Source organism: Pseudomonas sp. 2VD, from assembly GCF_005503585.1.
Lineage (GTDB): Bacteria > Pseudomonadota > Gammaproteobacteria > Pseudomonadales > Pseudomonadaceae > Pseudomonas > Pseudomonas aeruginosa.
This window is the reverse complement of record NZ_SCND01000003.1, coordinates 1-48,053: the sequence shown is the minus strand read 5'-3', so window position 1 is coordinate 48,053 and position 48,053 is coordinate 1. Positions and strand designations below refer to the sequence as shown.

The window sequence follows — 48,053 nt, the reverse complement described above, 5'->3', positions numbered from 1 at the left end:
GAGTGATGGCCAGTCGGCCGGAATGGTGCAAGCCGCTGGCGGCCTGCCAGGCGGGGCTTCGCACGACGCTGCTGGAAGGCAAGCCGGAGCAGCTGTTGCGCCTGTCGATCCTGGCCGATGCCTGGCCGGTGGCCGGTAACCTGCAACTGTTCGAGCCGTTGCGTCGGCAACTGCGCGGTTTCGCCGACGGCGGCGAGCGCTGGCTGGCGGATATCGCGGCAGCGGCCCTGCAATTCGATACGCCGCTGACCTTCCTCGGCCAACTGAAGACCCAGGACGCCCGCCTCGATCTCAAGCGCGGCGGGATCTTCCCCATCGTCCACGGCATCCGCACCCTGGCCCTGCGCGAAGGCCTGGAAACCCGCGGGACCCTGGCACGGATCGAGGCGCTGAAGCGACACAAGGTCCTCGAAGCACGCCTGGCGGACGACCTGAGCGAGTCTTTCGAGCTGTTCCTGCAACTGCGCCTGACCCGCCAGTTGGCCGGCCAACGCGACGGTCGCCAGCAGGGCCTGGACGTCAGCGGCATGAGCCGCCACGATCGCGACATGCTGCGCTACGGCCTGCATGTGGTGAAGAAGTTCAAGCAGAGCGTGGCCCGTCAATTCCACCTGGAGACCCGATGAACACCATGGTCAAGTTGCCCGACAGCCGCTGGCCGGGCTGGCGCCGCCGGCTGTATTGGTGGATGCACGAGGCGGTCGAGGCGGAGGAAGTGATCTCCCTCGATCTCGAGACCACCAGCCTCGACCCGCGTCGTGCCGACGTCCTCAGCATCGGCGCGGTGCTGGTGCGGCGCGGCAAACTGGTCATGGGCGAGCGCCTGGAACTCTACGTCGAGCCGCCGCCGAGCCTGGACGCGGAGTCGATCCGCATCCACAAGCTGCGCCGCGCCGACCTGGAGGGACAGTTGCAGCTGGAGCAGGCCCTGCGCCAGTTGCTGGCGTTCATCGGCGACCGGCCGCTGCTCGGCTACTACCTGTCGTTCGATGTCGCCGTGCTGAACCGGCACCTGCGCCAGCTCTTCGACCGACAGTTGCACAACCCTTCCATCGAGATTTCGTCGCTGTACCACCGGAAGGTCAGCCGGCATTTTCCCGACGCACACATCGACCTGCGCTTCGACACCCTGGCGCGGGCCCTGGATGTGCCGGTCAGCGGTCGCCATACCGCCCTCGGCGACGCCCAGGCGGTGGCGCTGATGTTCATGCGCCTGCTCAAGGGGCCGGCGCCCAAGGTCATCCACTGAGGCTGGAGGGCGCGGATTTATTGAATCTTCGTTGCTCGGCGGGGGTCGAGAACTACAAGGGCGGAATCTGCCGCCCTTTGCCCCATGAGCCGAACAGGAGCGACGCCCATGAGTCTCGGTACGATTCTTCTGATCATCCTGATCCTGCTGCTGATCGGCGGCCTGCCGGTCTTTCCTCATTCGCGCAACTGGGGCTACGGGCCCTCGGGGATCGTCGGCGCATTGCTGGTGGTGCTGTTGGTCCTGTTGCTGCTGGGCATGATCTAGGGCCCGATCGGGAATGCCGTCGTGGTTGTCCGCCGTCCCGACGGGTATCGGCGGATAACGCCTCCGGCGTTATGCGCCCTACGCGGAGGGTTCCCAGCTTTCGCTCCGCCGTTGCGGCGGGGTATCGGCGGATAACGCCGTTGGCGTCATGCGCTCTACGTAGGATGGTTCGAAGCCTTCGCTTGGTGAAGGGCGGTTTCATCGCGGGGTCCGCCGGGCGCTTTTTTTTCCATCGACCGGCTTCACTTGCCTTGCGTCTCGCGCCAGACTGGCGCGCATGCCGATCCAGACGCTCGCCACCCTTGCCGATATCGACGCCGCCGAGTGGGACGCCTTGTTGCCTCCCGCCCAGCCATTCCTGCGTCATGCTTTCCTGTCCGCGCTGGAAGACAGCCGCAGCGTGACGCCCGCCACCGGCTGGCGCCCGGCCCATCGCGTGCTGCGCGATCCGCAAGGGCGCCTGTGCGCGGCGCTGCCGGCCTATGTGAAGGCGCACTCGTACGGCGAGTACGTGTTCGACTGGAGCTGGGCCGACGCCTGCCAGCGGGCCGGTATCCGCTACTACCCGAAGCTGCTGGTGGGGGTGCCCTTCACCCCGGTCGCCGGTGCGCGCCTGCTGGGCGAGGACGAAGGGTTGCAGGGGCTGCTCGCGTCCCTTGGCGAGGAGGCCGAGGCGAGCGGTCTGTCGAGCATCCATGTGAATTTCACCGACGCCCGGGCGGACACCTTGCTTGCCGCGCGTGACGGTTGGCTCGAACGCCTGGGCTGCCAGTACCACTGGCACAACCGCGGCTATCGGGACTTCCAGGACTTCCTCGAGGCCCTCAGTTCGCGCAAGCGCAAGCAACTGCGCAAGGAGCGCGAACAGGTCGGCGGACAGGGCATCGAGTTCGAATGGCGGGAAGGCGGCCAGTTGTCCGAACTGGAGTGGGATTTCGTCTATCTCTGCTATGCCAACACCTACCTGGTGCGCGACCGCGATCCCTACCTGAGCCGCGAGTTCTTCGGCCTGCTGGCCGAGCGCATGCCGGAGGCGATCCGCGTGGTCTTCGCCCACCAGCGTGGCAAGCCGGTGGCGATGGCGTTCAGCCTGGTCGCTGGAGACACCCTGTACGGGCGCTACTGGGGATGCCTGGCCGAGTTCGACCGGCTGCACTTCGAGACCTGCTTCTACCAGGGCCTGGAATTCGCCATCGGCGCCGGCCTGGCGCGCTTCGACGCCGGCGCCCAGGGCGAACACAAGCTGATCCGCGGTTTCGAGCCGGTGCTGACGCGCTCCTGGCACTACCTGGCGCATCCCGGTCTGCGCGATGCCGTGGCGCAGTTCCTCGAACAGGAGCGGGCGGGAGTGCGCGCCTACGCCGAGGAGGCCCACGGCCTGTTGCCCTACCGCCAGGCCTGAAGGGGGCCGGAACGATAGGGCGTGGCGTCCGCTCAGCCGTTGCTGGTGCTGCCGCCCCATTCGAGGAAGCGGATCTTGTGCAGCTCGCCGCTATGGTCCTCGTAGACCACGGTCACCGGCACTACGCCGGTCCTGGTCGAATTGTCGGTACGGTGCAGGACATTCTTCACGTCCAGTTGCATGCCGTAGTGGTATTCCTCGACCGGCAGGCCGCGGCCCGGGTCCTTGTCCACGTCCTGGGCGAAGGCCATGGGGGCGAGGCTGGTGATGACGGCGGACACGACAGAGGCAAGTTTCATTCTGTGATTCTCCGTAGCGATGGGGCGAAACCCCCGGTACCGAGCACTGGCATCCTTGGTCGTCCGTGGCCGACGCCAGGTGGACGGGGACGATGCGGCAGGCGTCGGGATCGAGCCGGGGCACGGGTTCGATAAGAACACCGTTTCGCTGGCGGAAAAAATCGAAGCGCGTGTTAGTCGAGATCGACGGCGGTGATGATTGCCGCGCAAAGGCCCGTTGCAGAGCCTTTGACAAGGTCACCCAAGCCGGGCGGCGCGAGCCGCCGCCCGGTGCCGAGGCTTCAGTCGACGCCGACGAAGCCGCCGGTCTGGTGTTGCCAGAGGCGCGCATAGAGGCCGCCATGGGCGAGCAACTCGGCATGCGTGCCGCTTTCAGCGATGTGGCCCTTGTCCAGCACCACCAGGCGGTCCATGCGCGCAATGGTCGACAGGCGGTGGGCGATGGCGATCACCGTCTTGCCCTGCATCAGGGTCTCCAGGCTTTCCTGGATCGCCGATTCGACTTCCGAGTCCAGCGCCGAGGTCGCTTCGTCGAGGATCAGGATCGGCGCGTCCTTGAGCAGCACCCGGGCGATGGCGATGCGCTGGCGCTGGCCGCCGGAGAGCTTCACTCCGCGTTCGCCGACATGGGCGTCGAAGCCGCGGCGGCCCTCGGCGTCGCTGAGCAGCGGGATGAACTCGTCGGCGCGAGCCTTGCGCACCGCTTCCATGAGTTCCGCGTCGCTGGCGCCGGGCCGGCCGTAGAGCAGGTTGTCGCGGATCGAACGGTGCAACAGCGAGGTGTCCTGGGTGACCATGCCGATCTGCGCGCGCAGGCTTTCCTGGGTCACCCCGGCGATGTCCTGGCCATCGACCAGGATGCGTCCGCTCTCCAGGTCGTACAGGCGCAGCAGCAGGTTGACCAGGGTCGACTTGCCGGCGCCGGAAGGTCCGACCAGGCCGATCTTCTCGCCGGGCCGGACCTTCAGGTCGAGACCCTGGATCACGCCGCTGCCCTTGCCGTAGTGGAAGGCGATGTGCTCGAACTCCACCTCGCCGCGCTCTACCCGCAGCGGCCGGGCGTCCTCGCGGTCGACCACCTTGCGCGGCAGGGCGATGGTCTGCATGCCATCCTGGACCTGGCCGATGTTCTCGAAGATGCCGCCGACCACCCACATGATCCAGCCGGACATGTTGTTGATGCGGATCACCAGCCCGGTGGCCAGGGCGATGGCGCCCACCGAGATCAGCTCCTGGCTCCACAGCCACAGGGCCAGGCCGGTGGTGCCGGTGATCAGCACGCCGTTCATCACCGTGATGGTCACGTCCATGGAGGTCACTACGCGCCCGGCGCGTTGCGACTTGAGGGTCTGGTCGCCGATCGCTTCGCGGGCGTAGTCCTCTTCCTGGCGGGTGTGGGCGAACAGCTTCAGCGTGGTGATGTTGGTGTAGCCGTCGACGATCCGCCCCATCAGCTTCGAGCGCGAATCCGAGGCCTCCACCGAGCGGCGCTTGACCTGGGGAACGAAGTAGGCGAGGGCGCCGACGTAGGCGAACACCCACAGCACCAGAGGGATCATCAGGCGCCAGTCGGCCTCGGCGAACAGCACCAGGGCGCTGACGGTATAGATCAGCACGTGCCAGAGGGCGTCCACCACCTGCACCGCCGAATCGCGCAACGAGTTGCCGGTCTGCATGATGCGCTGGGCGATGCGCCCGGCGAAATCGTTCTGGAAGAAGCCGAGGCTCTGCTTGAGCACGTAGCGGTGGTTCTGCCAGCGGATCAGGTTGGTCATGCTCGGGTTGATGCTCTGGTGCACCAGCATGTCGTGCAGGGCGTTGAACAGCGGGCGCAGGACCAGCGCCACCACCGCCATCCAGATCAGTTCGTTGGCGTGCACGCGGAAGAACTCCGCGCTGGGCGTGCTCTGGGCGAGATCGACGATGCGACCGAGATAGCTGAACAGCGCCACCTCGATCAGCGCGACGATCAGGCCGACCGCCAGCAGGGCCAGGAACACCGGCCAGACCTGGCGCAGGAAGTAGACATAGAAACGCAGCACTTCGCTGGGCGGCATGCGTTCGGAAGCGCTGCGGAACGGGTCGATCAGACGTTCGAAACGACGATAAAGCATGATGGCTCTCTTCTGGAGCGGGCCCGTCCTGGGCCCGCCGGATCAAGCCCCTGCGGCTGGACTCAGAGGCGTTTGGCGGACAGGATCACCACGTCGTCGCTCGGCACGTCGGCGAAGCCGTTGCGGCGGGTGGTGGGAACCTTGGCGATCTGGTCGACCACGCCCATGCCACGCACCACCTTGCCGAACACCGCATAGCCGAAGTCGCGGGCACCATGGTTGAGGAAGTCGTTGTCGGTCAGGTTGATGAAGAACTGGCTGGTGGCCGAATCGACCACGCCGGTGCGGGCCATGGCGAGGGTGCCGCGCTCGTTGAGCAGGCCGTTGTCGGCCTCGTTCTTGATCGGTGCGCGGGTCTTCTTCTCCTGCATGCCGGCGCTGAAGCCGCCGGTCTGCACCATGAAGCCCGGGATCACGCGGTGGAACAGGGTGCCGTCGTAGTAGCCGCTGTCGACGTACTCGAGGAAGTTCTTCACGCTGATCGGCGCCTTGGTCGGATCGAGTTCTACCTCGATCTCGCCGAGGCTGGTGGCGATCAGGACGTGCGGCTTGGCGGCAGGCGTGGCGGCCAGCAGGGAACCGGCGAAGAGCAGGGTGCAGGTGGCGATCAGGAGACGTTTGAGCATGGTTGTTCCTTGGTTTTATCGATATCGGCGAGGAAGCCGAGCAGGGTGGTGTTGAAAATCTCGGGTTGGTCCATCGGCGTGGCGTGGCGGGAGTCCTCCACCACCACCAGGCGGGCGTCGGCGATCCGCTCGCAATAGGCCTGCTTCAGCGATACCGGCGTGTAGTCGCGATCCGCGCTGATCACCAGGGTCGGACAGGCGATCTCGGCCAATCGTTCCTGCACGCCCCAGCCGATGATCGCGTCGAGGCTGGCCAGGTAGGCGCGCTTGTCGTTCTCCGCCCAGCGTGCCTCGATCTTTTCTCGCAGCCCGGCCTGTTCCGCCTTGGGAAACAACAGCCGGCCGAGGGCGCGGCCGATGGTCCGCAGGCTGAGCAGGCGCGAGAGGAGCCTGCGCTTGGCCACTTCCAGGTGTTCGCGGGGCTTGCGCGGGATGACTTCCGGAGTGCTGTTGACGATGGTCAGGCTGCGCAGCAGGTCGGGGCGGTCGCAGGCCAACTGGAAGCCGATCATCCCGCCCATGCTGATGCCGACCAGGTGCACCGGGCCGCAGCCGAGCCGGTCGAGCAGCGCCGCGCAGTCCTCGGCGAAGCCGGCCATGCTGTAGCCGCCGCGCGGCTTGCCGGAGCGGCCGTGGCCACGCAGGTCCGGGACCAGCAGGCGGTAGTGGCCCAGCAGGGCCGGCAACTGGTATTCCCAGTCGCGGGCGCTCGAACCGAGACCGTGCAGCAGCAGGACCGGCGCGCGCTCGGTGGGACCGGGGTGGTCGTCGTAGACGAGGGTGCAGTCGCGGTGCTGGAAGTCAGGCATCTGCGTTCACTCGGCGGCCGGTTCGGGCGCCGCGAAGGGCGCGTTGAGCGGTACGTTGGCGAACGACTTGAGCATTTCCATGAGGATCTGGCTGGCCGGGCCGAGCGGCTTTTCCTTGTTGGTGTAGAGGTAGAAGCGGCTCTGCCGCACGCCGCCCTGGCTCAGCGGCAGCGGCTTGAGTTGGCCGCTCTGCAATTCGCGCTCGATGATGTGTCGCGGCAGCCAGGCGAAGCCCAGACCGTTGCCGACGAAGGTCGCCGCGGTAGCCAGGCTGCCCACCGTCCAGCGCTGTTCGGCGCCGAGCCAGCCGTGGTCGCGCGGCTGTAGCCGGCCGCTGTCGCGGATCACCACCTGCATCTGGGTTTCCAGGTCCTGGTGGGTCAGCTCGCGTTGCAGGCGGTGCAGCGGATGGTCGGGGTGGGCCACGGCGACGAACTCGACCACGCTGAGGTCGGCGCCGAGGTGGCCGGGAATGATCAGGCCGCTGATCGCCAGGTCGGCGGCGCCCTGGATCAGCGCTTCCTCGACGCCGGAGAGCACTTCCTCGCGCAGCAGCACGCGACAGCCGCGGCTCTGCGGCATGAAGGCGGACAGCGAGCGGACGATCCGCGCGGTGGGGTAGGCGGCGTCCACCACCAGACGCACCTCGGGCTCCCAGCCCTGTTCCATGTGGTGGGCCAGTTCCTCCAGTTGCCCGGCCTGCTTGACCAGTTGCCGCGAGCGGCGCAGCAGCACTTCGCCGGCCTCGGTCAGCACCGCCTTGCGTCCGTCGATGCGCAGCAGCGGCACGCCGAGCTGTTCCTGCATGCGCGCCACGGTATAGCTGATCGACGATTGCGAGCGGTGCAGGGCTTCCGCGGCCTGGGCGAAGCCGCCGTGGTCGACCACCGCCTGCAGGGTCCGCCATTGGTCCAGGGTTACGCGTGGCGCTTTCATTTCCGCCTCCTCGAATGCAGGGATGCCTCGCCGGCGTTTCCGCGGCCGGCAGGCGATGACGAGTGCGCCGGAGGGGCGACTTCGCTTATCGTGTCGTCGGCATCCTGTACGGGATGGCTGTCCATTCTCTTGACGTACGGGATGCCGTGGTTTTCAGGGTGTTGCCATTTTTCCATCTGTCGCTACCGGGAGTCCGGCCATGAAAAGGCTTTGCTGTTTCGCACTATCGCTGCTGCCCCTGTCCGCTTTCGCCTATCCGATCGAGGTCGACCCGCAACTCAACGGCACCGAGGTCTCCTACAGCACCCAGGACATCGGTCGCGACATGGGCGCCATCCTCCTCACCAACCTGGGTGGCCAGGCGGCGGAATGCACGGCGGTGTTCCGCAACGGCCCGGAGACCCCGAAAGTGCGCAAGGGCGTGATCCAGCCCGGGCAGAACAGCAACTTCACCGCGCAGTTCGGCCGCGACATCATCAAGTTGCGGATCAAGCTGACCTGCAAGATCGCGAAATAGAGCGTTCTCTCACCGAAAGACTAGGTGTTGCCTGTTTATAAATCAATATGGTCGATATTTAACAGCGATTTTTTCAACTTTTTAATCGATTAATCATTCTCTACCCTCACCTCCATCGTTGTATCGCAGTGGGTGGAGGTCGAGTCATGTCCCGTGTCCTGGTTATCGAGAGCAGTGCCCGCCAACGGGGCTCGGTTTCCCGCCTGCTGACGGCGGAATTCATCTCCCACTGGAAAGCCGCGCATCCCGCTGATCGCTTCCAGGTCCGCGACCTGGCGCGCGAGCCGCTGCCGCACCTCGATGAATTATTGCTGGGAGCCTGGACCACTCCCTGCGATGGCCATAGCGCTGCGGAAAGGCGCGCCCTCGAGCGTTCCAATCGCCTGACCGAGGAGTTGCGGATAGCGGACGTGCTGGTGCTGGCGGCGCCGATGTACAACTTCGCCATTCCCAGCAGCCTGAAGAGCTGGTTCGACCATGTGCTGCGCGCCGGCCTGACCTTCCGTTACGCCGAGCAGGGGCCGGAAGGCCTGCTACAGGGCAAGCGCGCCTTCGTTCTCACCGCCCGCGGCGGAATCTACGCCGGCGGCGGTCTCGACCACCAGGAACCCTATCTGCGCCAGGTGCTGGGCTTCGTCGGCATCCACGACGTCACCTTCATCCACGCGGAGGGCATGAACATGGGCCCGGAGTTCCGTGAGAAAGGCCTGGCGCGAGCCCGCGAGCGGATGCTGCAGGCGCTGGAAACGAACACTTCCCTTTGCGTCCCTCTGCCAACGCTCCGGTGATTGGACGCAGCACCCGGTCGAACCCCTTCCCCCCGCGTGTTCGACCGGGTTTTTTTATTTCGCGATGGTTCCAGGCCCCGGGTTCCGGAGCGCAGACAGTCTGGCAGGGGCTTTCGCGCTGGCGTTGTCGCATCGACACGGGTGAACGGCGCCAGGGGGCAGCGGGGCCTGCTGCAAGGAGGACGGTGGACCCTGCCCGCAGAATGCTGTTGGCGGGCCGTGCATTGCGCCACCCGCCTCGCCGGTCCGGATGTTCAGTCGGTGCGTGCGCCCAGCAGATGTTCGATCCGTTCGATCACGCTTGCCGCTGTGGTGGCGCCTGAACTGAGTTGCTTCAGATCACCAGCCAGGTCAAGCAGAAGGGTGGGGAATGCGCGTACGCCCCACTCTCCGCACTGGGCGAATTGCCGATAGACGGCTTGCCGTGCAGCGGCAGTGGCGAAATGCACGCGGAAGTCTTCGAACGATAGCGAAGCGTCTTCGCAAATGGATCTATAAAAGTCCACGTTCTTGGGGTCCTCGCCTTCGACATAGAACTTGCACTGCACGGCAGAGAAAAATGCCAGGGTCGCGGAGGCGACAGGCCGCTTCTGGTCGAGCATTTGCTCGGCGACCACAACGGCTCGGCAGGCAGGCTCCGTGTCATAGTCGAAATGCTTTGCCGACAGCAGGGAAAAACCGAATGGTTGACCGGTGACCTTGGCGATATGGGTCCATTCCCGGCGTAGAAACTCCCGGAACTCCGGTCCCCATGCGTCGCCCCCGCCCGCGCGCAGGCCGCCCATGGTGAGGGTGAAGCCGATACCCTTCTGTTCGCAGTACCGTGCGAGTTCTTCGAGCGTGGAGGAAATACCCCAGCACCAGGAGCACATGGGGTCGCCGATGTACCTGAGCGTGACTTCGCCGCCAGGGGCCTGCTTCGCCCCCTGGGGGAGGATGGGAGCAGCGTCGGGAATCCGGCAACTGCCGGTGGCCGGATCGCAGTTCATGAGTGTCATGGTTGGAGTCCACAGGTTGAGGCTGTATGGAGGTCTGCCGCGGCTATCGCGACGCCAGCGCAGTGCCGGCCAGCCAATAGGTCGTCACGGGGCCCAGAACAGTTCGGCATAAGCCCTCTCGTCGAGCAGCGCATCCAGTTGCCCCGGGTTGCTGAGTTTGACCCTGAAGAACCAGCCGGCGCCCAACGGGTCGGTGTTGGCAAGCGTCGGGGTGTCGCGCAAGGCCGCGTTGACGGCGATGATTTCGCCGGAGACGGGGGTGTACAGGTTCGTCACCGCTTTGTCCGACTCGATCTCGGCCGCGGCGGCTCCCTGCGCCAACGTCTCGCCGACGTTGGGCAGGATCACCGAAATCAGGTTGCCCAGGCCGTCCAGTGCCCGTGGGGTGACGCCGACGACAACGCTGTCGATAGCGTGGCCATCGAGGGTGTCGGCGAGGCGAACCCAGTAATGGTCTTTGGAAAATTGCATGGACACGGTCGTCTCCCGTTCAACCTGGAAAAACAGAGGTTATGCTGGCGCCCCCAGGCGTTTCTGGTCGGCGCCTGCGACTTTCGACGCCCAAGGCGTCGCAGCCTGGCCCTAGGCCGTCAGGGCGGCGACCTTGTCTTGTGCGTATTCCCGCAGTGTCCGCGGTCTCTTGCCGGTGAGCTTCATGACATCGTCGGTCACCAGGCTCATCCAGCCTTGGCGCACCGGGTGGAAGATCGAGGCCATGTGCGCCGCATTGGCGGCGGGCACACCGTTGTTCTCCAGCATGTCGATGAACGCCTTGTCCGATGTCGCGGCGTATCGCACGGGCTTGCCGGTCACTTCGGACAGAATCGCCGCGGCATCGGCATAACTGAGCGCTTCGGGACCGGTGAGGTTGAATGCTTTGCCGTCGAAAGCGGTTGAGGTGAGCGCGGCGATGGCGCTGGCCGCAATATCGCGCACATCGATGAAACTGGTCCTGCTATCGCCGGCTGGCAAGGCGATCTGACCCTGGTCGAGGCCGGCTTTCCAGAATTGATGGAAATTGTCGGAGAACCAGTTCGGCCGCAAGATCACATGGGGCGTGCCGGATTTCTCCAGCAGGATTTCCATTTGGCGCATGGGGTTGGCGTCATTCGCATCCACGCCAAAGGCGCTCTGGAAGACTATTTTCACCTTGCGGCTTGCGGCGGCTTCGACGAACGGCAGGAGCAGATCGCGTACGTTTAGGTAGCCGGCGGGCAGGAGCATGTAAGTGCGATCCACACCCTCCAGGGCGGCGGCGATGGTTTCCGGTTTGCCGAAATCGAAGGGCGTACTCTCGACTCCATCCATTTTCCGATTTGCGCGGGAAGCGGCCTTGACGGCCTCTCCCTTGGCCAGCAGGCCTTCGACTAACGGCTTGCCGACTGTTCCCGTCGCACCTAGAACAAGAATTTTCTTCGACATATCGATCTTCAGGATGTCCGCCTCGAGCAGCGGGACGCGTTCAGGAAAGTCCAGGGGGGCTGACGTCGGCTGCGAAACCCAGCCACGGGTCTCGTCTGCGCTAGCGCTGGCGTCAGTCCGCGTAGAACCGGTACCTAGCGAGGGCTCAGCACTGGTCGGGGTGTTCCTCCAGTCCTTCGGCCTGTAGCGCGGCCCTGACTGCCGGACGGGCTGCAGTCCTGGCCATGAAATCCATCAAGGCTGGGAATGGGGCCAGCGAAATGCCGAATTGGGGGCACCAGCGCGTAAGGGCGAAGAGATGTGCGTCCGCGACGGAGAACTCGTCACCCAGGATGTATGGGCGGCCGTCCGCGAGGAGGTTGTTCAGGTAGGCCACTTTGGCTATCACTGGGCGCTGCGCGGCCGTGGGGTCGTCCGAAGGGGAGAGGTAGAACAGCGGGGTGAAGGACTTGTGGTAATCCGAAGAGAGGTAATTCAGTATCTCGTGCAAACGGCTGCGTTCCAGCGTTCCGTTGGCTGGCACCAACGTTGGGGCGTAGCGATCCGCGAGGTATTGGCTGATGGCGGCGCCTTCGGTCAGCAAGCCGCCTTCGAACTCGAGGGCGGGCGCCGTGCCCTTCGGGTTGATCTGGAAGTAATCGCCGCCCGAGGCGGTCTTGTGCTGCCACAGGTCGACCTTGGCCAGTTCGTGAGGCACGTTGGCCTCGCGAAGCACGATGTGGATGGCCAGCGAGCAAGAGCCGGGGGAGTAGTACAGTTTCATGATCGATATCCTTCGAGGTAGTTGCAGGTTCAAGCGACGCGCGCAGGGTGCGCCGGTGATTCATCGGCGCCTGGCTCAGGCGTGCAGCTGTTGTCCGATCCTGGCGACGCGAGCGGCGTAGAGCTTCACGGTCTCGAGATCGCCGCTGGGAATGGCCTGGGCATCCGCGTCGGACGGCGACTGCACCAGCGCGCCGACCGAGGCGCCGAGGTTGTTGATATCCGCGCGGCTCGAGGCCGAGGTGTTGGCGGGAGCCAGGCCCAGGCTGACCCAGATGCCGCCGTGCTGGGACGCCAGCGTGTGCATGAGGATCAGGGAAACCTGCTTGTCGCCGTTCAGGCTTGCGCTGTTGGTGAAGCCGCCGAAGACCTTGTCCTGCCACTGCCGAACAAACCACTTCTTGGAAGTGGCGTCCGCGAACTTCTTGAATTGCCAAGGCACCGAGCCCATGTACGTGGGCGCGCCGAAGAGGATGGATTGCGCCTGGTCGAGCAGGTCCCAGGCTGCCTCGGGAATGTTGCCCTCGCTATCGATCTCGATCAGCGAAGCCTGTGCGCCTTCCGCCGCCGCTTGTGCTACGCGCTTGGTATGGCCATATCCGGAGAAATAAACAACGACTGCTTTTGACATGATGGTTCCCTGGTGGGTGGACGGAAGGAACCATAATTGGGATTGAGAATAAGAAAAATATTATCCAAAGTTACTCTTGGTTCAATAATCGCGAACAATCTATGGACAAACTCACCGCCATGGCCACCTTCGTGAAGGTGGTGGACGCCGGCAGCTTCACACGCGCGGCCGATGCCCTGGGCCTGCCGAAAGCTCGCGTTTCGCAGCGCGTCAGCGATCTTGAAAAGCATCTAGGCGTGCGCTTGCTCAATCGTACGACCCGTGCCCTGAGCCTTACGCACGATGGCAGCGCGTACTTCGACAAATGCCAGGTCCTGCTGCAGCAGATAGACGAACTGGAGGCCACGCTCAGGGGCGGGACGGCGACGCCCATCGGCCGGCTCAGAGTGGACTCCCTGATCACCATCGCCCGATGGGTGATCGCTCCAAGGCTGCACGACTTCCAGGCGCGCTACCCGAGGATCCAGCTGCGGCTGAGTAGTTCGGACCGGATCAGCAATCTGCTGGAGGACGGCATCGATTGCACGATCCGGGGAGGTGCGCTCAAGGACTCCAGCATGATCGCCAGGCATCTTTGCGACATCCAGATGGGCTTGTATGCCTCGCCCGAGTACCTGGCCTCCATAGGCGGCGTAGACAGTCCGGACGATCTATCGCAGTTCAGGCGGTTGAGCTGGTTCAGCGGCAGGGAGCGCAACCCGTTCATGTGGGAGCTGGAGTCCGGCCCGGAGCGTTTCGTGGTGCAGTCCGGCGATGGAATGCAGTTCGACGAACCCGACGTGGCTATTTCGGCCTGCGTGGCGGGCAGCGGCATCTGCCCTGGCGCCCCATTCGCGGTGGCTGGATTCGTACGCGCAGGGAAACTTGTTCCGGTACTGCCGCAATGGCACTTTTCTGCGGCGCCGGTGCATGTCATCTACCCGGGCTCCAGGCACCTGTCGGTTCGTGTGCGCTGCTTTGTGAACTGGGTCATGGAACTGTTCGCGGAGAACCCCGAGATACAGCTCACGCCCATCGCGCTGGCGCTCGAGTCCGGCCTCGCGCAACGAACCTGAGGCCCGCCGCCGCCATTCCGGGGCAGCTCGTACCTTCCGCTATCCGGTGTGCGTGACCCGGATGCAAGGCTCGGCGGGTTCAGCCCCGGTTAGCGGACAAGCCGTTGTCCGGGACCGGCCGGTTCCTGGCGCCGAGTCGCGCCGACAGCACGATGGCGAGGACGATCAGGGCGCCGCCGAGGAACATCCGCGGCCCCGGTGTCTCATGGAACAACAGCCAGGCGAAGGCGATCCCGTAGACCGGCTCCAGGGCGAATACCAGCGCCGCGGTGCGGGCCTTGACCACCGCCAGGCTGGCCACGAACAGGCTGTGCGCCAGGCCGGTGCAGAACACGCCCAGCAGGGCCAGCCAGAGCCAGTCGAGAGCGGGTAGCGCCGGTAGTTCGCCGACCGCGAACGGCAGCAGGCACAGGGCGACTACCAGGTTCTGCCAGAGCGCCGCCTGCACCGGGCCGACCTGCCCGCTGTTGCTGCGGTTGGCCAGCGACAGCAGGGCGAACAGCAGGCCGGAAAGGATCGCCCAGAGCAGGCCGAGGGTGGCGCCGCTGGCGAGGTCGAAGTTCGGCGTGACCAGCACCAGGCCAAGGCTGACCAGGACTACCAGCAGTCCTTCCGCGAGATGAATGCGCTCGCGGAAGAGCAGCCCTTCGAGGATTACCGTGAAGGCCGGGAAGCTGGCGAAGCCGAGGGTGGCGATGGCCACGCCGGCGGTCTTCACGGCGATGAAGAAACTCACCCAGTGCCCGGCCAGGAGCAGGCCGCAGAGCGCCAGGCGCAGCCATTGCGCGGATCCCAGGGCGCGCCAGGCCTGGCCCGCGAGGCGGGCGAAGAGGCCGAGGGCGAGCACCGCGAACAGCGCGCGACCGAACACGATCACCCCGGGGGAGGCGCTGGCCAGCTTGCCGAACACCCCGGTCAGGCCGAAGAGGAGGGCGCCGCCGTGCAGGGCGGCGAGGGCGGAACGTCGATTCATGGGGATCCTTCAGGCCAGGCGCGCACCGTTGGGCAGGGGCTTGTCGAAGCCGGCCAGGACCACCTTGTCCTCGCTATCGTAGACCCCGGTGACCAGGACCTCCGAGCGCACCCCGGCGATCTGCTTCGGAGCGAAGTTGCAGACGCAGAGGACCTGACGGCCGACCAGTTCCTCGGCCTGGTAGTGCGCGGTCAGTTGCGCACTGGAGGTGCGCAGGCCGAGCGGGCCGAGGTCGACCTCGAGGATGTAGGCGGGTTTGCGTGCCTTGGGGTTGGGCGCGGCGCCGAGGATGGTGCCGACGCGCAGTTCGACGCGTTCGAAATCCTGCCATTCGATGATGTCCATGCTGACTCCTGGTCTGTCGATGGGCAGAGAGTAAGGAGTCGCGACGGATTTGTCTGTCGTGCGGCTAGCCGGTTTTGTCGCGGGACTCGCGACGCAATTGCCGCGGGGTGACGCCGAACTCGCGGACCAGCGCCGCGGTGAAGGCGCTCTGCGAGGCGTAGCCGACCCGGGCGGCGATCTCGCCCACCGCCAGGCTGCTCTCCAGCAGCAGTTCGTGGGCCTGGTGCAGGCGCCGGCTGCGCGCGTAGTCCATGGGCGTCTGCCCGGTCTCGGCGAGGAACAGGCTGTGGAAGCGCGCCACCGAAAGACCGGCCAGCCGTGCCAGGTCGGCGACCTGCAACGGATGGGCGGCATGGCGGTCGAGGTAGGCGTCCAGGCTGGCCAGCGGCAGGCGGGGCTGCTGGCGCGGCGGCTGGCGCTCGCTGGCCAGGCTGGCGAGGAGCAGGCCGGCGCCCTGGTGGGCGATCACCGGGTCGTTGATCGGGCCGCTGGCCAGCCAGTTCACCAGTTGGCCCTGGGCGGGCGTCAGCGACAGCGCCTGCGGTCGCTCGAACAGCCGCCGACCGGCTTCGGCGTGTTCGCCCAGGCCCAGCAGCAGGCTGCCGTCGCAGGGCAGGTCGAGGACCAGGCATCGGCTGCCGGCGGGACTCGAGCAGGCATGCCGGGCTTGCGCCGGCACCACCGCGAAGGTCTGCCGCAACACGCGGCTGCCGCGCCCCTCGACCTCGAACTCGAGGCAGCCGCTGAGGCCCAGGACCAATTGGGCATGGTCATGGCTGTGGACGATCTGGTCGTGGCTGTAGTGGCGCAGGGAAAGGATCGAACCCATGGCGAAGCTCCCGGAGGCAGGCGCCCAGTCTACCCGCTGGCGCCGGCGACAGACAGTCGCGCCCTGTCACGCAACGGTCGCCGGCCTGTCACAGTCGTTTCACCGGCGCCGTCCAAGATCGGAAAAACACCGTCGGAGACCCGCCGATGAGCACCGCGCAACGCTTCACCTCGAACCGCAAGCAGCGGGTTCGGACCCTGTGGATCTCGGATGTCCACCTGGGGACGCGGGATTGCCAGGCCGAACACCTGGCGGCGTTCCTCAAGCGCTACCACGCCGATCGCATCTACCTGGTGGGCGACATCATCGACGGCTGGAAGCTGCGCGGCGGCATCTACTGGCCGCAGGCGCACACCAACGTGATCCGCCGCCTGCTCACCCTGAGCAAGCGCGGCACCGAGGTGATCTACGTCACCGGCAACCATGACGAATTCCTGCGCCGCTATTCGAGCCTGATCCTCGGCAACATCCGCCTGGTCGACGAGGCGGTGCACAGTACCGCCGACGGCCGCAAGCTGCTGGTGATACACGGCGACCAGTTCGACGTGATCACCCGCTACCACCGCTGGCTGGCGTTCCTCGGCGACTCCGCCTACGAGTTCACCCTGCTCCTCAACCGTTGGCTGAACCACTGGCGGCGGCGCTGGGGCTACGGCTACTGGTCGCTGTCGGCGTACCTCAAGCACAAGGTCAAGACCGCGGTGAACTTCATCAGCGACTTCGAGGAAGCCATCGCCCACGAGTGTCACAAGCGCGGGCTCGACGGGGTGGTCTGCGGGCACATCCACCATGCCGAGATCCGCCGCATCGAGGGCGTCGACTACCTCAACTGCGGCGACTGGGTAGAATCCTGCACGGCGCTGATCGAACATTGGGACGGCAGCATCCAGCTCTACCGCCTGGCCGAGGAGCAGGCGCGGCTGGCGGCGCAGGCCGCGGCGGTCGAGCCGGCGGCATGAGGCTATTGATCGTCAGCGACGCCTGGTTACCGCAAGTCAACGGAGTCGTCACCAGCCTGCTGGCCCTGCAGCGCGAGCTGGAACTGCTGGGCCACCAGGTACGGGTGCTGTCGCCCGCCGACTTCCGCTGCCTGCCCTGTCCCAGCTATCCGGAAATCCCCCTGGCCTGGAATCTCTGGCGCCTCGGCGGGCTGATCGAGGCCTTCGCCCCGGATGCCGTGCACCTGGCCACCGAGGGGCCGCTCGGCTGGGCCGCGCGGCGCTGGCTGGGCAAGCGCGGCCTGGACTTCACCTCGGCGATCCATACGCGTTTTCCCGAATACCTGCGTGACCGCTGTCCGTGGCTGCCGCTGTCCTGGGGCTATGCCTTCCTGCGCGCCTTCCATCGGCCGAGCCGGGCGGTGCTGGTGAGCACCCCGCGCCTGCGCGACGAGTTCTGCGCCTGGCGCTTCCAGCACCTGCGGCTGTGGCGCAAGGGCGTCGATACCGAACTGTTCCATCCCGCCGAGACACCCGCGGCGGAAGAGCGGCCGCCGGTGTTCCTGTATGTCGGGCGGCTGGCGACGGAAAAGAACCTGGAGGCGTTCCTCGATCTCGAACTGCCGGGCGAAAAATGGCTGGTGGGCGACGGCCCGCAGCGGGCGGCGCTGGAGCAGCGCTATCCACAGGCGCGTTTTCTCGGCTACCGCCATGGCCGCGCACTGGCCGACGCCTACCGGGCGGCCTCGGTGCTGGTGTTTCCCTCGCTGACCGATACCTATGGCCTGGTGATGCTCGAAGCACTGGCCTGCGGCGTGCCGGTGGCGGCCTTCGCCGTGCCGGGGCCGCTGGATGTATTGCAGCAGGGCGTGACCGGGGTCATGCACGAGGATCTTGGCGAAGCCTGCCGCCAGGCGCTGGCGCTGGATCGCCAGGCCTGCGGGCGCTGGGCGCGGGAGCAGTCCTGGCGGGTTTCGGCGGAGGAGTTCCTGGCGCTGCAGGCGAGCGGTCCGCGGACTGCGCCGGAATGGCGCGACGAACTGCCGGCGGCGCTCGACGAACTCAGAGGATGACCTTGTCGCGTAGGCGCTCGGCGGCCTGTTGCAGGGCCTGGATGACCCGTTCCTTGTCGTAGTTCTGGATGTTGTTGGTGTCCAGGTACATGGAGAAGCCGGGCAATTCGTGCTCGACGTAGCTGGGCGCGGCGCCGAGGTCGCGGCGCGAGTCCACCACCTGGTAGATCTGCACCGGGCGGCTGAAGCCCTTGACCGCGATCTGGCCCTTGTCGCGGCACATGATCACGTCCTTGATCAGCGAGTAGGTCTCGTGGGAAATGAGGATTTCGCCGGCTTCCGAGGCGCTTTCCAGGCGGCTGGCGAGGTTCACCTCGCGGCCGATGATGGTGTAGTCCATGCGCGTGTCGGCGCCGAAGTTACCCACCGTGCAATAGCCGGTGTTGATGCCCATGCGGATTTCCAGCGGCTTGGTGATGCCCTGGGCCCGCCACTGCTGGCGCAGCACCTTCATGTGCTTGCGCATGGCGATGCCCATCGATACCGCAGCCACCGCGTCCTTCTTCGCGCCCTGAGTGCTGGGGTCGCCGAAGAACACCATGACGCAGTCGCCGACGAACTTGTCGATGGTACCGCCGTACTTGAGGGCGATCTTCGACATTTCGTTGAGGTAGTTGTTGAGCAGGTCGGTCAGGGCCTCGGCTTCCAGTTCCTCGGATAGCTCGGTGAAGCCGCGGATGTCGGAGAAGAACACGGTGAGCTTCTTGCGCTGGGTTTCCAGGCGCACGCTCTTCTTGCCGCTGAAGATCATTTCCCAGACCTGCGGCGACAGGTACTTGGCCAGGTTGCGCGCGAGCCGCGCGGCCTTTTCCTGCTCGCGGGCGATCTCCTGGCGCACCTGGGCCAGGCGCAGGCCCTGCTGGTGGCCGAAGAAGGCGGTGATGCAGATGTACAGTCCGCAGAACAGGATGCTGACCGCGGCCACCTCGACCGGGGTATTGCCCAGCAGCGGCGGGGCGACGAGCACGGCGACCAGCAGGGCGCTGCTGGCCGATACCAGCAAGGCCATGCCGAGCAGGCGCAGGCCGCCGATGACCAGCGCGGTGAAGCTCAGCACCAGCAGGAACATCAGGCTGGGCACCACGGAGAAGCCGAGCAGCGCCATGCCCAGGCCACAGTGCACGGCGTCGACCGCGAGCAGGGCGCGGGTCACCTTGCGCGGGTCGTGCTGGCGGAAGCGCTGGCCGAGGTGGTACGCCAGGTGCGGGTAGAGCAGCGCATAGGGCACCATCCAGAGGATGCCGTAGCTGAAATACTGGGTGTAGGTTCCCGCCGCGATGCTGGCGCCACAGGCGATATAGGCCAGCACGCGCGAATAGTATTCACGCATGGACGCGACGGACCGGCTCGTCGGCGAGCGGTCGGGGAGGGTAGGCTTCATGCGCTGGAGAGGATCCCTGTGTATTTTCGTCCCGGCTCGGCCTCGTGAGCTTTCCGCCTGGGGAATGGCGGGTGGCCAGGTTGCTGGCGGAATCTTAACCAAGCGTTTGCGCGGCGGCCAGTGACAGCTGAGCGATAGTTCAGGAAAGCGCGCCGATCCGGGACCGACGGTCGTCCCGGGGGAGCGACCGGCCCGGGGGCCAGTCGCGCGGATGGGTCAGAAGCGGATGCGGCCGGTGAAGGCGTCCTTGAGCATCACCCAGTCGCCCATGAACGACCACAGCGGGTACTTGAAGGTGGCCGGGCGGTTCTTCTCGAAGACGAAGTGGCCGACCCAGGCGAAGCCGTAGCCCACCAGCGGCAGCGCCAGCAGCCATAGCCACTGCTGGCTGGCCACGGCGAGGAAGAGCACCGCCAGCACCAGCAGGCTGCCGACGTAGTGTAGGCGGCGGCACACCGCATTGCTGTGTTCCTGCAGGTAGTAGGGGTAGAACTCGGCGAAACTGTGGAAACGCTCGTCGTCAGGGCTGCTCATGGAATGCCTCCTCTCGTTGTGTCCGCGCAGTGTAGTGCGAGCCGCTCGATGTCGCGGATGACATACAGGGCCAGTTTAGTATCCTTGGGCCGCCAGGCCGGTCGACGGTCGGCGTGCCTCCCGCCAGAACAAGAAGAGACCGATGCCGGAACGTACAACCTTGTCCAGCTGGGTCCAGGGCATCGTCCTCGCCCTGGAGCTGGAAGGCCTCGACGGACGCCAGCTGTTCGCCGAGCTGGGCCTCGACTACCAGGCCCTGCAGGACCCCGACGCGCGCTTCCCGCAGGATGCGATGAGCCGTCTGTGGCTGCGTGCGGTGGCGCTCAGCGGCAACCCGGCGATCGCCCTGAACATCGCCCGGGTCCGGCGCCCGGCTTTCCACGTCGTCGGCTATGCGCTGATGTCGAGCCGCAACCTGGCGGAAGGCTTCGCGCGCCTGGAACGCTACCAGCGGATCATCGCGGAAGCCTCCGACCTGACTTTCCGCCGCACGCCGCAGGGCTATCGACTCGGCGTCACGGTGCATGGCGATCGCCTGCCGGCGCCGCCGCAGAGTGCCGAATGCTCGCTGGCCTACCTGGTGGACATGGTCCGCTGGATCACCGGCCGGCCGCTGGACCCGCTGGCGGTGGAACTGCCCGGCGCGCCCCGCGAGCCGCTGGCACCCTATGCCGAGCTGTTCCGCGCGCCACTGCGCTTTCACGCCGAGGAGTTCGCGCTGGTGTTTTCCCGCGTCGACCTCGAGACGCCACTACCCTCGGCCAACGAGGCGCTGGCCCAGTTGCACGATCGCTTCGCCGGCGAATACCTGGCGCGTTTCAGCACCAGCCGCATCACCCATCTGGCCCGGCAGGCCCTGTGCCGGCTGTTGCCGCAGGGAGAACCCAAGCGCGAACGGGTGGCCCAGGCGCTGCACCTGTCGCAGCGCACCTTGCAACGACGCCTCCAGGAAGAGGGCACCAGCTACCAGCAACTGCTCGACGACACACGTCGGGATATGGCCGATCAGTATCTCCAGCAGCCCGGCCTGACCTTGCTGGAAGTCGCCTACCTGCTGGGTTTCGCCGATCCGAGCAATTTCTTCCGGGCATTCCGCCGCTGGTTCGGCTGCACGCCCAACGAATACCGGGCGCGCCGCCAGGAGCGCCCGGGCTAGTCGCTAGGCCAGGCGGGACGCTTCAGGGCTGCACGGCGGGTTGCGCCGAGGCCTGGCGTAGGGTCCAGTCGAGAACCTGGGCCGACAGCGTATCGCCGGCCTTGCCGAAGGCGCTGACCACCGCCGCGACCTTCTTGCCATCCACCGGCTGGCTGACCTCGAAACGCCGGCTGGCGACCACGCGCTTGTCGTCGGTACGCACCAGGCGCGCGTCGTAGCGGATCAGCGCGCTGGCCTGGCCGTTCGGGTACTCGGTCTGGAAGGCGCGAAGGTCGCCGCCCAGTTCGAAATCGGCCTGCAGGTTGCTGTCGTCGCTGCTCAGGCCGCGGACCCGGCCGTCGGCCTGGAACGCCTGCATCAGACGGTCACGCAGCAGCGACGGTGCCGGATCGCTCCAGCGCGCGCCCTGGTACACGCTGATTTCGTCGCCGTGCGGGCGCACCGCGATGCGCGGGCTCTCCAGCACCAGGCTGGTACGCGGCCGGGCGATCCGCAGCGACCAGTCGACCGGCCGCGCGGCGGCGCTGGCCGGAGGGTTGTGCACCGGTAGCAGGTAGACCTGGAGGACCTGCGCCTCCGGCAGGATCGAGCAGGCGCCGAGGGTGGCGAGCGCGGCCAGGCCGGCGGCCAGGGACAGGCGACGCAGCGGGCGAAGGGCGAGCCTCATGGGGTGAACTCCTTGGTTTTTTCCCGGCCCAGCAGGTAGTTCGCCGGGTTCTCTTCCAGGCGCCGGCTGATTCCGCGCAGTGCCGCCAGGGTATCGCGCAGTTCGCTGACCGCCGGGCCCAGCTCGGCGAGTCCCTGGATGCCGCCGTCCAGCGAGTGGCGATTCTCGCTGATCAACTGGTCGAGGGTGGCGCTGGTGCGCTCCAGCGAAGCCATGGTCTTGTTGGCGTTTTCCAGCATCCCCTTGCCTTGCTCGTTGAGCAGGCCGTTGGCGCTGCGCATCAACTCGCTGGCCTGGGCCAGCGCGGCGTTGGCCTGCCTGCTCGCCTGGGCCAACTGCTGCATCACCGCGCTGACGTTCTCGCGCTCGGCGGAGAGCGCGCCGGTGGCCTGGTCGAGATGGTCGAGGGTGCGGCTGATGCGCGCTGTGTTTTCCTCGGAGAGCAGGTTGCTGAAGCGCGCGATGAGCTGGTTGATGTTGCCCATCAGGTCTTCGCCGTTGCTCAGCAACTGGGTCAGCGGCGAGGGCGTGGCGACGATCACCGGGATCTTCCCGTCCTTGCCCTCCAGCATCGGGCTGGCGGGCGTGCCGCTGCTGAGCTGGATGATCGAGGTGCCGGTGATCCCGGTGAGCGCCAGCTTGGCGGTGGTGTCCTGCTTGATCGGCGCGCTGGCCACCACGCGGATGCGTGCCCAGACCTTGCGCGGGTCCTTCGGATCGAGGCGGAGGAAGGCCACGTCGCCGACCTTGATCCCGCTGTACTGCACCGAGCTGCCCTGGGAAAGGCCGCTGACCGCTTCGTTGAAGACGATGTCGTAGTAGTTGAACTTGCCCTCCGAGCCGGACTTGGCCAGCCACAGGCCGAAGAGCAGGGCGGCGCCGATCACGATCACGCTGAACAGGCCGATCAACACATGGTGGGGTCGGGTTTCCCTCTCAGTGATTCTCCGGGTCGGCGGCGGCTTGGTGGGCGGCGCGCCCGCGCGGCCCGTGGAAGTATTCGCGAACCCAGGCGTCGTCGGTGGCGGCGACCCGTTCCAGGGTGTCGACCACCAGGACCTTCTTCTGCGACAGCACGGCGACCCGGTCGCAGATGGTGTACAGGGTGTCCAGGTCATGGGTGACCATGAACACCGTCAGGCCGAGGGCGTCGCGCAGGGTACGGATCAGGTTGTCGAAGGCCGCCGCGCCGATCGGGTCGAGGCCGGCGGTGGGCTCGTCGAGGAACAGGATGTCCGGGTCCAGCGCCAGGGCGCGGGCCAGGGCGGCGCGCTTGATCATGCCGCCGGAAAGCGAGGCCGGATACTTGTCGCCGGCGTTGGCCGGTAGCCCGGCCAGGGCCAGCTTGACCTGGGCCAGGTGCTCGGCGTCGGCGCGCGGCAGGCCGGCGTTCTCGATCAGCGGCAGGGCGACGTTCTCCACCACGGTAAGCGAGGAAAACAGCGCGCCCTGCTGGAACAGCACGCCGAAGCGCCGTTCGACCAGGGAGCGGCGCTCCTCCGGCAGTTGCAGCAGGTCTTCGCCGAACACCCGCACGCTGCCGGAGGTCGGCCGGCGCAGGCCGACGATACTGCGCAGCAGCACCGACTTGCCGGTGCCGGAGCCGCCGACCACGCCGAGGATCTCGCCGCGACGGACGTCGAGGTCGAGGTGCTCGTGGACCGCCTGGGCGCCGAAACGGTTGCACAGGTCGCGGACCTGGATGATCGCCTGCGGGTTGTCCTGGCTCACCAGCCCATCTCCATGAAGAACAGCGCGGCGAGGGCGTCGAGCAGGATCACCACGAAGATCGAGTGGACCACGCTGGTGGTGGTGTGCTCGCCCACCGACTGGGCGCTGCCGCTGACCTTGAAGCCTTCCAGGCAGCCGATCACGGCGATCAGGAAGGCAAACAGCGGGGCCTTGCTGATACCGACCAGGAAATGCTGTACGCCGATTCCGTCCTCCATGATCGACAGGAACATCGCCGGCGGGATGTCCAGGGTCCAGGCGCAGACGGTCATGCCGCCGACGATGCCGCAGAGCATGCCGACGAAGGTCAGCATCGGCAGCGATACCAGCAGCGCCAGCACCCGCGGCAGCACCAGCAGCTCGATGGGGTTGAGGCCGAGGGCGCGGATCGCGTCGATCTCCTCGTTGGCCTTCATCGAACCGATCTGCGCGGTGAAGGCGCTGGCGGTACGGCCGGCCATGAGGATCGCGGTGAGCAGCACGGCGAACTCGCGGAGGAAGGAGAACACCACCAGGTTGACCGTGTAGATGGTCGCGCCGAAGTTGGCCAGCACCGTGGCGCCGAGGAAGGCGATCACCGCGCCGACCAGGAAGGTCAGCAGGGCGATGATCGGCACCGCGTCCAGGCCGCTCTTCTCGATGTTCGCCACCAGCGGCGTGACCCGCCAACTGGCCGGGCGGACCAGGCTGCGGAGCAGGGTCTCCAGGGTCAGGCCGATGAAGCCGAGGAGTGCCTTGAGGTGCAGCCAGAAGGTCTCCATGGCACAGCCGATGCGAGCCAGCAGTTCGATGGCGGTGGTCGGCGGCTTGGGTTTTTCCGGTTCGCAGAAGTCGTGCAGGGCGTGGCCGACGGTCTTCAGCAGGGCCTGGCGCTCGCGCGGCAGGCCGGGCTCCAGCTCGGCGAGGTCGGCCAGGCGCTCGGCGCCGAGCAATTCGGCGAGCAGGGCGGCGCCGGCGGTATCCAGGGCGCCCAACTGGCTCAGGTCGAAGCTGGCGTTGCCCGCCACTTCGCTGCGCAGGCGCGTCACCTCGCGCTCCAGAGCCGTGTAGTGGGCGAGCGTCCAATCACCTATGGCTCTGACGCGGGCGGGCTGGGTGGAGCTATCCAGGCTCACGTGGCCGGGTTGCGGCTGTGTCGTCATGGTGCAGAAGCTTACACCGGCTTTTCAGTCCCTGAGTAGAGCCATTGCAGACAGGCCCGTGAGCGCTCAGTGGCGCCAGAACGCCGGGGTCAGCAGGACCAGCACGGTGATGATCTCCAGGCGGCCGAGCAGCATGCCGGCGGCCAGCAGCCACTTGGCGGCGTCCGGCAGGCTGGCGAAGTTGCCCGAGGGGCCGATGATGGGGCCCATCCCCGGGCCTACGCCGGCCACGGTGCTGGCGGCGCCGGTGAGGGCGGTCATCCAGTCCAGGCCGATCAGCGACAGGCAGAGGGCGAGCAGGCAGACGACGATGGCGAAGAAGAACGAGAAGGTCAGGATCGAGCGGACGATTTCCTCGTCCAGGCGATGGCCGTTGTAGTTCTGCTTGAGCACCGCGCGCGGGTGGATCAACTGGTAGAGGTTGGCCTTGAGCAGGGTGTAGGCGACCTGGAAGCGGAAGATCTTGATGCCGCCGGCGGTAGAGCCGGAGCAACCGCCGATGAAGCCGAGGTAGAAGAACAGCATGATCGAGAAGTGCCCCCACATGCTGTAGTCGCCGAGGGCGAAGCCGGTGGTGGTGACCACCGAGGTGACATTCACCGCGACGATGCGGAAGGCATCCATCCAGGGCAGCTTGGAGGTTACCGCGTACCAGGTGCCCATCAGCAGCCAGGTCACCAGCAGCAGGCCGAGCAGGCCGCGGACCTGCTGGTCCTTGATCAGCGCCTTGCGGTGTCCGCGCAGGGTGGCGACGTAGAGCGCGAACGGCAGGCTGCCGAGGATCATCACCACTACCGCGGTCCAGTGCACCGCCGGCTGCTTCCACTTGGCCAGGGATTGGTCGGAGGTGGAGAAACCGCCGGTGGAAATCGCCGACATGGCGTGGTTGACCGCGTCGAACGGGCTCATGCCGGCGCCCCAGAAGGCCAGGCTGCCGAGCAGGGTGATGCCGACATAGGTGGCGACGATGTACTTGGCGACCATGTGCGAGCGTGGCAGGACCTTTTCCGAGCGGTCCGAGGATTCGGTCTGGAACAGGCGCATGCCGCCGATCCGCAGCATCGGCAGGATCGCCACGGCCATGGCGATGAAGCCGATGCCGCCCAGCCAGTGCAGCAGCGAGCGCCAGATGAGGATGCCCGGGGACATGTCGTCCAGCCCGCTGAGCACGGTGGAGCCGGTGGCGGTGATCCCCGACATGCTTTCGAAGAAGGCATCGGTGTAGCTGATGTGCTGCTGCAGGACGAACGGCAGGGCGGCGAAGATGCATACCAGCACCCAGCTCGATACGGTGAGCATGTACATGTCCCGCGGGCGCAGGTGGACATGCTCGGGACGCCCCGGCAGGACCAGGCCGAGGCCGGTGACGAAGGTGGCGACGCTGGACCAGATGAACGCCTGGATGCCTTCGGTACGGTCGAAGGCGAGCATGGTCAGGATCGGGACCAGCATGCTGGCGGCCAGAGTGATCAGGAAGATGCCGATGATGAAACCGAGGATGCGTAGGGTCGGCAAGGCCATGGATCGTGGGGCTCTGGGCGGTGGCGGACCGGTCATTCTACCAGCCGTCCGCGGAGAGTAAATCTGCCGCTGCGCCCCTCTTCACAGCAGCCGCGAAATCGCTAGAATCTCGCTTCGCCCGCCGGCGCTCGCCGGTTTCTCTGGTGTTCTGCCAACCATGTCCACTGACAATCCGTGTCTTACCTGCGGCGCCTGCTGTGCGCATTTTCGTGTGTCTTTCTATTGGGGCGAGTGCCGTTCCGCAGGCGGCGTCGTACCCGACGAACTGACCGTCCGCATCAGCCCGCAGATGGTCGCCATGAGCGGTACCGAGAACAAGCCGGCGCGCTGCGTCGGGCTGCTCGGCGAGGTCGGTTGCGGCGTTCGCTGCACCGTCTACGAGCAGCGCTCGAGTACCTGCCGCGAGTTCGAGGCGGCCTGGGCCAACGGCCAGCCCAACCCGGCCTGCGATGCCGCGCGCGCCGCCTACGGCCTGCCACCGCTGACCCCGCCGCTGCAGCCGCACCTGGCGCCGGGACGGGTCGCCTGAGAGCGGGCGTGAGCCTGGCGATTGCGTCTACAATGGCGATTTCGTTTCTGACAGGAGTTCGCCCATGGAGGCTCTCGACGCCTTGCTCACTCGCGTTTCCCACGCCCGCCTGAGCGATCCCGCGCCCTCGCCGGAGCAGCTCGACCGGCTGTTCCGGGTCGCCTTGCGTGCCCCGGACCACGGGCAACTGCGGCCCTGGCGCTTCATCGTGGTAGAAGGCGAAGGCCGCCGGGCCCTGGGCGACCTCTACGCCCGCGCCCTGGCGAGCCGCCAGCCGGACGCCGCCGAGGAAGCGCTGGCCAAGGCCCGCAACATGCCGCTGCGGGCACCGCTGCTGGTCGTGGCGGTCGCCTGCCTGCAGGATCACCCGAAGGTGCCGCATGGCGAGCAACTGCTGGCCGCCGGCTGCGCTGCCCACGGCCTGGTGCTGGGCGCCTATGCCCAGGGACTGGGGGCGATGTGGCGGACCGGCGAGATGGCCACCGATCCGGTGGTGCACGCCGGCTTGGGGCTCGGCGAGCAGGAGCGGATCATCGGTTTCGTCTACCTGGGTACGCCGATGGGCGAGTTGCGCACGCCGGCGGAACTCGACCCGACGGCCTTCGTCAGCGCCTGGCCGGGCTGAGCGGCAACAGCAGGCGTACGCACCAATACGCGCCCTGGGCGTGCCAGAGCAGTCGTCCGCCCTGCCATCCGGCCAGTCGTCGGGCGGCTTCCACGGCCGCCGGCAGCCAGCGCCGGCCTTCTTCCGCCTGGCCGAGGATGTCTAGGCGCAGCCGGCCGTGGCGCGCGTCCAGCGCCGGATTCAGCGTGATGCGCTGCCACGGGCGGGCCTGCGCGGCGCCGCCGAGCAGGCCGTAGAGCGCCTCGTGCAAGGCCGGGCGCCAGCTCTCCAGCGGCCAGGTGCCGCGCTCCGGCAGGCTCAGGTCGAGGCGCGCCCAGCGTTGCCGCAGTTGCTGGACGACCTGTCCCAGCTCGACCGCCAGGACCAGCGATTGCGGCTCGTCGCCGGGAAGTTCCGGCGGTGCGATGGCCTGGGCGAGCGGGCGTTCATCGAGGAACAACGAAGCGGGAAGAGTCATGCCGGATGCTCCAGGGGGAAGTGCCGCGCATCAGGGCGCGGCGTCATTCGGTCGCCTTGCGCCGTAGCGGCAGGCTGAGGGTGGCGATGAAGCCGCCGTCGGGATGGTTGCCCAGGCGCAGGTGCCCGCCGTGGCGCTCGATGGCGCGGCGGGCGATGGCCAGGCCCAGGCCGTGTCCCGGGCTGCTCTGGTTGGGTGCGCGGAAGAACGGTTCGCCCAACTGCTCCTGCAGTTCGACGGCGATGCCCGGCCCATGGTCGCGGACGCTCAGGCGCAGGTAGTCGCCGGCGCTGCTGGCGCGCACCTCCAGCGGTTGGCCGGCGGGGTTGAAGCGCACGGCGTTGCGCAGCAGGTTGTCCACCGCGCGCTCGAACATGTCCGGCCAGCCGTCGATGCTCAGGTCAGGCGCCACTTCCAGGCGGATATCCTGCTCCGGAGCCAGCAGCAGGGCGTCTTCGCGCAGCCGCTGGAGCAGCGGCAGCAGGGCGATCCGTTGGCTCGCGCCGGGTTCGGCGTCGAGCCGGGCGAGGGCGAGGATCTCGCCGATCAGCGCTTCCAGGCGGTCGCATTCCTGTTCCAGGCGCGGCCACATCTGCGCCCGCGCTTGCGGTTCGGCGCGTTCGGCCAGGGCCAGGGCGATGCGCAGGCGCGCCAACGGCGAGCGCAGTTCGTGGGACACGTCGCGGAGCAACTGTCGCTGGCTGCCGATCAGGCTTTGCAGGCGTTCGCCCATGCGGTTGAAATCGCGCGCCAGGGTGCCCAGTTCATCGCCGCGCCGCGCCAGGCGGGCCAGGCTGTCCTTCTGGTAGGCGGTCTGGCCGAGGTCGTGCACGGCGCGCCGCAGACGGTTCAGCGGACGGGTGATGGACAGCGTCAGCAGCAGGCTGAACAGGGTCAGCACCACCAGTGCGATGCCCAGCGCGCTGAGCGGCCAGAGCAGGCTGCCGCGGTGCCAGGCCTCCAGCTCCGGGTGCGGGATGCGGTAGATGAACAGATAGGTATGGTTGCTCTGCGGGCTGACGTATTCCTGGCTCAGTTGGCGCCAGGGGAAGCGCGGCAGGTTGCGGTCGCTGGTGCGCGGCGGGCGGTGGCGGGGGCGCGGCAGGTAGGTGCCGTCGACCAGGCGCTGGCCGCTTTCGTCGAGCACCTGGATGGAAATCCCGTAGTCGCGGCGGCGTTGCTCCAGCAAGCCCTGGGCCGCGTAGCTGCCCTGTTCTTCGTAGAGGGCGGTCCACTGCTCGGCGAGATCCTTCAGGCCGGGATGGCGGGCGATGATCCAGGTGTCCTGGTTCAGCGCGCGACCCAGCAGGATGGAAAGCCCGGCTACCAGCAGCAGGGCCAGCCAGAAGGCGGCGAGGATTCGCCAGAAGAGTGAACGCATGGTTTTCCTGTTGAATCGCATGTCGGGCCGGCCGCGTGGGTAAACCTCTAGGATATGCGATTCCGGCTGGTCGGAAGACCGCTACCGGAGGACCCGGTAGCGGTGGCTCGGACGTCAGTTGGACTTCTTGTCGGCCTTCCATTGCTGGAATTCGGCCCACTCTGCCTTGCGCTGCTCGCGCTTCTTCTGCAGTTCGTCGAACTTCTTCTGCTGCTCGGGGGTGAGCAGGGCGCGGATGTCCTTCTGGGTCTTCTCGTGGCTGGCCTTGAGTTCGTCCTTCAGGGCCTTCTGCTCGGCCGCCGGCAGCTTGGCCAGGTAGCGCTGGGTGATCTCGTGGCGGGCCTTCATCTGTTCGCCCATCAGTTTGCCCATCTGCTGGCGCTGTTCGCGGGTCAGGTTCAGTTCCTTCATCGGGCCGCCATGCCGGGGACCGTGCTGGCCCATCATGTGGCCGCCTTCCATCGGCGGGGGCGGCAGGTCGTTGGCGGCGGGCGCGGCCATGGCGAAGGTCGGCAGGGCGGCGGCGATGAACAGGGCGGTTAGCGTCTTGCGCATGGTGTTTCTCCTTTCTGGGTCCGGCCATTTACCGGATGAGCCCAGTCTAGGGAGGTCAAGGTCAAGCGCGGTCAGCCCTGGGTAAAGCTTGGGTAAAGACCTTGTGTCGGCGGGCTGACGAAACCCGCTCAGTGGCTGTAGTAGTAGCCGCGGCCGCGCAGGGCGAGGATGCGCGGGCTGCCGTCGGGGTGGCTGCCGAGCTTCTTGCGCAGGTTGCTGACGTGCATGTCCAGGCTGCGGTCGTAGAGGGTCAGCTTGCGGCCCAGCGCCAGTTGCGCCAGGGCCTGCTTGTCCAGCGGCTCGCCGGGCTGGCGCAGGAGCGCTTCGAGGATGCGGCTTTCGGAAAGGGTCAGGCTGATCTCCTGGCCGTCGATCTGCGCCACGCCGCGCGTCAGGTTCAGCGACAGGTCGCCCAGTTGCATCTGCGCGCTGGGCTGCGCCGGGTGGGTTCGCCGCAGCACGGCGCGCAGCCGTGCGGTGAGTTCGCGCGGGTCGCAGGGCTTGGCCAGGTAGTCGTCGGCGCCCAGTTCCAGACCGAGGATGCGGTCCAGCGGCTCGCCGCGGGCGGACAGCATCAGCACCGGCAGGTCGGGATGGTCGCCGCGCAGTTGCTTGAGCAGTTCCAGGCCGCTGCCGTCCGGCAGCATCACGTCGAGCACCACGGCATCCGGCGTCTGCTCGGCGAGGGCGCGACGGGCCTGGGCGCCGTCGTGGCTGGCACGCACGGAGAAACCTTCCTGGACCAGCCAGGTACCGAGCAGCTCGCAGAGCTCCCGGTCATCGTCGATCAACAGCAGTTCGCTCATCGGGTGTCGCTCAATTGATCCATTCGCGTCGCTGTCGCCGGCGGCCGCGGCTCAGGGCGCCGAGGACGAACGCGAGCAGGGCGGTGGCGGCGCCGGCGACATACCAGGTCTGCTCTTCTGTGAGCAGCGGCGGTTGCCGCTGCGCCTGGGCCGCCTGCAACTGCTCGCGCAACTGGCGGTTCTCCTGGCGCATACGACTGACCAGTTCGTCGCGCTGGCGTTCCGTTTCCACCAGGCGGCGCTCCAGTTCGGCGGTAGCCTGCGCAATGGAAGGCTGCGCGGCTGGAATCGGTGCTGGCGCGGGTTCCTCGGCCTGGGCCAGGGAAGCTCCCAGGCTCAGGCTCAGCAGCAGGCAATGGGCAGTGGATGGACGCATCATGACTCCTTGTACCGATGAAGCGACGGATTGCACTGTCTTCCGGTTCGCCCTTCCGGCTTGGCGAAAGCGCCGGGCCGGCCTGGTTGCGCTGCGGCGGGCACCGGAAAGCGGCGTCCGGTGCGAAAACGTTTGCCGGGAGGGCGACCGGGCCGGCCGCCGGTACCCGGCGACTGCCTCAGGGCAGGACTTTCTTGAACGGCTTGACCACCACCTCGGCATACACCCCGGCGGCCCGGTAGGGGTCGGCCTCGGCCCAGCTCTGCGCCGCGGCCAGGGAATCGAATTCGGCGACGATCAGGCTGCCGGTGAAGCCGGCGGCGCCCGGGTCGTTGCTGTCGATCGCCGGGTGCGGGCCGGCGAGTACCAGGCGGCCTTCTTCCTTCAGCTGTTCGAGACGGGCCAGGTGGGCCGGGCGGCTGGCCAGGCGGCGTTCCTGGGAAGCGGGGATGTCACGGGCGATGATCGCGTAGAGCATGTCAGTCCTTGGGCTTTTCGCCGGTATCGGCGTCGTGCAGGTGGCGAGCCAGGAACAGGCCCTGGCCGATCAGGAACAGCAAGGTCATGCCGAGGCTGCCGAACACCTTGAAGTCCACCCAGAAGTTCGGATAGGTGAAGACCACGTACAGGTTGGCGAAGCCGCACACCAGGAAGAACACCACCCAGGCGATGTTCAGGCGCACCCAGAGGCCCTGCGGCAACTGGATGGCATGGCCCATGATGCGCTGGATCATCGGCTTGTCGCCGATGAAGTGACTGCCGGCGAAGGCCAGGGCGAACAGCCAGTTGACCAGCGGCGCCTTCCATTTGAGGAAGGTGTCCTCGTGGAAGGCCAGGGTCAGGCCGCCGAGGACCAGGCAGGCGCCGAGGGTGAACCACTGGCTCTTTTCCAGGTGGCGGTGCTTGAGCCAGAGGGCGCCGTAGACGATCACCGAGGCGAGGATCAGGGTCGCGGTCGCGCCGTAGATGCCACTCAGATTGAACCCGGCGAACTCGACGTTCTGAGGGTCTATCTTGTAGACGATGAAGAACAGGATCAGTGGGATGAAATCGATGAATTGCTTCATGGTGGCAGTCAGGACACGGTTGAAGCGGCATAATAGCAACCTCTGGATGTTCTGAAACAGTCATCCTGTCTTTCCGAATGCGTCAGGCCTGTGCCGCAGGCGCATTCGCCAGGTGGAGCAGGCTCCCCGGCCCATGAACGGTACGTCTCGATACCGCGAGGCAGCGAATCGGCGTTGCTTCATCACCATTCTTCACTGGAATCAGGATTCAGCCATGCGTGTCGATCTGCATTGCCACAGTACCGCCTCCGATGGCGTTCTCGCGCCCGCCGCCCTGGTGCAGCGGGCCCACGAGAAAGGCGTCGGGCTGCTGGCGCTGACCGACCACGACACCCTGGAAGGCTTGCCGGAAGCCCACCAGGCGGCCGCTCGACTCAGTATCGAACTGGTCAACGGCGTCGAGCTGTCCTGCACCTGGGGTGGCGCCACCATCCATGTGCTGGGCTACGGTTTCGACCTCGACGCCGCTCCCCTGCGCCAGGCCACTGAAGCCCTGCACCGCGGCCGCTGGGCGCGCGCCGAGGAAATCGACCGACGGCTGGCGGCCAAGGGTATGCCCGGGGCGCTGGAGGGCGCGCGGGCGATCCAGCGGGCCCTGGGCGACAGCGGCAACGCGCCGGCGCGGCCGCATTTCGCCGAGTTCCTGGTCCAGGGCGGCTGGGTCAAGGATCGCGCCGACGCGTTCCGCAAATGGCTGGGGGCCGGCAAGCTGGGAGACGTCAAGCAGCACTGGCCGACCCTGGAGGAAGTGGTCGGCTGCCTGCGCGAGGCGCGCGCCTGGATCAGCCTGGCGCACCCGTACCATTATGATTTCACCCGGACCAAGCGCCGGCGCCTGGTCGCCGACTTTCTCCAGGCCGGTGGACACGCCATCGAGGTGGTCAATGGGGTGCAGCCGGCCGAACAGGTCGGTACCCTGTCGATCCTGGCCCGCGAGTTCGGCCTGATGGTCACCGCCGGCAGCGATTTCCACGCGCCGGGCGACTGGTCCGAACTGGGCATGTACCGTGCGGTTCCAGAGGACCTTCCGGCCATGTGGCCGCGTTTCGCCAGGCATTTTCGCGATACCGAACGTCATTCCGAAGCCAAGGGGGCCGAATGAGCCAGTTCTTCCAGATCCATCCGGAAAATCCCCAGCCACGGCTGGTCAAGCAGGCGGTGGAAATCGTCCGCCAGGGTGGGGTGATCGTCTATCCCACCGACTCGTCCTATGCCCTGGGCTGCCGCATCGGCGAAAAGACCGCGGTGGATCGCATCCGCCGCATCCGCCAACTGGACGACAAGCACAACTTCACCCTGGTCTGCCGCGACCTTTCCGAGCTGGGGGTCTATGCCAAGGTCGACACCGGCCTGTTCCGCCTGCTCAAGGCGCACACCCCCGGTCCCTACACCTTCATCCTCAGCGCCACCCGCGAGGTGCCGCGCATGCTCCTGCACCCCAAGCGCCGCACCATCGGCCTGCGCGTGCCGAACTGTCCGATCGCCCGGGCGCTGCTGGAGGAGCTAGGCGAACCGCTGATGAGCGTGAGCCTGATCATGCCCGGCAGCGGCGAGCCACTGAACGATCCCTATGAAATGCGCCAGGTACTGGAACACCAGGTCGACCTGATCGTGGACGGGGGCTATGGCGGCGGCGAGGCCTCCACCGTGATCAGCCTGACCGACACCGATCCCGAAGTGATCCGCGTGGGTTGCGGCGATCCGGCGCCGTTCATGCAGCCGGCCTGAGCGCCGCCCGAATCCGCCCACCACGAGCCTACCGATGCAGGACGATAACCCGGCCAACGCCGACACCCCTCCAGCCGAACCCGCCGCCGAGCGGGTGCCGCTGCAACTGGCGCTGGTCTACGGCGAGGCGGTCACCGAGCTGCCGCAGGACCTCTATATCCCGCCGGACGCGCTGGAGGTCTTCCTCGAGGCCTTCGAGGGCCCGCTCGACCTGCTGCTGTACCTGATCCGCAAGCAGAACATCGACATCCTGGATATCCCGGTGGCGGAAATCACCCGCCAGTACATGGGCTATGTCGAGCTGATGAAGGCGGTGCGCCTGGAGCTGGCCGCCGAGTACCTGGTGATGGCGGCGATGCTGGCGGAGATCAAGTCGCGCATGTTGCTGCCGCGCTCGGCGGAAGCCGAGGAGGAAGAGGACGATCCACGGGCCGAGCTGATCCGCCGCCTGCAAGAGTACGAACGGTTCAAGAAGGCCGCCGAAGACCTCGACGAACTGCCCCGGGTCGGCCGCGACGTGCTGGTGCCGGCGGTGGCTGCTCCCGAGGCGCGGGCGCGCAAGCTGCTGCCGGAGCTGGCGCTGCAGGAGCTGATGCTGGTGATGGGCGAGATGCTGCGCCGCGCCGACCTGTTCGAGAGCCACCAGGTGACCCGCGAGGTACTGTCCACCCGCGAACGCATGAGCGAAGTGCTGGAGCGCCTGAAAGGCGGCGCCTTCGTGCCCTTCATCCAGTTGTTCACCCTGGAGGAGGGCAAGCTCGGCGTGGTGGTCACCTTCATGGCGATCCTCGAACTGGTCAAGGAGCAGATGGTGGAACTGGTGCAGAACGAGGCTTTCGGCGCCATCCATGTGCGCCTGCGGATAGCCCGCGAAGCGGAGGAAGGCGAAACCCTGGAGGAAGCCCTGGAAGACGATTTCGAGTGAGCGCGCCGCGCCGCTGGCCGTTCGTCCCCCTGCGGACGGTCGCCTTTTCCGAGCTTCCGGCTTCGCTCCCTCCCGTGGCCTGTTAAGCTGCATGCCCGATTCCGCTATCTTTCCCTCTTCCTGGCTCCGGTATCCGTTGCGACGATGAACCTGTCCGATCCCCACGAACTCGCCACCCTGCTCGAAGGCATCCTCCTCGCGGCCGGCAAGCCGCTGTCGCTGGAACGCCTGGCCGAGCTGTTCGACGAGGCAGAGCGGCCGGAGCCGGGGCAGTTCCGCGACGCCCTGGCGATCCTGGCACTGTCCTGCGCAGGGCGCTCCTTCGAGCTGAAGGAAGTCGCGTCCGGGTATCGCCTGCAGATTCGCGAGCGTTTCTCGCCGTGGGTCGGCCGCCTCTGGGAGGAGCGTCCGCAGCGCTATTCGCGCGCGCTCCTGGAAACCCTGGTGCTGATCGCCTACCGCCAGCCGATCACCCGTGGCGAGATCGAGGAGATCCGCGGCGTGGCGGTGAACACCCAGATCGTCAAGACGCTGATGGAGCGGGAGTGGATCCGCATCGTTGGCTACCGCGAGGTGCCGGGGCGCCCGGCGATGCTGGCGACTACCAAGGCGTTCCTCGATTATTTCAACCTGAAGAGCCTCGACGAGCTGCCGCCGCTGTCGGCGCTGCGCGAGATGGAGCCCGAGCCGGAACCGCCGGTCGAAGTGGCGCCCGCGGCGCAGCCGCCGCGCGACGATCTCGACGAGGATGCGATTCCCGCCTCGATCCAGGCCCTGGCCGATCGCGCCATCGCCGAGGCCGGGGAAAGCCTCGAGGAGATCGAGGGCGAGGCCGGCGAGCCGGAGAAACCGCGCGAGGAAACCAGCTTCCGCAGCCTGCTGCTGGAACTGGACGAGATGGAGCAGGGCCTGAAGACCGACTTCGACGACCTGCTCGACCCTCCGGAGCCCTCGGAGCAGAGCGACGAGTCCGCCGAGCCAGCGGCTGGGCCGATTCCCGTGGTCGCGGAGCAAGCCGTCGAGCCTGCCGTCGCGGAGGCTGTCGCGGGCGCCGATCCCGATGACGAGGAGCGCGCCCTGGCGGAGGCCATGCGCGAGGAGCGCGAGGCACTGGACGCCGACGACGACTGGCCGCGCCGCTGACCGTCGTTCCACCCTGTAGAATTCATCCGGCCGCGCCGGCGAGGCCGGCCCGCTCCGTTTCATCGACCCTGGAACTCCCCATGAAAGAGACCCTGAACGAACTGATCACCCTCATCAGCACCGGCTGCATGGGCGCCGAGGAGATCCGGCGGATCGCCGACGAGGCGGCCCAGGCCTACGCCGATCCGGCAGGGTTCCTCGCCGCCAACCCGGACATCAACTACGACGACAGCTTCCCGATCCCGCTCGGCGAGTGGGTGGTGGTCGGTAGCCTGCCGGATATCGTGCTGTTCCAGGCCGATACCTATGCCGAGCTGTTCGCCCGGATCGTCGCCTCCTTCGGCAAGGACGTGGCGTTCAACATCAAGCCGAAGCAGTTGCTCAAGACCGAGCCGCTGGTCGCCCTCAACCGTATCCAGGTGCAACTGAGCAGCATGTATCCGGAAAAGGGCGGCTACGTGCTGGTGGATTTCAGCGAGCCGCTGGACGACGAGTTGCAGGCGGTGCTGGTCTATACCCAGGACCTGCCGCGGGTCATGGCGCTCTGCGTCGAGGCCGGCATCTATGCCGCGCCTGCCTACGAAAGCCTGCGCGACGCCGAGGCCGAGTGACCGCGGGCCGCTCGATCGGCCCGATAGTCATTCCCTCCTGGACGCCGGCCCACCGCCTGTCGTGAAGTGACGGGCGAGGACCGGTTGCGGTCCGCGCCGAAAAAGGGGGAACGCTTGAAAAGTCCTTGCATCAATATCTGTGAGTTCGATGCCGACGTGTGCCGCGGCTGCGGGCGTACGCGCCAGGAAATCCGTGCCTGGAAGCGCGCGGACAAGGCCGAGCAGCGACTGATCCTCGCCGAGGCCGACCTGCGCCTGCTGGCGTTGCAGGCGCGCGGTCGGCGCAAGTTCCGCTGAGGCGCGTCAGTCGCGGGCGGCGGCCAGCGCCAGGGCGCTGTCCAGCATGCGGTTGGAGAAGCCCCACTCGTTGTCGTACCAGGCCATCGCCTTGACCAGCCGGCCGCTGACCTTGGTGTGGTTGGCGTCGAAGATCGACGAGCGCGGGTCGTGATTGAAATCCACCGACACCAGCGGCTGGGTGTTGTAGCCGAGCACCGGAGAGCCCTCGCTGGCCTCGCGCAGCAGGCGGTTGACCTCGTCTACGCTGGTATCCCGGGCCACCTGCACGGTGAGATCGACCAGCGACACGTTGATCACCGGCACCCGCACCGCCAGGCCGGTAAGCTTGCCGGCGAGTTCCGGCAGGACCAGGCCGACCGCCTCGGCGGCGCCGGTCTTGGTGGGGATCATCGACTGGGTCGCCGAACGTGCGCGGTACAGGTCCGGGTGGTACACGTCGGAGAGGTTCTGGTCGTTGGTGTAGGCATGGATGGTGGTCATCAGGCCGTGCTCGATGCCCAGCTCGCGATGCAGCACCTGGGCCACCGGTGCCAGGCAGTTGGTGGTGCAGGAGGCGTTCGAGACGATCCGATGGGAGGCGCGCAGCACCTCGTGGTTGACGCCGTAGACCACGGTGGCGTCGACGTCCTTGCCGGGCGCCGAGATCAGCACCTTGCCGGCGCCGGCCTGCAGGTGGGCGGCGGCTTTGTCGCGGCTGGTGAAGAGCCCCGTGCACTCGAGCACGATGTCCACGCCGAGGCTCTTCCAGGGCAGTTCCGCCGGGTTGCGGATGGCGCTGACGGCGATGCGGTCGCCCATCACCCGCAGGCTTTCGGCATCGTGCTCGACCTCGCCGGGAAAGCGTCCATGGACGCTGTCGTACTGGAACAGGTGGGCGTTGACCGCGGCGTCGCCGAGGTCATTGATCGCCACTACCTGCAACTGTTCGCGGTAGTGGCCGGTATACAGGGCGCGAAGAACGTTTCGGCCGATGCGACCGAAGCCGTTGATGGCCAGGCGGATAGTCATAATGAGGTCGTCTCTTTTCTATTGTTGTGGTAAAAACCATTACATTTCGTCAAGAAAGAAAAGTAAACATCCTTCAACCGATGATTATGTTGTAAAAACAACAATTGATAGTCTGTAGGAGAATCTGCCATGCACCCTCGTGTGCTCGAAGTCACCCGCCGCATCCAGGCCCGTAGCGCGGCCACTCGCCAACGCTACCTCGAGATGGTCAGGGCGGCGGCCAGCAAGGGGCCGCACCGCGGCACCCTGCCGTGCGGCAACCTCGCCCACGGGGTCGCGGCCTGTGGCGAAAGCGACAAGCAGACCCTGCGGCTGATGAACCAGGCCAACGTGGCCATCGTTTCCGCCTACAACGACATGCTCTCGGCGCACCAGCCGTTCGAGCGCTTTCCGGGGCTTATAAAACAGGCGCTGCACGAGATCGGTTCGGTCGGCCAGTTCGCCGGCGGCGTGCCGGCCATGTGCGACGGGGTGACCCAGGGCGAGCCGGGCATGGAACTGTCGCTGGCCAGCCGCGACGTGATCGCCATGTCCACCGCCATCGCGCTGTCTCACAACATGTTCGATGCGGCGCTGTGCCTGGGCGTCTGCGACAAGATCGTGCCGGGCCTGCTGATCGGCTCGCTGCGCTTCGGCCACCTGCCCACCGTGTTCGTCCCGGCCGGGCCGATGCCGACCGGCATCTCCAACAAGGAAAAGGCCGCGGTGCGCCAACTGTTCGCCGAGGGCAAGGCCACTCGCGAAGAGCTGCTGGCCTCGGAAATGGCCTCCTATCATGCACCCGGCACCTGCACCTTCTATGGCACCGCCAATACCAACCAGTTGCTGGTGGAGGTGATGGGCCTGCACTTGCCCGGTGCCTCCTTCGTCAACCCGAACACCCCGCTGCGCGACGAACTCACCCGCGAAGCGGCACGCCAGGCCAGCCGGCTGACCCCCGAGAACGGCAACTACGTACCGATGGCGGAGATCGTCGACGAGAAGGCCATCGTCAACTCGGTGGTGGCGCTGCTCGCCACCGGCGGCTCGACCAACCACACCCTGCACCTGCTGGCGATCGCCCAGGCGGCGGGCATCCAGTTGACCTGGCAGGACATGTCCGAGCTGTCCCATGTGGTGCCGACCCTGGCGCGCATCTATCCGAACGGCCAGGCCGACATCAACCACTTCCAGGCGGCCGGCGGCATGTCCTTCCTGATCCGCCAACTGCTCGACGGCGGGCTGCTTCACGAGGACGTACAGACCGTCGCCGGCCCCGGCCTGCGCCGCTACACCCGCGAGCCGTTCCTCGAGGATGGCCGGCTGGTCTGGCGCGAAGGGCCGGAACGGAGTCTCGACGAAGCCATCCTGCGTCCGCTGGACAAGCCGTTCTCCGCCGAAGGCGGCTTGCGCCTGATGGAGGGCAACCTCGGTCGCGGCGTGATGAAGGTCTCGGCGGTGGCGCCGGAACACCAGGTGGTCGAGGCGCCGGTACGGATCTTCCACGACCAGGCCAGCCTGGCCGCGGCCTTCAAGGCCGGCGAGCTGGAGCGCGACCTGGTCGCCGTGGTGCGTTTCCAGGGCCCGCGGGCGAACGGCATGCCGGAGCTGCACAAGCTCACGCCGTTCCTCGGGGTCCTGCAGGATCGTGGCTTCAAGGTGGCGCTGGTCACCGACGGGCGCATGTCCGGGGCGTCGGGCAAGGTGCCCGCGGCCATCCATGTGAGTCCGGAAGCCATCGCCGGCGGTCCCCTGGCGCGCCTGCGCGACGGCGACCGGGTACGGGTGGATGGGGTGAACGGCGAGTTGCGGGTGCTGGTCGACGACGCCGAATGGCAGGCGCGCAGCCTGGAGCCGGCGCCGCAGGACGGCAATCTCGGTTGCGGCCGCGAGCTGTTCGCCTTCATGCGCAACGCCATGAGCAGCGCGGAAGAGGGTGCCTGCAGCTTTACCGAGAGCCTCAACGGCTGGCGCTGATTCTGATAGGTCGATGTCCGCCGGCGCTTGGCTGGCGGCTGTCTCTCCGGCAACATCTGCCGACCGTCCCGCCCTGGCGCGGGGCATTGCGGTTCAACGACGATGAATAACGACAACAAGAGAAGCGCCGGCGGCCTCGGCCTGGTCGGCGATATCGGCGGCACCAATGCGCGTTTCGCGCTCTGGCGCGGGCAGCGCCTGGAATCCATCGAGGTGCTCGCCTGCGCCGACTACCCACGGCCTGAACTGGCCGTGCGCGACTACCTGGCGCGGATCGGCGAATCGGTGGCGAACATCGACTCGGTCTGCCTGGCCTGCGCCGGTCCGGTTGGGGCGGCGGATTTCCGTTTCACCAACAACCACTGGGTGATCAATCGCGCCGCGTTCCGCGAGGAGCTGGGGCTGGATCACCTGCTGCTGGTCAACGACTTCAGCACCATGGCCTGGGCCGCCTCGCGGCTGGGCGCGGACGAGCTGGTGCAGGTCCGGGCCGGCAGCGCCCAGGCGGATCGCGCCCGGCTGATCATCGGTCCCGGCACCGGCCTTGGCGTCGGCAGCCTGCTGCCGCTGGGCGGGGGACGTTGGGAAGTGCTGCCCTGCGAGGGCGGGCATGTCGACCTGCCGGTCACTTCGCCGCGCGACTTCGCGCTCTGGCAGGGCCTGCAGGCGCGCTACGGACACGTCTCCGCCGAGCGCGCACTGTCCGGCAACGGCCTGCTCGCCCTCTATGAAATCAGCTGTGCCCTGGACGGGGTCGCCGTCCGCGCGAGCAGTGCGGCGGAAGTCGGTGCCCTGGCCATGGCCGGCGACGCCCAGGCGGACGCCGTGCTGGAGCACTTCTTCCTGTGGCTGGCGCGGGTCGCCGGCAACGCGGTGCTCACCGTCGGCGCGCTCGGTGGCGTCTACATTACCGGCGGCATCGTCCCGCGTTTCCTCGAGCGCTTCATCGCCAGCGGTTTCGCCGAGGCCTTCGCCAGCCGTGGCAAGACCAGTGGCGCTTACCTGCAGGACGTACCGGTGTGGGTCATGACCGCCGAACATCCGGGCCTGCTCGGCGCCGGCGTCGCCCTGCAGCAGGCCCTGGACGCCGAGGGCTGAGTCGGCGTCGAGCAACCGCATAAGGAGGAGCCTCGTGAGCGCGAACGGACGATCGATCCTGCTGGTGGACGATGACCAGGAGATCCGCGAATTGCTGGAGACCTACCTGAGCCGCGCCGGCTTCCAGGTCCGCAGCGTCTCGCGGGGCGCCGACTTCCGCCAGGCGCTGTGCGAGGAGGAGGCGAGCCTGGCGATCCTCGACGTGATGCTGCCGGACGAGGACGGCTTCAGCCTCTGTCGCTGGATTCGCTCCCACCAGCGCCTGGCCTGCATGCCGATCATCATGCTCACCGCCAGTTCCGACGAGGCCGACCGGGTGATCGGCCTGGAACTGGGCGCCGACGACTACCTGGGCAAGCCGTTCAGCCCGCGCGAGCTGCTGGCGCGGATCAAGGCCCTGCTGCGCCGCGCGCAGTTCACCCAGGTGCGCGGTGGCGACGTACTGGCCTTCGAGGACTGGCGACTGGACACGGTCAGCCACCGGCTGTTCCACGAGGACGGCGAGGAGTTCTTCCTCAGCGGCGCGGATTTCGCCCTGCTCAAGCTGTTCCTCGACCATCCGCAGCAGATCCTCGACCGCGACACCATCGCCAACGCCACCCGCGGCCGCGAGGTGCTGCCGCTGGAGCGCATCGTCGACATGGCGGTCAGCCGCCTGCGCCAGCGCCTGCGCGACACCGGCAAGGCGCCGCGGCTGATCCAGACCGTGCGCGGCAGTGGCTACCTGCTGGCGGCGCAGGTGCGGCCGCACCTGCAGCCATGAGCGAACGGCGGCGCTGGTCGCCGGTGCCGCGCTCGCTGCTCGGGCGCATGCTGCTCCTGACCCTGCTCGCGGTGCTGGTCGCGCAAGGGCTTTCCAGCCTGTTCTGGCTGTCGCACCTGCGCTCCAGCCAGCGCGAGGGCCTGCTCACCAGCTCGCGCAGCCTGGCCTACTCGATGGCGGCCAGCGTCAGCTACTTCCGTTCCCTGCCGCTCGGCTACCGTCCGCTGGTGCTCGACCAGTTGCGCAGCATGGGCGGTACGCGCTTCTTCGTCTCGCTGAACGACCGGCCGCTGGAGATGCGTGCCCTGCCGGACACGCCGAACAAGCAGGCGGTGCTGGAGATCGTCCAGGACGTGTTGCATCAACGCCTGGGCAAGGAGGTCGAGCTGCAGGTCGAATTCGTCAGTCCCGACGAGCTGCGCCTGTTCAACGGCGCGCTGAAGCTCGACGAGCTGCCGCGTTCCTGGGCGCACTACGCGCTGACCCTGGAGCCGGTGAACCCGCCGGTGCTGGTGACCCAGATCCGCATCGGCGACAGCGAGTGGCTGTACATCGCCAGCCTGATGCCGGCGCCGTACGTCAGCCTGGAACCCGAGGGACTGCAACCGCAGCAGGTGCTCTCGATCGTTTTCACCAGCCTGTTGCTGCTGCTTTTCACCGGCTTGCTGATGCATTGGCAGAGCCGTCCGCTCAAGCGCCTGGCGCGCGCCGCCCGCGACCTGGCCCTGGGCAGTCCGTCGGCAGCGCTGGAGGAACGCGGCGCCAGCGAACTGGTGGAGGTGGCGCGCGCCTTCAACACCATGCACGAGCGCATCGACCGTTACCTGAACGAGCGCGGGCAGTTGTTCAGCGCCATTTCCCACGACCTGCGCACGCCGATCACCCGCCTGCGCCTGCGGGTAGAACTCCTCGAGGACGAGCGCTTGCAGGAGAAGTTCGGGCGCGACCTGGACGAGCTGGAACTGCTGGTGAAGGGCGCGCTGCAGTGCGTGAAGGACACCGATATCCACGAGAACGTCGAGCCGGTCGACCTTAACCTGTTGCTCCAGCACATCGCCGAGCCCTACCTGGCCGATGGCCGGGTGGAGGTCGTCGGTCGCGCCGCGGAGCCTTATCCGGGCAAGCCCCTGGCGCTCAAGCGCTGTATCGGCAACCTGCTGGACAATGCGCTGAAATACGGCGAACGCGCCCGCCTGAGCCTGGAGGACGGGCCGGAAGCGGTGGTGCTGCACGTCGACGACGACGGCCCCGGCGTGCCCGAGCAGCGCCTGGAACAGATCTTCGAGCCGCGCTTCCGCCTGTCTCCGCGAGGGCAGGGCTACGGGCTGGGCCTGGGCATCGCGCGCAACATCGCGCACACCCATGGCGGCGAAGTCAGTTTGCAGAACCGTCGCGAGGGCGGCCTGCGGGTCAGCCTGCGCTTGCCGCGCCTGGGGCTGGAGTGATGGGCTGGCCTGCCGGGCCCTTGAACGAGGCAGGTAGGCACGAGGTTCTCCCGCGTTCTGTGGCAGCGGCAGACAGAGGCGGAGCGGGCGCTATGGCAGTGTTTGCGCGGGCATCGATTGCTCGGGCTGAAGTTTCGTCGGCAGAAGGTTCTCGGGCCGTACATCGTCGATTTCGTCTGTCATGAGCGGATGCTGGTGATCGAACTGAATGGCGGGCAGCATGTGGGTTCGCCGGCCGATGCCTGGCTGGAGAGCCGGGGTCCAGGGTACTGCGGTTCTGGAACGACAGCGTGCTGGCGCGCAGGGAGGTGGTGCTGGAGGTCATTCTCGTGTTGTAGGAGGTTTCTGTCGCGAAACCGCCTTGCCGAGTTCAAGTCCAGATTTTCCTGCTCTGCCTCAATCCCAATGTAACCACTCCGTGACAAACCCGGATCGCTTCGTTACCCGCGACGCAGAACGCTTGAATAGACTCGAAGCATTGCAAGCGCAGACTTGCTCCGAATAACAAGAAGAAGGTTTTCCTCATGAATGCGATCCGTCGCCTCTCTGCCGTCATCTGTCTTTCCTCCCTCTGTCTCTCCCCGCTGCTGGCCCAGGCCGGCGAAGTCGAAGTGCTGCACTGGTGGACCTCCGCCGGCGAGAAGCGCGCCGCCGAAACCCTGAAGAAGCTGGTCGAAGCCAAGGGCCACACCTGGAAGGACTTCGCCGTGGCCGGCGGTGGCGGCGAGGCGGCGATGACCGTGCTGAAGACCCGCGCGGTGTCCGGCAATCCGCCGGCCGCGGCGCAGATCAAGGGGCCGGATATCCAGGAGTGGGGCGAACTGGGCCTGCTCGCCGACCTCAACGCGGTGGCCGCCGAAGGCAAGTGGGACAGCCTGCTGCCGAAGCAGGTGGCGCAGATCATGAAGTACGACGGCGACTACGTAGCAGTGCCGATCAACGTACACCGGGTCAACTGGCTCTACATCAACCCGGAAGTGTTCAAGAAGGCCGGCGCCACCCCGCCGACCACCCTCGACGAACTGTTCGTCGCCGCCGACAAGCTCAAGGCCGCCGGTTTCACGCCGCTGGCCCATGGCAGCCAACCGTGGCAGGACGGCACCGTGTTCGAGAACCTGGTGCTGAGCAAGATGGGTCCGGAAGGCTATCGCAAGGCCTTCGTCGAACAGGACAAGGCGACCCTCACCGGAGCGCAGATGGTCGAGGTGTTCGCCGCGCTGAAGAAGCTCCGCGGCTACGTCGATGCCGACGCCGCCGGTCGCGAATGGAGCGCCGCCACGGCGATGGTGATCAACGGCAAGGCCGGGATGCAGATCATGGGCGACTGGGCGAAGAGCGAATTCACCGCCGCCGGCAAGGTGCCGGGCAAGGACTACCAGTGCCTGCCGTTCCCCGGCACGCAGAAGGCCTTCGACTACAACATCGACTCGCTGGTGATGTTCAAGCTGAGCAACGCGGAGAACCGCAAGGCCCAGGAAGACCTGGCGCGCAGCGTGCTCGATCCGTCCTTCCAGAAGGACTTCAACCTCAACAAGGGCTCCATCCCGGTTCGCCTGGACGCCGACATGGCGCCGTTCGACAGTTGCGCCCAGCAGTCGATGAAGGACTTCAAGCAGGCTTCCCAGGACGGCAACCTGGTGCCGAGCATGGCCCACAGCATGGCCGCTTCCAGCTACGTGCAGGGGGCGATCTTCGACGTGGTGACCAACTTCTTCAACGACCCCGCCGCGGACCCGCAGAAGGCCGCCCAGCAACTGGCGGCCGCCATCGAGGCGGCGGCGCAGTAAGTCCCTGGCGCGGAGCCCGGCCTGGGCTCCGCTCGATCCTCCCGACTGGTTCCGTGCCGCCGTGCGGCACGGGTGGGTTCCTTCGCACGCGAGAAAACGCATGGCGACCAATTCCCCTGTCTATCCCACGGCTCCGGTAGCGCCTCGTCGCGTCTCGCCGCTCGATCGCCTGCAAGGCTGGCTGCCGAAGCTGGTGCTGGCGCCAAGCGTGGTCGTGGTGCTGTTCTGCATGTATGGCTACATCGGCTGGACGCTGCTGCTGTCCTTCACCAACTCGCGCTTCATGCCCAGCTACAAGTGGGCCGGGCTGAGCCAGTACCAGCGCCTGTGGGACAACGACCGCTGGTGGGTGGCGAGCAAGAACCTGCTGCTCTTCGGCGGCTCGTTCATCGCCATCTGCCTGGTGCTCGGGGTGTTCCTCGCGGTGCTGCTGGACCAGCGCATCCGCCGCGAAGGCTTCATCCGCACCCTCTACCTGTATCCCATGGCGTTGTCGATGATCGTCACCGGCACCGCCTGGAAGTGGCTGCTCAATCCAGGCCTGGGCCTGGACAAGCTGCTCCGCGACTGGGGCTGGGAAGGTTTCCGCTTCGACTGGCTGGTGGACCCGGAGCGGGTCGTCTACTGCCTGGTGATCGCCGCCGTGTGGCAGGCCTCCGGCTTCGTCATGGCGCTGTTCCTCGCCGGCCTGCGCGGGGTCGACCCGGCCATCGTGCGCGCCGCCCAGGTCGACGGTGCGAGCCTGCCGACCATCTACCTGCGCATCGTCCTGCCGAGCCTGCGCCCGGTGTTCTTCAGCGCGCTGATGATCCTCGCCCATATCGCGATCAAGAGCTTCGACCTGGTAGCGGCGATGACCGCCGGCGGGCCGGGTTATTCCTCCGACCTGCCGGCGATGTTCATGTATGCGCATACCTTCACCCGTGGCCAGATGGGGCTCGGCGCGGCGAGCGCGATGCTGATGCTCGGCGCGGTGCTGGCGATCGTGGTGCCTTACCTGTATTCCGAACTGCGAGGCAAGCGCCATGCGTGACGCGTCCCTGAACCCGACCTTCAGCGTCAGCCGCCTGGCCGTGCACCTGACCCTCTGGGGCGCCTGCGCGCTTTACCTGGTGCCGCTGCTGGTGATGCTGCTGACCAGCTTCAAGACGCCGGACGACATCCGCACCGGCAACCTGCTGTCGCTGCCCGACACCTTCACCGTCATCGGCTGGCTCAAGGCCTGGGACAGCGTCGGCGCGTTCTTCTGGAACTCGGTGCTGATCACCGTGCCCGGCGTGCTGATCTCCACCTTCATCGGCGCGTTGAACGGCTACGTGCTGTCGATGTGGCGCTTCCGCGGTTCCCAGCTGTTCTTCGGCGCGCTGTTGTTCGGCTGCTTCCTGCCGTTCCAGGTGATCCTCCTGCCGATGTCCTTCACCCTCGGCAAGCTCGGCCTGGCCAATACCACCAGTGGCCTGGTGCTGGTCCACGTGATCTACGGCCTGGCCTTCACCACGCTGTTCTTCCGCAACTATTTCGTGGCGATCCCGGATGCCCTGGTCAAGGCCGCGCGCCTGGACGGCGCCGGTTTCTTCACCATCTTCCTGCGCATCCTGCTGCCGATGTCCACGCCCATCGTGATGGTCTGCCTGATCTGGCAGTTCACCCAGATCTGGAACGACTTCCTGTTCGGCGTGGTGTTCGCCAGCGGCGATTCGCAACCGATCACCGTGGCCCTGAACAACCTGGTGAACATCACCACCGGGGTCAAGGAATACAACGTCGACATGGCCGCGGCGATGATCGCCGCGCTGCCCACGCTGGTGGTCTACGTACTGGCCGGCAAGTACTTCGTGCGCGGCCTCACCGCCGGCGCCGTGAAAGGCTGAGACGGGTCGCTGACCCCGGAGACGAACGAAACATGGCAACCCTCGAACTGCGCAACCTGCACAAGAGCTACGGCAGCGGCCTGGCCGATACCCTCAGGGACATCCGGCTGAAGATCGACTCCGGCGAATTCCTGATCCTCGTCGGCCCCTCGGGCTGCGGCAAGTCGACCCTGATGAACTGCATCGCCGGGCTGGAGAGCATCACCGGCGGTGCGATCCTGGTGGACGGCCAGGACATCAGCGGCATGAGCCCCAAGGACCGCGACATCGCCATGGTCTTCCAGTCCTACGCCCTGTACCCGACCATGAGCGTGCGCGAGAACATCGCCTTCGGTCTGAAGATCCGCAAGATGCCCCAGGCCGCCATCGACGAGGAGGTGGCGCGGGTGGCCAGGCTGTTGCAGATCGAGCACCTGCTCGAACGCAAGCCCTCGCAGCTCTCCGGCGGCCAGCAGCAGCGGGTGGCCATGGGCCGGGCGCTGGCGCGGCGGCCCAAGGTCTACCTGTTCGACGAGCCGCTGTCCAACCTCGATGCCAAGCTGCGGGTGGAAATGCGCACCGAGCTGAAGCTGATGCACCAGCGGCTGAAGACCACGACCGTGTATGTCACCCACGACCAGATCGAGGCCATGACCCTCGGCGACAAGGTGGCGGTGATGAAGGACGGCGTCATCCAGCAGTTCGGCACGCCGCAGCAGATCTACAACGACCCGGCCAACCTGTTCGTCGCCAGCTTCATCGGTTCGCCGCCGATGAATTTCATTCCGTTGCGCCTGCAGCGCCGGGACGGACGCTGGACCGGCCTGCTCGATAGCGGCCAGGACCGTATCGAACTGCCGCTGAGCCTGGAGCCCGGCCTGGAGGAGGGGCGCGAGCTGATCCTCGGCGTACGACCGGAGCAGATCGCCCTGGGCGATGGCAGCGCTGCCCATGACCTGCGTACCGAGGTCGAGGTGCTCGAACCGACCGGGCCGGACACCCTGGTCTTCGTCACCGTCAACCAGGTCAAGGTCTGTTGCCGCCTGGCGCCGGACGTCGCGCCGGCCGCGGGCAGTGGCATGAGCCTGCGCTTCGATCCCGCGCGGGTCCTGCTGTTCGACGCGCAGAGCGGCGAGCGCGTGGCCGTGCGCACGGCGGGCGCGGCAGCGGAGAAGGTCACCGCGTTGAACGGCAATCGCCAGAAGAACTCCTGAATCCTTTCGTACTGCCTAGACCACAACCACGAGGACGCTGGAAATGTACAAGAACAAGAAAACCAGACCGGCCGCCAGGACCGTTGGCTGCCTGTTTGCCCTTGGAGCGCTGGGCTTGGGGAGCGCGGCGCACGCCGCCGAGGCGTTCTCCCCGAACTCGAAATGGATGCTCGGCGACTGGGGCGGCAAGCGCACCGAGCTGCTGGAGAAGGGCTACGACTTCAAGCTGGAGTATGTCGGCGAGGCGGCGGCCAACCTCGACGG

At 66.8% G+C, this 48,053-nt stretch carries 55 protein-coding genes and 1 pseudogene; 28 read left to right on the top strand and 28 right to left on the bottom strand.

What is annotated here, in order from left to right:
* The 4 genes from FFS27_RS00810 to FFS27_RS00795 all read left to right on the top strand — a co-directional run.
* Positions 1 to 626, top strand: a 626-nt coding sequence (locus FFS27_RS00810; protein ID WP_272483161.1) for a putative nucleotidyltransferase substrate binding domain-containing protein, incomplete at its 5' end; no start/stop codon positions are given.
* Positions 623 to 1,249, top strand: coding sequence for a 3'-5' exonuclease (locus tag FFS27_RS00805; RefSeq protein ID WP_003109180.1), 627 nt, complete (start codon positions 623 to 625; stop codon positions 1,247 to 1,249). The genes FFS27_RS00810 and FFS27_RS00805, both read left to right, overlap by 4 nt.
* 108 nt (positions 1,250 to 1,357) lie before the next feature.
* The gene (locus FFS27_RS00800; RefSeq protein WP_003091542.1) at positions 1,358 to 1,516 is read left to right on the top strand and encodes a DUF3309 family protein; all 159 of its coding nucleotides are present in this window, start codon (positions 1,358 to 1,360) and stop codon (positions 1,514 to 1,516) included.
* A 277-nt stretch (positions 1,517 to 1,793) separates the two neighbouring features.
* Positions 1,794 to 2,918, top strand: coding sequence for a GNAT family N-acetyltransferase (locus FFS27_RS00795; RefSeq protein WP_003109183.1), 1,125 nt, complete (start codon positions 1,794 to 1,796; stop codon positions 2,916 to 2,918).
* A gap of 32 nt (positions 2,919 to 2,950) precedes the next feature.
* Here the strand turns inward: FFS27_RS00795 and FFS27_RS00790 are convergent, their stop codons facing one another.
* The 5 genes from FFS27_RS00790 to FFS27_RS00770 form a co-directional block, all read right to left on the bottom strand.
* A complete protein-coding gene (locus FFS27_RS00790) occupies positions 2,951 to 3,217 on the bottom strand; it encodes a DUF2790 domain-containing protein (RefSeq protein ID WP_003091540.1) in 267 nt (88 codons plus the stop codon).
* 281 nt (positions 3,218 to 3,498) lie between these two features.
* On the bottom strand, positions 3,499 to 5,331 hold the full coding sequence (locus tag FFS27_RS00785; RefSeq protein WP_021265065.1) for an ABC transporter ATP-binding protein: 1,833 nt from the start codon (positions 5,329 to 5,331) through the stop codon (positions 3,499 to 3,501).
* Between the two features lie 62 nt (positions 5,332 to 5,393).
* Entirely contained in the window at positions 5,394 to 5,957 is a 564-nt protein-coding gene (ppiA, locus tag FFS27_RS00780) for a peptidylprolyl isomerase PpiA (RefSeq protein WP_003109185.1), read from the bottom strand.
* On the bottom strand, positions 5,939 to 6,766 hold the full coding sequence (locus tag FFS27_RS00775) for an alpha/beta fold hydrolase (RefSeq protein ID WP_023100909.1): 828 nt from the start codon (positions 6,764 to 6,766) through the stop codon (positions 5,939 to 5,941). The genes ppiA and FFS27_RS00775 overlap by 19 nt, the downstream gene beginning before the upstream one ends.
* Positions 6,767 to 6,772: 6 nt before the next feature.
* Positions 6,773 to 7,702: a LysR family transcriptional regulator gene (locus tag FFS27_RS00770; RefSeq protein ID WP_003091534.1), complete on the bottom strand. Its 930-nt coding sequence runs from the start codon at positions 7,700 to 7,702 to the stop codon at positions 6,773 to 6,775.
* 199 nt (positions 7,703 to 7,901) lie between these two features.
* Here FFS27_RS00770 and FFS27_RS00765 point away from each other — a divergent pair, with 199 nt between their 5' ends.
* On the top strand, positions 7,902 to 8,219 hold the full coding sequence (locus FFS27_RS00765) for a hypothetical protein (RefSeq protein ID WP_003091533.1): 318 nt from the start codon (positions 7,902 to 7,904) through the stop codon (positions 8,217 to 8,219).
* Between the two features lie 146 nt (positions 8,220 to 8,365).
* Positions 8,366 to 9,007 carry an FMN-dependent NADH-azoreductase AzoR3 gene (azoR3, locus tag FFS27_RS00760; RefSeq protein WP_003091530.1) on the top strand — a complete coding sequence of 214 codons (642 nt, stop codon included), beginning with the start codon at positions 8,366 to 8,368 and terminating at the stop codon, positions 9,005 to 9,007.
* 254 nt (positions 9,008 to 9,261) lie between these two features.
* Here azoR3 and FFS27_RS00755 read toward each other — a convergent pair whose 3' ends face one another.
* The 5 genes from FFS27_RS00755 to FFS27_RS00735 all read right to left on the bottom strand — a co-directional run bounded on the left by FFS27_RS00755 (position 9,262) and on the right by FFS27_RS00735 (position 12,820).
* Positions 9,262 to 10,005, bottom strand: a complete 744-nt coding sequence (locus tag FFS27_RS00755; RefSeq protein ID WP_021265064.1) for a DsbA family protein — start codon at positions 10,003 to 10,005, stop codon at positions 9,262 to 9,264.
* 84 nt (positions 10,006 to 10,089) lie between these two features.
* On the bottom strand, positions 10,090 to 10,476 hold the full coding sequence (locus tag FFS27_RS00750; RefSeq protein ID WP_021265063.1) for a glycine cleavage system protein H: 387 nt from the start codon (positions 10,474 to 10,476) through the stop codon (positions 10,090 to 10,092).
* Positions 10,477 to 10,587: 111 nt separating this feature from the next.
* The gene (locus FFS27_RS00745) at positions 10,588 to 11,427 is read right to left on the bottom strand and encodes an SDR family oxidoreductase (RefSeq protein ID WP_023100910.1); all 840 of its coding nucleotides are present in this window, start codon (positions 11,425 to 11,427) and stop codon (positions 10,588 to 10,590) included.
* A 145-nt stretch (positions 11,428 to 11,572) separates the two neighbouring features.
* Positions 11,573 to 12,190, bottom strand: coding sequence for a glutathione binding-like protein (locus FFS27_RS00740; protein ID WP_021265061.1), 618 nt, complete (start codon positions 12,188 to 12,190; stop codon positions 11,573 to 11,575).
* Positions 12,191 to 12,265: 75 nt separating this feature from the next.
* Positions 12,266 to 12,820, bottom strand: a complete 555-nt coding sequence (locus FFS27_RS00735; protein WP_003091518.1) for an NAD(P)H-dependent oxidoreductase — start codon at positions 12,818 to 12,820, stop codon at positions 12,266 to 12,268.
* Positions 12,821 to 12,921: 101 nt separating this feature from the next.
* Here FFS27_RS00735 and FFS27_RS00730 point away from each other — a divergent pair, with 101 nt between their 5' ends.
* Positions 12,922 to 13,875, top strand: coding sequence for a LysR family transcriptional regulator (locus FFS27_RS00730; protein WP_009313729.1), 954 nt, complete (start codon positions 12,922 to 12,924; stop codon positions 13,873 to 13,875).
* 79 nt (positions 13,876 to 13,954) lie between these two features.
* On the opposite strand, the gene FFS27_RS00725 is transcribed toward FFS27_RS00730, so the two are convergent.
* The 3 genes from FFS27_RS00725 to FFS27_RS00715 all read right to left on the bottom strand — a co-directional run bounded on the left by FFS27_RS00725 (position 13,955) and on the right by FFS27_RS00715 (position 16,022).
* Entirely contained in the window at positions 13,955 to 14,848 is an 894-nt protein-coding gene (locus FFS27_RS00725; protein ID WP_003130462.1) for a DMT family transporter, read from the bottom strand.
* A gap of 9 nt (positions 14,849 to 14,857) precedes the next feature.
* Positions 14,858 to 15,193, bottom strand: a complete 336-nt coding sequence (locus FFS27_RS00720) for a tRNA-binding protein (protein ID WP_003091512.1) — start codon at positions 15,191 to 15,193, stop codon at positions 14,858 to 14,860.
* 64 nt (positions 15,194 to 15,257) lie between these two features.
* On the bottom strand, positions 15,258 to 16,022 hold the full coding sequence (locus FFS27_RS00715) for a helix-turn-helix domain-containing protein (protein WP_003091511.1): 765 nt from the start codon (positions 16,020 to 16,022) through the stop codon (positions 15,258 to 15,260).
* Between the two features lie 146 nt (positions 16,023 to 16,168).
* Here FFS27_RS00715 and FFS27_RS00710 point away from each other — a divergent pair, with 146 nt between their 5' ends.
* Together FFS27_RS00710 and FFS27_RS00705 are read left to right on the top strand one after the other, a co-directional pair.
* On the top strand, positions 16,169 to 16,981 hold the full coding sequence (locus tag FFS27_RS00710) for a UDP-2,3-diacylglucosamine diphosphatase (protein ID WP_003091510.1): 813 nt from the start codon (positions 16,169 to 16,171) through the stop codon (positions 16,979 to 16,981).
* On the top strand, positions 16,978 to 18,033 hold the full coding sequence (locus FFS27_RS00705) for a glycosyltransferase family 4 protein (protein WP_023093910.1): 1,056 nt from the start codon (positions 16,978 to 16,980) through the stop codon (positions 18,031 to 18,033). The genes FFS27_RS00710 and FFS27_RS00705 overlap by 4 nt, the downstream gene beginning before the upstream one ends.
* Here the strand turns inward: FFS27_RS00705 and FFS27_RS00700 are convergent.
* Together FFS27_RS00700 and FFS27_RS00695 are read right to left on the bottom strand one after the other, a co-directional pair.
* Positions 18,023 to 19,414 (bottom strand): protein CyaB, encoded by a 1,392-nt coding sequence (locus FFS27_RS00700; RefSeq protein WP_003124349.1) that lies wholly within the window; start codon positions 19,412 to 19,414, stop codon positions 18,023 to 18,025. The genes FFS27_RS00705 and FFS27_RS00700 overlap by 11 nt on opposite strands.
* 216 nt (positions 19,415 to 19,630) lie before the next feature.
* Complete coding sequence (locus FFS27_RS00695; RefSeq protein ID WP_003091504.1) at positions 19,631 to 19,948, bottom strand: Mpo1-like protein; 318 nt, start codon at positions 19,946 to 19,948, stop codon at positions 19,631 to 19,633.
* 142 nt (positions 19,949 to 20,090) lie between these two features.
* Between FFS27_RS00695 and FFS27_RS00690 the strand changes: the two genes are divergently transcribed.
* Complete coding sequence (locus FFS27_RS00690; RefSeq protein WP_031635171.1) at positions 20,091 to 21,104, top strand: AraC family transcriptional regulator; 1,014 nt, start codon at positions 20,091 to 20,093, stop codon at positions 21,102 to 21,104.
* Positions 21,105 to 21,126: 22 nt separating this feature from the next.
* Here FFS27_RS00690 and FFS27_RS00685 read toward each other — a convergent pair whose 3' ends face one another.
* The 5 genes from FFS27_RS00685 to FFS27_RS00665 form a co-directional block, all read right to left on the bottom strand.
* Entirely contained in the window at positions 21,127 to 21,771 is a 645-nt protein-coding gene (locus FFS27_RS00685) for an ABC-type transport auxiliary lipoprotein family protein (protein WP_003109195.1), read from the bottom strand.
* On the bottom strand, positions 21,768 to 22,715 hold the full coding sequence (locus tag FFS27_RS00680; RefSeq protein WP_137951909.1) for an MlaD family protein: 948 nt from the start codon (positions 22,713 to 22,715) through the stop codon (positions 21,768 to 21,770). The genes FFS27_RS00685 and FFS27_RS00680 overlap by 4 nt, the downstream gene beginning before the upstream one ends.
* Positions 22,708 to 23,502 (bottom strand): ABC transporter ATP-binding protein, encoded by a 795-nt coding sequence (locus tag FFS27_RS00675; protein WP_137951908.1) that lies wholly within the window; start codon positions 23,500 to 23,502, stop codon positions 22,708 to 22,710. Before FFS27_RS00675 ends, FFS27_RS00680 begins: the two co-directional genes overlap by 8 nt.
* On the bottom strand, positions 23,499 to 24,644 hold the full coding sequence (locus tag FFS27_RS00670; RefSeq protein ID WP_004363206.1) for an MlaE family ABC transporter permease: 1,146 nt from the start codon (positions 24,642 to 24,644) through the stop codon (positions 23,499 to 23,501). Before FFS27_RS00670 ends, FFS27_RS00675 begins: the two co-directional genes overlap by 4 nt.
* Before the next feature lie 66 nt (positions 24,645 to 24,710).
* Complete coding sequence (locus tag FFS27_RS00665; protein ID WP_003091497.1) at positions 24,711 to 26,165, bottom strand: TrkH family potassium uptake protein; 1,455 nt, start codon at positions 26,163 to 26,165, stop codon at positions 24,711 to 24,713.
* A gap of 157 nt (positions 26,166 to 26,322) precedes the next feature.
* Between FFS27_RS00665 and FFS27_RS00660 the strand changes: the two genes are divergently transcribed.
* Positions 26,323 to 26,694 (top strand): YkgJ family cysteine cluster protein, encoded by a 372-nt coding sequence (locus tag FFS27_RS00660; RefSeq protein ID WP_003114826.1) that lies wholly within the window; start codon positions 26,323 to 26,325, stop codon positions 26,692 to 26,694.
* 64 nt (positions 26,695 to 26,758) lie between these two features.
* On the top strand, positions 26,759 to 27,319 hold the full coding sequence (locus FFS27_RS00655; RefSeq protein WP_003109199.1) for a nitroreductase family protein: 561 nt from the start codon (positions 26,759 to 26,761) through the stop codon (positions 27,317 to 27,319).
* Here FFS27_RS00655 and FFS27_RS00650 read toward each other — a convergent pair.
* The 7 genes from FFS27_RS00650 to FFS27_RS00620 form a co-directional block, all read right to left on the bottom strand.
* Positions 27,300 to 27,776, bottom strand: coding sequence for a hypothetical protein (locus tag FFS27_RS00650; protein WP_003138434.1), 477 nt, complete (start codon positions 27,774 to 27,776; stop codon positions 27,300 to 27,302). The genes FFS27_RS00655 and FFS27_RS00650 overlap by 20 nt on opposite strands.
* Positions 27,777 to 27,819: 43 nt before the next feature.
* Complete coding sequence (locus FFS27_RS00645) at positions 27,820 to 29,157, bottom strand: sensor histidine kinase (RefSeq protein ID WP_003091493.1); 1,338 nt, start codon at positions 29,155 to 29,157, stop codon at positions 27,820 to 27,822.
* 114 nt (positions 29,158 to 29,271) lie between these two features.
* A complete protein-coding gene (locus tag FFS27_RS00640) occupies positions 29,272 to 29,712 on the bottom strand; it encodes a Spy/CpxP family protein refolding chaperone (protein WP_003091492.1) in 441 nt (146 codons plus the stop codon).
* Positions 29,713 to 29,840: 128 nt separating this feature from the next.
* The gene (locus FFS27_RS00635; RefSeq protein WP_003091491.1) at positions 29,841 to 30,518 is read right to left on the bottom strand and encodes a response regulator transcription factor; all 678 of its coding nucleotides are present in this window, start codon (positions 30,516 to 30,518) and stop codon (positions 29,841 to 29,843) included.
* 10 nt (positions 30,519 to 30,528) lie between these two features.
* Positions 30,529 to 30,897, bottom strand: a complete 369-nt coding sequence (locus tag FFS27_RS00630) for a hypothetical protein (RefSeq protein ID WP_003111064.1) — start codon at positions 30,895 to 30,897, stop codon at positions 30,529 to 30,531.
* 175 nt (positions 30,898 to 31,072) lie between these two features.
* Positions 31,073 to 31,372, bottom strand: a complete 300-nt coding sequence (locus FFS27_RS00625) for a YciI family protein (RefSeq protein WP_003091489.1) — start codon at positions 31,370 to 31,372, stop codon at positions 31,073 to 31,075.
* Between the two features lies 1 nt (position 31,373).
* Complete coding sequence (locus FFS27_RS00620) at positions 31,374 to 31,961, bottom strand: septation protein A (protein ID WP_003091488.1); 588 nt, start codon at positions 31,959 to 31,961, stop codon at positions 31,374 to 31,376.
* A gap of 214 nt (positions 31,962 to 32,175) precedes the next feature.
* Between FFS27_RS00620 and FFS27_RS00615 the strand changes: the two genes are divergently transcribed.
* From FFS27_RS00615 to FFS27_RS00590, 6 genes are all read left to right on the top strand, one after another.
* Entirely contained in the window at positions 32,176 to 33,063 is an 888-nt protein-coding gene (locus tag FFS27_RS00615; protein ID WP_003138435.1) for a PHP domain-containing protein, read from the top strand.
* Positions 33,060 to 33,689 (top strand): L-threonylcarbamoyladenylate synthase, encoded by a 630-nt coding sequence (locus tag FFS27_RS00610; RefSeq protein WP_003091486.1) that lies wholly within the window; start codon positions 33,060 to 33,062, stop codon positions 33,687 to 33,689. Before FFS27_RS00615 ends, FFS27_RS00610 begins: the two co-directional genes overlap by 4 nt.
* A 172-nt stretch (positions 33,690 to 33,861) precedes the next feature.
* Positions 33,862 to 34,614 (top strand): segregation and condensation protein A, encoded by a 753-nt coding sequence (locus tag FFS27_RS00605; protein WP_003130486.1) that lies wholly within the window; start codon positions 33,862 to 33,864, stop codon positions 34,612 to 34,614.
* A gap of 144 nt (positions 34,615 to 34,758) precedes the next feature.
* The gene (gene scpB / locus FFS27_RS00600; protein ID WP_021265057.1) at positions 34,759 to 35,757 is read left to right on the top strand and encodes an SMC-Scp complex subunit ScpB; all 999 of its coding nucleotides are present in this window, start codon (positions 34,759 to 34,761) and stop codon (positions 35,755 to 35,757) included.
* Positions 35,758 to 35,837: 80 nt separating this feature from the next.
* Complete coding sequence (locus FFS27_RS00595; RefSeq protein WP_003114836.1) at positions 35,838 to 36,368, top strand: hypothetical protein; 531 nt, start codon at positions 35,838 to 35,840, stop codon at positions 36,366 to 36,368.
* Between the two features lie 114 nt (positions 36,369 to 36,482).
* On the top strand, positions 36,483 to 36,665 hold the full coding sequence (locus tag FFS27_RS00590) for a DUF1289 domain-containing protein (RefSeq protein ID WP_003091481.1): 183 nt from the start codon (positions 36,483 to 36,485) through the stop codon (positions 36,663 to 36,665).
* Between the two features lie 6 nt (positions 36,666 to 36,671).
* On the opposite strand, the gene gap is transcribed toward FFS27_RS00590, so the two are convergent.
* Positions 36,672 to 37,676 (bottom strand): type I glyceraldehyde-3-phosphate dehydrogenase, encoded by a 1,005-nt coding sequence (gap, locus tag FFS27_RS00585; protein ID WP_003091480.1) that lies wholly within the window; start codon positions 37,674 to 37,676, stop codon positions 36,672 to 36,674.
* Positions 37,677 to 37,805: 129 nt separating this feature from the next.
* Between gap and edd the strand changes: the two genes are divergently transcribed.
* The 10 genes and pseudogenes from edd to FFS27_RS00535 form a co-directional block, all read left to right on the top strand.
* On the top strand, positions 37,806 to 39,632 hold the full coding sequence (edd, locus tag FFS27_RS00580) for a phosphogluconate dehydratase (RefSeq protein WP_003091478.1): 1,827 nt from the start codon (positions 37,806 to 37,808) through the stop codon (positions 39,630 to 39,632).
* Positions 39,633 to 39,734: 102 nt separating this feature from the next.
* Complete coding sequence (locus tag FFS27_RS00575; RefSeq protein ID WP_003114838.1) at positions 39,735 to 40,730, top strand: glucokinase; 996 nt, start codon at positions 39,735 to 39,737, stop codon at positions 40,728 to 40,730.
* Positions 40,731 to 40,764: 34 nt separating this feature from the next.
* Entirely contained in the window at positions 40,765 to 41,493 is a 729-nt protein-coding gene (gltR, locus tag FFS27_RS00570; protein ID WP_003091475.1) for a two-component system response regulator GltR, read from the top strand.
* A gap of 23 nt (positions 41,494 to 41,516) precedes the next feature.
* A complete protein-coding gene (gtrS, locus tag FFS27_RS00565; RefSeq protein ID WP_003130488.1) occupies positions 41,517 to 42,938 on the top strand; it encodes a two-component system sensor histidine kinase GtrS in 1,422 nt (473 codons plus the stop codon).
* 57 nt (positions 42,939 to 42,995) lie between these two features.
* A complete protein-coding gene (locus tag FFS27_RS00560) occupies positions 42,996 to 43,349 on the top strand; it encodes an endonuclease domain-containing protein (protein WP_306341326.1) in 354 nt (117 codons plus the stop codon).
* Positions 43,350 to 43,462: 113 nt separating this feature from the next.
* On the top strand, positions 43,463 to 44,725 hold the full coding sequence (locus tag FFS27_RS00555; RefSeq protein WP_003091472.1) for an ABC transporter substrate-binding protein: 1,263 nt from the start codon (positions 43,463 to 43,465) through the stop codon (positions 44,723 to 44,725).
* 100 nt (positions 44,726 to 44,825) lie between these two features.
* Positions 44,826 to 45,758 carry a carbohydrate ABC transporter permease gene (locus FFS27_RS00550; RefSeq protein ID WP_003091471.1) on the top strand — a complete coding sequence of 311 codons (933 nt, stop codon included), beginning with the start codon at positions 44,826 to 44,828 and terminating at the stop codon, positions 45,756 to 45,758.
* Positions 45,751 to 46,596, top strand: coding sequence for a carbohydrate ABC transporter permease (locus FFS27_RS00545; protein ID WP_003111072.1), 846 nt, complete (start codon positions 45,751 to 45,753; stop codon positions 46,594 to 46,596). The genes FFS27_RS00550 and FFS27_RS00545 overlap by 8 nt, the downstream gene beginning before the upstream one ends.
* A 32-nt stretch (positions 46,597 to 46,628) precedes the next feature.
* Complete coding sequence (locus FFS27_RS00540; protein WP_003452792.1) at positions 46,629 to 47,789, top strand: ABC transporter ATP-binding protein; 1,161 nt, start codon at positions 46,629 to 46,631, stop codon at positions 47,787 to 47,789.
* A gap of 43 nt (positions 47,790 to 47,832) precedes the next feature.
* Positions 47,833 to 48,053, top strand: a pseudogene (locus tag FFS27_RS00535) (porin); the annotation flags it as partial.

What these genes read in the sequence shown, in the direction of transcription:
- FFS27_RS00735 (WP_003091518.1), bottom strand. Translation starts at nt 12,820, where the DNA reads ATGTCAAAAGCAGTCGTTGTTTATTTCTCCGGATATGGCCATACCAAG.
- FFS27_RS00745 (WP_023100910.1), bottom strand. Translation starts at nt 11,427, where the DNA reads ATGTCGAAGAAAATTCTTGTTCTAGGTGCGACGGGAACAGTCGGCAAG.
- FFS27_RS00660 (WP_003114826.1), top strand. Translation starts at nt 26,323, where the DNA reads ATGTCCACTGACAATCCGTGTCTTACCTGCGGCGCCTGCTGTGCGCAT.
- FFS27_RS00795 (WP_003109183.1), top strand. Translation starts at nt 1,794, where the DNA reads ATGCCGATCCAGACGCTCGCCACCCTTGCCGATATCGACGCCGCCGAG.
- FFS27_RS00545 (WP_003111072.1), top strand. Translation starts at nt 45,751, where the DNA reads ATGCGTGACGCGTCCCTGAACCCGACCTTCAGCGTCAGCCGCCTGGCC.
- FFS27_RS00595 (WP_003114836.1), top strand. Translation starts at nt 35,838, where the DNA reads ATGAAAGAGACCCTGAACGAACTGATCACCCTCATCAGCACCGGCTGC.
- FFS27_RS00665 (WP_003091497.1), bottom strand. Translation starts at nt 26,165, where the DNA reads ATGGCCTTGCCGACCCTACGCATCCTCGGTTTCATCATCGGCATCTTC.
- FFS27_RS00770 (WP_003091534.1), bottom strand. Translation starts at nt 7,702, where the DNA reads ATGAAAGCGCCACGCGTAACCCTGGACCAATGGCGGACCCTGCAGGCG.
- FFS27_RS00610 (WP_003091486.1), top strand. Translation starts at nt 33,060, where the DNA reads ATGAGCCAGTTCTTCCAGATCCATCCGGAAAATCCCCAGCCACGGCTG.
- FFS27_RS00620 (WP_003091488.1), bottom strand. Translation starts at nt 31,961, where the DNA reads ATGAAGCAATTCATCGATTTCATCCCACTGATCCTGTTCTTCATCGTC.
- FFS27_RS00725 (WP_003130462.1), bottom strand. Translation starts at nt 14,848, where the DNA reads ATGAATCGACGTTCCGCCCTCGCCGCCCTGCACGGCGGCGCCCTCCTC.
- FFS27_RS00615 (WP_003138435.1), top strand. Translation starts at nt 32,176, where the DNA reads ATGCGTGTCGATCTGCATTGCCACAGTACCGCCTCCGATGGCGTTCTC.
- edd (WP_003091478.1), top strand. Translation starts at nt 37,806, where the DNA reads ATGCACCCTCGTGTGCTCGAAGTCACCCGCCGCATCCAGGCCCGTAGC.
- FFS27_RS00800 (WP_003091542.1), top strand. Translation starts at nt 1,358, where the DNA reads ATGAGTCTCGGTACGATTCTTCTGATCATCCTGATCCTGCTGCTGATC.
- FFS27_RS00655 (WP_003109199.1), top strand. Translation starts at nt 26,759, where the DNA reads ATGGAGGCTCTCGACGCCTTGCTCACTCGCGTTTCCCACGCCCGCCTG.
- azoR3 (WP_003091530.1), top strand. Translation starts at nt 8,366, where the DNA reads ATGTCCCGTGTCCTGGTTATCGAGAGCAGTGCCCGCCAACGGGGCTCG.
- FFS27_RS00765 (WP_003091533.1), top strand. Translation starts at nt 7,902, where the DNA reads ATGAAAAGGCTTTGCTGTTTCGCACTATCGCTGCTGCCCCTGTCCGCT.
- FFS27_RS00705 (WP_023093910.1), top strand. Translation starts at nt 16,978, where the DNA reads ATGAGGCTATTGATCGTCAGCGACGCCTGGTTACCGCAAGTCAACGGA.
- FFS27_RS00720 (WP_003091512.1), bottom strand. Translation starts at nt 15,193, where the DNA reads ATGGACATCATCGAATGGCAGGATTTCGAACGCGTCGAACTGCGCGTC.
- FFS27_RS00670 (WP_004363206.1), bottom strand. Translation starts at nt 24,644, where the DNA reads ATGACGACACAGCCGCAACCCGGCCACGTGAGCCTGGATAGCTCCACC.
- FFS27_RS00635 (WP_003091491.1), bottom strand. Translation starts at nt 30,518, where the DNA reads ATGAGCGAACTGCTGTTGATCGACGATGACCGGGAGCTCTGCGAGCTG.
- FFS27_RS00790 (WP_003091540.1), bottom strand. Translation starts at nt 3,217, where the DNA reads ATGAAACTTGCCTCTGTCGTGTCCGCCGTCATCACCAGCCTCGCCCCC.
- FFS27_RS00575 (WP_003114838.1), top strand. Translation starts at nt 39,735, where the DNA reads ATGAATAACGACAACAAGAGAAGCGCCGGCGGCCTCGGCCTGGTCGGC.
- FFS27_RS00540 (WP_003452792.1), top strand. Translation starts at nt 46,629, where the DNA reads ATGGCAACCCTCGAACTGCGCAACCTGCACAAGAGCTACGGCAGCGGC.
- FFS27_RS00710 (WP_003091510.1), top strand. Translation starts at nt 16,169, where the DNA reads ATGAGCACCGCGCAACGCTTCACCTCGAACCGCAAGCAGCGGGTTCGG.
- FFS27_RS00740 (WP_021265061.1), bottom strand. Translation starts at nt 12,190, where the DNA reads ATGAAACTGTACTACTCCCCCGGCTCTTGCTCGCTGGCCATCCACATC.
- FFS27_RS00690 (WP_031635171.1), top strand. Translation starts at nt 20,091, where the DNA reads ATGCCGGAACGTACAACCTTGTCCAGCTGGGTCCAGGGCATCGTCCTC.
- FFS27_RS00755 (WP_021265064.1), bottom strand. Translation starts at nt 10,005, where the DNA reads ATGACACTCATGAACTGCGATCCGGCCACCGGCAGTTGCCGGATTCCC.
- FFS27_RS00715 (WP_003091511.1), bottom strand. Translation starts at nt 16,022, where the DNA reads ATGGGTTCGATCCTTTCCCTGCGCCACTACAGCCACGACCAGATCGTC.
- FFS27_RS00805 (WP_003109180.1), top strand. Translation starts at nt 623, where the DNA reads ATGAACACCATGGTCAAGTTGCCCGACAGCCGCTGGCCGGGCTGGCGC.
- FFS27_RS00685 (WP_003109195.1), bottom strand. Translation starts at nt 21,771, where the DNA reads ATGAGGCTCGCCCTTCGCCCGCTGCGTCGCCTGTCCCTGGCCGCCGGC.
- FFS27_RS00785 (WP_021265065.1), bottom strand. Translation starts at nt 5,331, where the DNA reads ATGCTTTATCGTCGTTTCGAACGTCTGATCGACCCGTTCCGCAGCGCT.
- FFS27_RS00695 (WP_003091504.1), bottom strand. Translation starts at nt 19,948, where the DNA reads ATGAGCAGCCCTGACGACGAGCGTTTCCACAGTTTCGCCGAGTTCTAC.
- FFS27_RS00640 (WP_003091492.1), bottom strand. Translation starts at nt 29,712, where the DNA reads ATGCGCAAGACGCTAACCGCCCTGTTCATCGCCGCCGCCCTGCCGACC.
- gap (WP_003091480.1), bottom strand. Translation starts at nt 37,676, where the DNA reads ATGACTATCCGCCTGGCCATCAACGGCTTCGGTCGCATCGGCCGAAAC.
- ppiA (WP_003109185.1), bottom strand. Translation starts at nt 5,957, where the DNA reads ATGCTCAAACGTCTCCTGATCGCCACCTGCACCCTGCTCTTCGCCGGT.
- FFS27_RS00625 (WP_003091489.1), bottom strand. Translation starts at nt 31,372, where the DNA reads ATGCTCTACGCGATCATCGCCCGTGACATCCCCGCTTCCCAGGAACGC.
- FFS27_RS00750 (WP_021265063.1), bottom strand. Translation starts at nt 10,476, where the DNA reads ATGCAATTTTCCAAAGACCATTACTGGGTTCGCCTCGCCGACACCCTC.
- FFS27_RS00550 (WP_003091471.1), top strand. Translation starts at nt 44,826, where the DNA reads ATGGCGACCAATTCCCCTGTCTATCCCACGGCTCCGGTAGCGCCTCGT.
- FFS27_RS00730 (WP_009313729.1), top strand. Translation starts at nt 12,922, where the DNA reads ATGGACAAACTCACCGCCATGGCCACCTTCGTGAAGGTGGTGGACGCC.
- FFS27_RS00645 (WP_003091493.1), bottom strand. Translation starts at nt 29,157, where the DNA reads ATGCGTTCACTCTTCTGGCGAATCCTCGCCGCCTTCTGGCTGGCCCTG.
- FFS27_RS00700 (WP_003124349.1), bottom strand. Translation starts at nt 19,414, where the DNA reads ATGAAGCCTACCCTCCCCGACCGCTCGCCGACGAGCCGGTCCGTCGCG.
- FFS27_RS00555 (WP_003091472.1), top strand. Translation starts at nt 43,463, where the DNA reads ATGAATGCGATCCGTCGCCTCTCTGCCGTCATCTGTCTTTCCTCCCTC.
- FFS27_RS00630 (WP_003111064.1), bottom strand. Translation starts at nt 30,897, where the DNA reads ATGATGCGTCCATCCACTGCCCATTGCCTGCTGCTGAGCCTGAGCCTG.
- scpB (WP_021265057.1), top strand. Translation starts at nt 34,759, where the DNA reads ATGAACCTGTCCGATCCCCACGAACTCGCCACCCTGCTCGAAGGCATC.
- FFS27_RS00775 (WP_023100909.1), bottom strand. Translation starts at nt 6,766, where the DNA reads ATGCCTGACTTCCAGCACCGCGACTGCACCCTCGTCTACGACGACCAC.
- FFS27_RS00650 (WP_003138434.1), bottom strand. Translation starts at nt 27,776, where the DNA reads ATGACTCTTCCCGCTTCGTTGTTCCTCGATGAACGCCCGCTCGCCCAG.